General features: G+C 66.1%; 47 protein-coding genes and 1 pseudogene. 44 read left to right on the plus strand and 4 right to left on the minus strand.

The features are described from left to right. Positions 1-358: 358 nt before the first annotated feature. From C2L80_RS03360 to efp, 29 genes and pseudogenes are all read left to right on the plus strand, one after another. Entirely contained in the window at positions 359-2,710 is a 2,352-nt protein-coding gene (locus tag C2L80_RS03360; protein WP_092197957.1) for an anaerobic ribonucleoside triphosphate reductase, read from the plus strand. Positions 2,711-2,886: 176 nt separating this feature from the next. Next, positions 2,887-3,432 carry an anaerobic ribonucleoside-triphosphate reductase activating protein gene (nrdG, locus tag C2L80_RS03365; RefSeq protein ID WP_092197954.1) on the plus strand — a complete coding sequence of 182 codons (546 nt, stop codon included), beginning with the start codon at positions 2,887-2,889 and terminating at the stop codon, positions 3,430-3,432. Positions 3,433-3,484: 52 nt separating this feature from the next. After that, positions 3,485-4,456, plus strand: a complete 972-nt coding sequence (locus tag C2L80_RS03370; protein WP_092197951.1) for a mechanosensitive ion channel family protein — start codon at positions 3,485-3,487, stop codon at positions 4,454-4,456. Next, positions 4,453-5,517, plus strand: a complete 1,065-nt coding sequence (locus tag C2L80_RS03375; RefSeq protein WP_171899963.1) for a DUF2804 domain-containing protein — start codon at positions 4,453-4,455, stop codon at positions 5,515-5,517. Before C2L80_RS03370 ends, C2L80_RS03375 begins: the two co-directional genes overlap by 4 nt. Before the next feature lie 701 nt (positions 5,518-6,218). Further along, positions 6,219-7,163, plus strand: a complete 945-nt coding sequence (locus C2L80_RS03380) for a phosphate ABC transporter substrate-binding protein PstS family protein (protein ID WP_103262665.1) — start codon at positions 6,219-6,221, stop codon at positions 7,161-7,163. A 22-nt stretch (positions 7,164-7,185) separates the two neighbouring features. Further along, complete coding sequence (pstC, locus tag C2L80_RS03385; RefSeq protein ID WP_087194446.1) at positions 7,186-8,106, plus strand: phosphate ABC transporter permease subunit PstC; 921 nt, start codon at positions 7,186-7,188, stop codon at positions 8,104-8,106. Beyond that, positions 8,099-9,067, plus strand: a complete 969-nt coding sequence (pstA, locus tag C2L80_RS03390) for a phosphate ABC transporter permease PstA (protein WP_087194447.1) — start codon at positions 8,099-8,101, stop codon at positions 9,065-9,067. The genes pstC and pstA overlap by 8 nt, the downstream gene beginning before the upstream one ends. Further along, the gene (locus C2L80_RS03395; RefSeq protein ID WP_087194448.1) at positions 9,064-9,816 is read left to right on the plus strand and encodes a phosphate ABC transporter ATP-binding protein; all 753 of its coding nucleotides are present in this window, start codon (positions 9,064-9,066) and stop codon (positions 9,814-9,816) included. Before pstA ends, C2L80_RS03395 begins: the two co-directional genes overlap by 4 nt. Further along, entirely contained in the window at positions 9,816-10,556 is a 741-nt protein-coding gene (gene pstB / locus C2L80_RS03400; protein WP_087194449.1) for a phosphate ABC transporter ATP-binding protein PstB, read from the plus strand. The genes C2L80_RS03395 and pstB overlap by 1 nt, the downstream gene beginning before the upstream one ends. Beyond that, positions 10,556-11,254, plus strand: a complete 699-nt coding sequence (locus tag C2L80_RS03405; protein ID WP_087194450.1) for a phosphate signaling complex PhoU family protein — start codon at positions 10,556-10,558, stop codon at positions 11,252-11,254. Before pstB ends, C2L80_RS03405 begins: the two co-directional genes overlap by 1 nt. After that, on the plus strand, positions 11,254-11,964 hold the full coding sequence (locus C2L80_RS03410) for a response regulator transcription factor (RefSeq protein ID WP_224758832.1): 711 nt from the start codon (positions 11,254-11,256) through the stop codon (positions 11,962-11,964). Before C2L80_RS03405 ends, C2L80_RS03410 begins: the two co-directional genes overlap by 1 nt. Positions 11,965-12,105: 141 nt before the next feature. Beyond that, the gene (locus C2L80_RS03415) at positions 12,106-12,795 is read left to right on the plus strand and encodes a response regulator transcription factor (RefSeq protein ID WP_092197945.1); all 690 of its coding nucleotides are present in this window, start codon (positions 12,106-12,108) and stop codon (positions 12,793-12,795) included. Positions 12,796-12,809: 14 nt separating this feature from the next. Continuing rightward, on the plus strand, positions 12,810-14,198 hold the full coding sequence (locus C2L80_RS03420) for a sensor histidine kinase (protein ID WP_103262647.1): 1,389 nt from the start codon (positions 12,810-12,812) through the stop codon (positions 14,196-14,198). Positions 14,199-15,542: 1,344 nt separating this feature from the next. Continuing rightward, positions 15,543-15,668 carry a hypothetical protein gene (locus C2L80_RS14530; RefSeq protein ID WP_273532423.1) on the plus strand — a complete coding sequence of 42 codons (126 nt, stop codon included), beginning with the start codon at positions 15,543-15,545 and terminating at the stop codon, positions 15,666-15,668. A 201-nt stretch (positions 15,669-15,869) separates the two neighbouring features. Next, a pseudogene (locus C2L80_RS03430) lies at positions 15,870-17,183 on the plus strand (replication-associated recombination protein A); the annotation flags it as partial. 470 nt (positions 17,184-17,653) lie between these two features. Then, entirely contained in the window at positions 17,654-18,334 is a 681-nt protein-coding gene (locus C2L80_RS03435) for a DUF948 domain-containing protein (protein ID WP_239938686.1), read from the plus strand. A 12-nt stretch (positions 18,335-18,346) separates the two neighbouring features. After that, the gene (locus tag C2L80_RS03440; RefSeq protein ID WP_103262648.1) at positions 18,347-19,636 is read left to right on the plus strand and encodes an AI-2E family transporter; all 1,290 of its coding nucleotides are present in this window, start codon (positions 18,347-18,349) and stop codon (positions 19,634-19,636) included. A 103-nt stretch (positions 19,637-19,739) separates the two neighbouring features. Then, complete coding sequence (alaS, locus tag C2L80_RS03445) at positions 19,740-22,376, plus strand: alanine--tRNA ligase (protein ID WP_103262649.1); 2,637 nt, start codon at positions 19,740-19,742, stop codon at positions 22,374-22,376. 248 nt (positions 22,377-22,624) lie between these two features. Beyond that, entirely contained in the window at positions 22,625-23,047 is a 423-nt protein-coding gene (gene ruvX, locus C2L80_RS03450; protein ID WP_087194456.1) for a Holliday junction resolvase RuvX, read from the plus strand. A 9-nt stretch (positions 23,048-23,056) separates the two neighbouring features. Beyond that, positions 23,057-24,208, plus strand: a complete 1,152-nt coding sequence (gene mltG, locus C2L80_RS03455) for an endolytic transglycosylase MltG (RefSeq protein ID WP_103262650.1) — start codon at positions 23,057-23,059, stop codon at positions 24,206-24,208. Between the two features lie 15 nt (positions 24,209-24,223). Beyond that, positions 24,224-24,823, plus strand: a complete 600-nt coding sequence (locus tag C2L80_RS03460) for a YqeG family HAD IIIA-type phosphatase (protein WP_103262651.1) — start codon at positions 24,224-24,226, stop codon at positions 24,821-24,823. Further along, the gene (locus C2L80_RS03465) at positions 24,820-25,746 is read left to right on the plus strand and encodes a shikimate dehydrogenase family protein (protein ID WP_103262652.1); all 927 of its coding nucleotides are present in this window, start codon (positions 24,820-24,822) and stop codon (positions 25,744-25,746) included. Before C2L80_RS03460 ends, C2L80_RS03465 begins: the two co-directional genes overlap by 4 nt. Positions 25,747-25,889: 143 nt before the next feature. Next, the gene (aroC, locus tag C2L80_RS03470; protein WP_103262653.1) at positions 25,890-27,062 is read left to right on the plus strand and encodes a chorismate synthase; all 1,173 of its coding nucleotides are present in this window, start codon (positions 25,890-25,892) and stop codon (positions 27,060-27,062) included. A gap of 78 nt (positions 27,063-27,140) precedes the next feature. Continuing rightward, the gene (locus C2L80_RS03475) at positions 27,141-27,803 is read left to right on the plus strand and encodes a shikimate kinase (protein WP_224759253.1); all 663 of its coding nucleotides are present in this window, start codon (positions 27,141-27,143) and stop codon (positions 27,801-27,803) included. After that, positions 27,785-28,897, plus strand: a complete 1,113-nt coding sequence (gene aroB / locus C2L80_RS03480) for a 3-dehydroquinate synthase (RefSeq protein ID WP_087195975.1) — start codon at positions 27,785-27,787, stop codon at positions 28,895-28,897. Before C2L80_RS03475 ends, aroB begins: the two co-directional genes overlap by 19 nt. A 10-nt stretch (positions 28,898-28,907) precedes the next feature. Continuing rightward, positions 28,908-29,336 carry a type II 3-dehydroquinate dehydratase gene (aroQ, locus tag C2L80_RS03485; RefSeq protein ID WP_103262667.1) on the plus strand — a complete coding sequence of 143 codons (429 nt, stop codon included), beginning with the start codon at positions 28,908-28,910 and terminating at the stop codon, positions 29,334-29,336. Further along, a complete protein-coding gene (locus C2L80_RS03490; RefSeq protein WP_103262654.1) occupies positions 29,317-30,480 on the plus strand; it encodes a M24 family metallopeptidase in 1,164 nt (387 codons plus the stop codon). Before aroQ ends, C2L80_RS03490 begins: the two co-directional genes overlap by 20 nt. A gap of 101 nt (positions 30,481-30,581) precedes the next feature. Next, a complete protein-coding gene (gene rbr / locus C2L80_RS03495) occupies positions 30,582-31,121 on the plus strand; it encodes a rubrerythrin (RefSeq protein WP_103262655.1) in 540 nt (179 codons plus the stop codon). A 111-nt stretch (positions 31,122-31,232) separates the two neighbouring features. Next, positions 31,233-31,793, plus strand: a complete 561-nt coding sequence (gene efp, locus C2L80_RS03500) for an elongation factor P (RefSeq protein WP_087194465.1) — start codon at positions 31,233-31,235, stop codon at positions 31,791-31,793. A 319-nt stretch (positions 31,794-32,112) separates the two neighbouring features. Here efp and C2L80_RS03505 read toward each other — a convergent pair whose 3' ends face one another. Further along, positions 32,113-32,421, minus strand: coding sequence for a helix-turn-helix domain-containing protein (locus tag C2L80_RS03505; protein ID WP_169998978.1), 309 nt, complete (start codon positions 32,419-32,421; stop codon positions 32,113-32,115). Between the two features lie 391 nt (positions 32,422-32,812). Between C2L80_RS03505 and accB the strand changes: the two genes are divergently transcribed. The 7 genes from accB (at position 32,813) to C2L80_RS03540 (ending at position 40,376) form a co-directional block, all read left to right on the plus strand. Next, complete coding sequence (accB, locus tag C2L80_RS03510; RefSeq protein WP_087195980.1) at positions 32,813-34,717, plus strand: acetyl-CoA carboxylase biotin carboxyl carrier protein; 1,905 nt, start codon at positions 32,813-32,815, stop codon at positions 34,715-34,717. Continuing rightward, positions 34,717-36,069, plus strand: coding sequence for an acetyl-CoA carboxylase biotin carboxylase subunit (gene accC / locus C2L80_RS03515; protein ID WP_087195981.1), 1,353 nt, complete (start codon positions 34,717-34,719; stop codon positions 36,067-36,069). Before accB ends, accC begins: the two co-directional genes overlap by 1 nt. Next, entirely contained in the window at positions 36,066-36,413 is a 348-nt protein-coding gene (locus tag C2L80_RS03520) for an Asp23/Gls24 family envelope stress response protein (RefSeq protein WP_087195982.1), read from the plus strand. The genes accC and C2L80_RS03520 overlap by 4 nt, the downstream gene beginning before the upstream one ends. Before the next feature lie 35 nt (positions 36,414-36,448). Further along, a complete protein-coding gene (nusB, locus tag C2L80_RS03525; protein ID WP_103262656.1) occupies positions 36,449-36,958 on the plus strand; it encodes a transcription antitermination factor NusB in 510 nt (169 codons plus the stop codon). Next, on the plus strand, positions 36,948-37,250 hold the full coding sequence (gene xseB / locus C2L80_RS03530; RefSeq protein ID WP_087195984.1) for an exodeoxyribonuclease VII small subunit: 303 nt from the start codon (positions 36,948-36,950) through the stop codon (positions 37,248-37,250). Before nusB ends, xseB begins: the two co-directional genes overlap by 11 nt. Before the next feature lie 11 nt (positions 37,251-37,261). After that, positions 37,262-39,148 (plus strand): 1-deoxy-D-xylulose-5-phosphate synthase, encoded by a 1,887-nt coding sequence (gene dxs, locus C2L80_RS03535; RefSeq protein ID WP_087195985.1) that lies wholly within the window; start codon positions 37,262-37,264, stop codon positions 39,146-39,148. Positions 39,149-39,323: 175 nt separating this feature from the next. Further along, on the plus strand, positions 39,324-40,376 hold the full coding sequence (locus tag C2L80_RS03540; protein WP_087195986.1) for an inorganic phosphate transporter: 1,053 nt from the start codon (positions 39,324-39,326) through the stop codon (positions 40,374-40,376). 246 nt (positions 40,377-40,622) lie between these two features. On the opposite strand, the gene C2L80_RS03545 is transcribed toward C2L80_RS03540, so the two are convergent. Together C2L80_RS03545 and C2L80_RS03550 are read right to left on the minus strand one after the other, a co-directional pair. Beyond that, complete coding sequence (locus tag C2L80_RS03545; protein WP_087195987.1) at positions 40,623-40,796, minus strand: YegP family protein; 174 nt, start codon at positions 40,794-40,796, stop codon at positions 40,623-40,625. Positions 40,797-41,147: 351 nt separating this feature from the next. Further along, positions 41,148-41,672 carry a GNAT family N-acetyltransferase gene (locus C2L80_RS03550; RefSeq protein WP_087195988.1) on the minus strand — a complete coding sequence of 175 codons (525 nt, stop codon included), beginning with the start codon at positions 41,670-41,672 and terminating at the stop codon, positions 41,148-41,150. Positions 41,673-41,850: 178 nt separating this feature from the next. Between C2L80_RS03550 and C2L80_RS03555 the strand changes: the two genes are divergently transcribed. The 8 genes from C2L80_RS03555 (at position 41,851) to coaE (ending at position 52,191) form a co-directional block, all read left to right on the plus strand. Continuing rightward, positions 41,851-43,125, plus strand: a complete 1,275-nt coding sequence (locus C2L80_RS03555) for an ammonium transporter (protein WP_103262657.1) — start codon at positions 41,851-41,853, stop codon at positions 43,123-43,125. A gap of 12 nt (positions 43,126-43,137) precedes the next feature. Next, positions 43,138-43,476 carry a P-II family nitrogen regulator gene (locus C2L80_RS03560; protein ID WP_087195990.1) on the plus strand — a complete coding sequence of 113 codons (339 nt, stop codon included), beginning with the start codon at positions 43,138-43,140 and terminating at the stop codon, positions 43,474-43,476. 220 nt (positions 43,477-43,696) lie between these two features. Further along, on the plus strand, positions 43,697-44,155 hold the full coding sequence (locus C2L80_RS03565) for a Fur family transcriptional regulator (protein WP_103262658.1): 459 nt from the start codon (positions 43,697-43,699) through the stop codon (positions 44,153-44,155). A 643-nt stretch (positions 44,156-44,798) separates the two neighbouring features. After that, a complete protein-coding gene (locus C2L80_RS03570) occupies positions 44,799-45,650 on the plus strand; it encodes a transporter substrate-binding domain-containing protein (protein WP_103262659.1) in 852 nt (283 codons plus the stop codon). Positions 45,651-45,664: 14 nt separating this feature from the next. Continuing rightward, positions 45,665-48,757, plus strand: a complete 3,093-nt coding sequence (locus tag C2L80_RS03575) for a mechanosensitive ion channel domain-containing protein (RefSeq protein WP_103262660.1) — start codon at positions 45,665-45,667, stop codon at positions 48,755-48,757. A gap of 501 nt (positions 48,758-49,258) precedes the next feature. Continuing rightward, complete coding sequence (gene rpsA / locus C2L80_RS03580) at positions 49,259-50,452, plus strand: 30S ribosomal protein S1 (protein ID WP_103262661.1); 1,194 nt, start codon at positions 49,259-49,261, stop codon at positions 50,450-50,452. A gap of 84 nt (positions 50,453-50,536) precedes the next feature. After that, on the plus strand, positions 50,537-51,595 hold the full coding sequence (mnmA, locus tag C2L80_RS03585) for a tRNA 2-thiouridine(34) synthase MnmA (protein ID WP_103262662.1): 1,059 nt from the start codon (positions 50,537-50,539) through the stop codon (positions 51,593-51,595). After that, positions 51,592-52,191, plus strand: coding sequence for a dephospho-CoA kinase (gene coaE, locus C2L80_RS03590; RefSeq protein WP_103262663.1), 600 nt, complete (start codon positions 51,592-51,594; stop codon positions 52,189-52,191). The genes mnmA and coaE overlap by 4 nt, the downstream gene beginning before the upstream one ends. Positions 52,192-52,372: 181 nt before the next feature. On the opposite strand, the gene C2L80_RS03595 is transcribed toward coaE, so the two are convergent. Beyond that, positions 52,373-53,446, minus strand: coding sequence for a YeiH family protein (locus C2L80_RS03595; protein WP_103262664.1), 1,074 nt, complete (start codon positions 53,444-53,446; stop codon positions 52,373-52,375). Positions 53,447-54,089 lie beyond the last annotated feature (643 nt).

The following is a 54,089-nucleotide window of genomic DNA, read 5'->3' on the forward strand; positions in this document are numbered from 1 at the left end:
CCTATCTCCCTCCTGGTCAGTTTCTCCCCTCCCTCCCTCCCTCCCTCCCTCCCTCCCTCGCCCTGCTCCATTCCCGTCCCTCCCTCTTCGCCTCCCCCTTCGCTTCGCCAACCTGTGAAGTTTTAGTGCGCGTCCTGCGCGTTTGCGATTGAAATTAAATTTGTAACAATTTTAAAGCTTGTTTTCGGTCGAACGGCCCGCTACCATATATCAACGCTGATTCCAAGCAAAACCACAACATATAGTGGAAAACTAGGGTGAAAACCGGTGGAAAGCGCGGCTGCAGCCACGGCAAACCCACAGTTCGCACGCATAAAACGGCATGGCCGGGAAACGACGGAAGAGAGGAAGCTTCAGCATGGTCACCACCATCATCAAGCGCGACGGTCGCAGGGCGGAGTTCAGGCAGGACAAGATCGCCGAGGCGGTGGGGCGCGCGTTTCAGGCGTGCGGTGCCATGCAGGATCGCGCGGCTGCCGACGAGATCGCGCAGAAAGTGGTCGACAAGCTGGAGAGCGGGGCCATCGAGGGTGTGCCCACGGTGGAGGGCGTGCAAGACCTCGTGGAGGAGACGCTCATCGAGGAGGGCTTCGTCCAGACGGCGAAGTCCTACATCCTCTACCGCGCCGAGCGCAGCCGTGCCCGCGACGTGAACAGCCGCCTCATCCAAACGCTCAAGGACATCACGTTCTCCAAAGCCGCCGATTCGGACATGAAGCGCGAGAACGCCAACATCGACGCCGACACCGCGATGGGCACCATGCTCAAGTACGGCAGCGAGTCGGCCAAGCAGTTCTACGAGATGTGCGTCATCGAGCCGAAGTTCGCACGCGCGCACCGCGAGGGCGACATCCACATCCACGACATGGACTTCTACACGCTCACCACCACGTGCTGCCAGATCGAGCTGCGCAAGCTCTTCAAGGGCGGCTTCTCCACGGGCCACGGCGTGCTGCGCGAGCCCAACGACATCGCCAGCTACGCTGCGCTCGCCTGCATCGCCATCCAGTCCAACCAGAACGACCAGCACGGCGGGCAGGCCATCTGCGACTTCGACTACGGCCTGGCCGAAGGCGTGCGCAAGACGTACCGTCGCCTGTACAAGAAGCATCTGGCCGAGGCGGTTGACCTTCTGGCCGACGGCGTGGTGGACGACGCGCGCTCCTTCGCGCAGGATGCGCTCGCCCACATCGAGGGGCGGACGGGCGTGTGGGCCAGCCTCGAGATGGACGAGGGCTTCGAAGCGGGCGTGCGCACCGCGCTCGTCGAAGCCGGCATGGACGAGGCCGCAGCGGGCAAGGCGCTCTCCTACGCTGCGAAGAACGCCTTCGCCGACACCGACCGCGCCACGTTCCAGGCTATGGAAGCGCTCGTGCACAACCTCAACACCATGCATTCCCGCGCGGGCGCGCAGACGCCGTTCAGCTCGGTCAACTACGGCATGGACACGAGCCCCGAGGGGCGCATGGTGGTGAGGAACATGCTGTTGGCCACCGAGGAGGGCTTGGGCTCAGGCGAGACGCCCATCTTCCCCGTGCAGATCTTCCGCGTGAAGGAAGGCGTGAACTACAACCCCGAGGATCCGAACTACGACCTGTTCAAGCTGGCCATGCACTGCTCGGCCAAGAGGCTGTTCCCCAACTTCAGCTTCCTGGACGCGCCGTTCAACGCGCAGTACTACAAGGGCACGCCCGAGACGGAGATCGCCTACATGGGCTGCCGCACGCGCGTGATGGGCAACGTGTTCGACCCCGATCGCGAGGTCACACCCGGCCGCGGCAACCTGTCGTTCACGTCCATCAACCTGCCGCGCCTGGCCATCCGCGCGAAGGGCGATCTTGATCTGTTCTTCGACCTGCTCGATGCGAAGCTGGCGCTCGTGGTGGGGCAGCTCGACGAGCGCTTCGAGATCCAGGCCCGCAAGAAGGTGTACAACGCGCCGTTCTTGATGGGGCAGGGCGTGTGGATCGATTCGGAGAAGCTTGCGCCCACCGACGAGCAGCGCGAGGTGCTCAAGCACGGCACGCTCACCACCGGCTTCATCGGACTGGCCGAGACGTTGGTGGCGCTCACCGGCAAACATCACGGCGAGTCGAAGGCCGCGCAGAACCTGGGCTTGGAGATCGTGGGGCACATGCGCAACTACGTGGACCGCGTGTCTCGCGAGCGCGGCATGAACTACACGCTCATCGCCACGCCCGCCGAGGGCCTGTCCGGGCGCTTCGTGCGCATGGACCGCGCGCGCTACGGCTCCATCCCCGGTGTGACCGATCGCGACTACTACACGAACGGCTTCCATGTGCCGGTGTACTACGACATCAGCGCGTTCGAGAAGATCGAGATCGAGGCGCCCTATCATGCGCTCACGAACGGCGGGCACATCAGCTACGTCGAGCTGGACGGCGATCCCACCGAAAATCTCGAGGCGTTCGAGGCCGTCATTCGCCACATGAAGGAAAGCGGCATGGGTTACGGCTCGGTGAACCACCCGGTGGATCGCGACCCGGTGTGCGGCTACAACGGCATCATCGGCGACGTGTGTCCGAAGTGCGGGCGCACCGAGGAGGAGCACGGCGTGGCCTTCGAGCGCATCCGCCGCATCACCGGCTATTTGGTGGGCACCCTTGACCGCTTCAACGATGCCAAGCGCGCCGAAGAGGCCGACCGCGTGAAGCATTTCATCGCGTCGCCTGATCAGCCGATGCGATAACCGGCGCTGCGGGCAGCCGTGGCGCCCCGATCTTGCGGCAAGGCTGAGGGCTTGCGCATCGAAGTGCGCTTCGTTCTCGTCCTCTCCGCGATCTCGGGCGCCACGGCCGTCCTCGCTGCCTTACTACGCCGACTCGTCCGATCATTATGCGCCCTCCGGGCGCATGCGAGGTGCCCATGACCGCTCCCACTGCCATTCGCCTGTACGGCACGGTTCCGGATTCCATCGTGGACGGGCCGGGGCTGCGCTATGCCGTGTTCGTGCAGGGCTGCTCGCACGGCTGCCCCGGCTGCCACAATCCCGAGAGCCAGCCGGCTGCGGGCGGCGTGGTGCGCTCCATCGACGAGGTGGTGGCCGACATCGCGGCGAACAAGCTGGCGCAGGGCGTCACGATATCGGGCGGCGAGCCGTTTGAGCAGGCTGCCGCGTGCGCGCAGCTGGCGCGCCGGTGCCGCGCGCTCGGCTTGAACGTGTGGACGTACTCAGGCTACCGCTACGAACAGCTGGAGGCCGGCGTGCCCGACGAGGCGGTCCGCGCGCTGCTCGACGCCACCGACGTGCTGGTGGACGGCCCCTTCGTCCAATCGCTCCATTCCCACGACCTGCAATGGCGCGGCTCTCGCAACCAACGGTTGATTGACGTTCCCGCCACCCGCGCGCTCGGACGCGTGGTTTTGTGGGAAACTCGCGAATACTTCCCGGAAAAGCCACCCTCGTGGTGAGGTTCCGCGTCCGTGTTTGTCGGCGGTGCGGACGGCATGGTAGGATAACGTCATGGAACAGCTTTCGCGCATAATCGAAGGATTCGCCCGCAGCGACTGGATCGCCACGGCCATCACGGCGGTCGTCATACTCGCGGCGACGGCTGTGTGCGCGCGGATCGCGCGGCGCTTCATGCGCCGGCTTCTGCATTTCAACGAAGGGAAAGACCTTCCGTCAAGCTCCATTTTCGTGAACATCGTCCGCGGCGCCGTCTGGTTCCTCGGCATCTGCATCATGCTGTCCACGTGCTTCAACGTGAACGTGAGCGCCGCCATCACCGCGCTGGGCATCGGCGGCATCGCCGTCTCGCTGGGCTTTCAGGACACCATATCGAACCTGATCGGCGGGTTGCAGGTCTCGCTCATGCGCATCGTCAAACCGGGCGACAACATCGAGGTGGGCTCGTCGTCGGGCGTGGTGAAGGACGTCACGTGGCGGCACACCTCCATTCGCAACAGCGCGGGCGAAGAGGTGATCATACCCAACTCCATCATCAACAAAACCGCGCTCGTGCATCTGCCGCCCACCAATCAGGTGAAGCTGCCCATCGTGGTGGTCACCGACGGCGAGCGCCTTGACGAGGTGGCTGCCGCCATCGAGAGAGCCGCCGCCGAGGCGGCCTCCACCTGCGCGAAGCTGACGAAGCAGCCGGCGCTTACGTTCACGGGTATCGGAGACGCGGGCTTTCAGGCCTCGCTTGCATTCACGGTGGCCGACAGCCGCACGGGTTCCCGGGCGGGCGACGCGGTCCTGCGGGCCATCGCGCCGCTTACGCGGGCGGGCGGCGTCCCGCTTGCCGAGCGCGTGCTGGACGAGGCCGCGCATGAGGTGACCGAGCGCGAGAAGGGCGAAGGGGAGCAGCAGCACGACGTCGCGCGCTCCAAGCCCAAGGCGAAATCCGCATCCCGACGAGCGGGCGGGAGGTCGAACGTGCGCAACCGCGTTGCGCATGCGCTGCGCGCGATGAAGGGAGAGGGTCGGTGAGCGGCTTCGAGGCGCGTCTGACGCCGGGTCCTCTGCACCGGCTCGACGGCTTGTTGGCGGAGAGCGGCTGGGCGACATCGCCGGTGCGCGCGTACGAGCGCGACCGTCTCAAGGTGCCGAAACGCTGGATCAGGGAATGGGATCGGTATCTGGTGCACGACGACGAATTCGTCGTCATCCTGTCGGTGGCCGACTTGGGTCATGTCGGGTTCGCGTCGGCGTCGGTGGTCGACTTCTCCCAAGCCGCGTCGCATACGGCGAGCGTGGTCGTGCCGTTTCCCCTCGGGCGCTTCGGGCTTCCCGCCTCTTCGGATGCGGGTGCGACCTCGTTCGAGAGCGGACGCACGTCGTTTCTGTTCGAGGTGGGCGACGGCTTTCGTCGCCTCAAGGTTCGCTTCACGAGCTTCGACGGCAACGACGATCTGGCCTTCGAGGCCGTGCTCGACGAGGAGCCTCGCGATTCGGCCGTGGTCAGCACCTTGACGGGGGAGGATTCCCTCGCGTTTCGCTACAGCCGAAAGACCTTCGCCATGCGGGTGCGGGGCAGTTTGAAAAAAGGGCTGCTTGTGCACGGGTTCTGCCCCGATAACTCGTTTGGGGCGCTGGACTGGGGTCGCGGCGCGTGGTCGCGCTGGGGCGATTGGCGCTGGGCCGCTGCCCAGGGGTGGCAGGAGGGCCGTCGCTTCGGATTGAGCTTGGGATGCGGTCCCGGCGGCGCGTCGGCGGTTTCCGAGAGCGCGGCGTTCGTCGACGGCGCGGCGCACAGGCTTTCCGGCGTCGATTTCGCCATTCCGGAGAGGACGGGGGGCGCGCGTGCGAGGCGGTTGTCCGACCGCTATCAGCTTATGCGGCCGTGGCGTTTGGGCGATGCCGAGGGGCGCCTCGACCTTGTGTTCACGCCGCTGCTCGATTGCGCCGGCCATGCGGGCTTCGATCCGCTCGGCGTCGACCGGTGCCAGGCGTTCGGGCGCTTCGACGGCTCGGTCGCGCTCGACGACGGCGAGCGCTTCTCGGTGGAGGCCCTTCTCGGCTTTGCCGAGGTTGCGCGCGCCGCGCGCTGACTGAGATCGGTATCTGCCGGCGTTTGCGGGAAAGGCGGGGCTGGCGGGTGGTGGCGGCTTTCCGAGTTTGGACGGCAAGAGCGCAGCAGGCCCCTCTTCTCCGTGCGCGCGAATCGGTTGTTTTTGGCCACGAAACCGCGTTCTGGCACGAAAACTCTTCTTTCGCGTTGCCGGTGCGGCGCTTCCGTCGGCAAAACGCCTGTTCAGCGTTTTCGGTGTCCCTCGCAGTCGTGCCGTCTCGTGCCAGAACGCGGTTTCGTGGCCAAAAACGAGGGCTTCGCGTGCATGCCGCACTCCTCGCAGACGCAAGGCGCGCGACGGCCCCGCATCCGCTTGCTCCTGCGGGGATGCGAAGGGGCGAGAACCCGCGACCTCGTGCGCGCCTCCGCGCGGGAAAGGGGCAGCCTCGGGCCTCCATAGCCCTGCTTCTCTTTTTGCGTGCGACGCCTCTCCGGTCTGCGCTCTCATGCGGCGCTTCCCGCCCGCCTTCCCGGAGGCGCTTCCCTTCCCGTTTTCCGGTGCGCGCATTGTAAACGGTTCGCAAGGCTCTCTGTAAGGGGACGGTAAAGCCTTGTCATGCTTCGGTCAGGCATGCGTGCCCGTCCGCACACCGCGCCCGTCGGCGCGTATGATCGTCCGCGCACAGGATGCAAGACGAACGAACGGGCGGACGGTCCCGCCCCTTTCGAAGGGAGATGCTCATGCAAGGTCAACTCATCAGCCGTCGCAGCTTCATCGGCGCCGCCGCGGGCGCGGCCATGGCGTTCGCCGGCCTCGGCCTGGTCGGCTGCGGCAGTAGCGGCAGCGGCAACAGCGGCGATGCCGCATCCGGCTCCGCGGGCGCTGCGCTCTCCGGCACGGTGACGGCGGTGGGCTCCACGGCGCTTCAGCCTCTGTGCGAGGCGGCGGCCGAGCAGTTCATGGCCGAGAACGCCGGCGTGCAGATCACGGTGCAGGGCGGCGGCTCGGGCCAGGGCATCACGCAGATCGCCCAGGGCGCCGTGCAGATCGGCAACTCCGACGTGTTCGCCGAGACGAAGCTCGAGAACGCTTCCGACCTCGACAAGATCAAGGACAACCGCGTGTGCGTCGTGGGCATGGGCCCCATCGTGAACAGCGACGTGACCATCGACGACATCTCGCTCGAGGACCTCAAGGGCATCTTCACCGGCAAGATCACCAACTGGAAAGAGGTGGGCGGCAACGACGAGGACATCGTCGTCATCAACCGCGCCTCCGGCTCCGGCACGCGCGCCACGTTCGAGGCCGCGGTGCTCGCCGGCGAGGAGGCTCCGTTTGACTTCAAGCCGCAGGAGCAGGATTCCTCCGGCACCGTCACCAAGATGGTGTCCACCACCCCGGGCGCCATCTCCTACGTGGCGTTCTCCTACTACGACGAGTCCTTCAAGGCGCTCAAGGTGGACGGCGTGGACCCCGCGCCCGAGAACGTGGAGGACAACTCCTGGACCATCTGGGCCTACGAGCACATGTACACCGTCGCCGAGCCCGACGAGGCCACGCAGGCGTTCATCGACTACATGATGAGCGACGAAGTGCAGTCCTCGCTCGTGGAAGCGCAGGGCTACATCCCCGTGTCCGGCATGAAGGTGGAGAAGGACGCGGACGGAAACGTCACCACCCTCTAGCAGCGAAAGGAGACGCGCAGCGATGGCGAAGCACGTGCCAAAGCGCCGCGTCGAGCTTGTCGGCAAGGGCGTCACGGGCGCATGCATCGCGCTCGTGGCGCTCCTCGTCGTGACGCTCGTCGCCATGGTCGCGCAGCGTGGCATTTCCACGTTCGCGGTCGACGGCATCAACCTCTTCGATTTCCTCACGGGCACCACGTGGAACCCGCACCAGGACGACGCGAACGGCATGCCCACCGTCGGGGCCTTGCCCATGATCGTCGGGTCGTTCTCGGTGACCATCCTCTCCACGCTGGTGGCCCTGCCCATCGCCGTCGGGTCGGCCATCTTCGTGGTGGAGGTGGCGCCCGGATTCGGCAGACGGGTGTTCCAGCCGCTCATCGAGCTTTTGGTGGGCATCCCGTCGGTCGTGTACGGCCTGATCGGCCTCACGGTCATCGTGGCGTGGACGCGCGATGTGGGCGGCATGCTCGGGCAGAACATCACCGGCTACGGCATCTTCTCAAGCTCCATCGTGCTGGCCGTGATGATTCTGCCCACAGTCACCTCGCTTTCCATCGACGCTCTGGCCGCCGTGCCCAACGAGTATCGCGAGGGTTCCTACGCGCTCGGCTGCACGCGCTGGCAGACGGTGTGGAACGTGGTGCTGCGAAGCGCCCTGCCCTCGCTCATGACCGCGGTCATCCTGGGGATGACGCGCGCCTTCGGCGAGGCGCTGGCGGTGCAGATGGTCATCGGCAACGCCGCCCAGATCCCCTCGTCGCTGTTCACGCCGGCGTCCACGCTCACGTCGGTGCTCACCATGGGCATGGGCAACGAGGCCATGGGGACGGTCTACAACGACGTGCTCTGGTCGCTCGCGCTTCTGCTGATGGCGATGTCGCTCGTGTTCATCCTCATCATCCACCTCATCGGGCGAAAGGGGGCGAGAAAGCATGGCTAAGGGAAGCGGCAACGCCGCGCCCGCGCCCGCCTCGGCATCCGCTGCGCGCGGGTTCGACATGGCGGCCCATGTGCGCCGCATCAACGCGCAGGACAAGGCGGCCACCGTCGTTCTGACGCTCATCGTGGGGTTCGTGCTGCTCATCTTGGCCGCCATCGTGGTGTACGTGCTGGCGTCGGGCGCGGGCAAGCTGTTCGACCTCGGCTTTCTGACGGGCAAGCCCCAGCAGTTCAAAGAGGGCGGCGGCATCGGCCCGCAGCTGTTCAACTCGTTCTACCTGCTCGTGCTGACGCTTCTCATCTCGGTGCCCATCTCGCTGGGCGCGGCGATCTTTTTGGCCGAGTACGCGCCGGACAACCGGGCCACCGCCATCGCGAAGACCCTCATCGAGACGTTGTCGTCTCTGCCGTCCATCGTGGTGGGCCTGTTCGGGTTTCTGTTCTTCGTGCTGTATCTGGGATGGGGCTTCTCCATCATCGCGGGCGCGGTGGCGCTCACCATGTTCAACGTGCCCATCCTCGTGCGCGTGATCCAGCAGGCGCTCGAGAACGTGCCGCGCACGCAGCGCGACGCGGCGCTGGCCATGGGCCTGACCCGGTGGGAGACGACCATCCACGTGCTTCTGCCCGTGGCCATGCCCGCCATCGTCACCGGCATCGTGCTGTCCGCGGGCCGCGTGTTCGGCGAGGCGGCGGCCCTCATCTTCACGGCAGGGCAGTCGGCGCCCATGCTCGACTTCACGAACTTCGACCTGTCGAGCCCCGCGTGTCCGTGGAACGTGTTCCGTCCGGCCGAGACGCTGGCCGTGCACATCTGGAAGATCAACAGCGAGGGCGTGGTGCCCGACCTCGAGGCCGTGTCCAACGGCACCGCCGCCGTGCTGCTCGTGTGCATCTTGGCCTTCAACCTGCTGGCCCGCTTGGTGGGCAAGCTTCTCGAAAGGAGGATGACGAGCGAATGATCGAGACACGCGACCTGACCGTCTCCTACGGCGGCGTCGAAGCCCTGCACGCCACCTCGCTCGAATTCCAGGCGGGCCAGGTGACCGCGCTCATCGGGCCTTCGGGCTGCGGCAAGTCCACCTTCCTGCGCTGTTTGAACCTCATGAACCGCGAGATCCCCGGATGCTGCGTGGGCGGGAGCATCCTCTACCACGGGCGCGACGTCAACACGGCGAAGGAGAACCTGTTCGAGCTGCGCAAATCCATCGGCATGGTGTTCCAGCAGCCCACGCCGTTTCGCAAGTCCATCCGCGAGAACATCCTGTTCGCGCCCAAGCGCCATGGCCTTGTGGCCGGCAGGGAGCAGGAGGACGCGCTCGTGGAGGAATCGCTGCGGGCGGGCGCTTTGTGGGATGAGGTGAAGGACAAGCTCGACAAGAGCGCGTGCGCCCTGTCCGGCGGCCAGCAGCAGCGCCTGTGCATCGCGCGCACGCTCGCCATGCGCCCTGACGTGGTGCTGTTCGACGAGCCGTGCTCGGCGCTCGACCCCATCTCCACCTACACCATCGAGGAAACGATCCGCGCGATCGCCGAGCGCGGCATCTGCGCGATCATCGTGACGCACAACATGGAGCAGGCCGCGCGCGTGTCCGACCGCACCGCGTTCTTCTACCTGGGCGACATGGTGGAGACGGGCGACACCAAGCAGATCTTCTCGGCGCCGCGCGACGCGCGCCTCGCCGACTACCTGACGGGGAGGTTCGGCTGATGATTTCGGTAGAGAACTTCAAACTGTGGTACGGCGACTTCCAAGCGCTCAAGGGCATCACGCTCGAGGTGCCGAAGAACCAAGTGACTGCGTTCATCGGCCCTTCGGGTTGCGGCAAGTCCACGCTTTTGCGTGCGATGAACCGCATGTGCGACTTCGTGGGGGGCGTGCGCCACGAGGGCTCGATCGCCATCGACGGGCGCGACGTGTTCGCCTCCGACCCGAACGAGCTGCGCGTGGCCGTGGGCATGGTGTTCCAGCACCCCAACCCGTTCCCCCTGAGCATTCGCGACAACATCCTGTACGGGCCGCGGCGCATGCGCCGCATCTCGAAGGCCGAGGGCGACGAGATCGTGGAGTGCAGCCTACGCGACGCGGGCCTGTTCGACGAGGTGAAGGACAAGCTCGACCAAAGCGGTCTGGGGATATCCGGCGGCCAGCAGCAGCGCCTGTGCATCGCGCGCGCCCTGGCGGTGGATCCGCAGGTTTTGCTGATGGACGAGCCCACGAGCGCCCTCGACCCCATCTCCACGGGGCTGGTGGAGGAGCTCATGCTCTCCCTCGCGCGCGAGCGCACCGTGGTGGTGGTCACCCACAACATGCAGCAGGCGACGCGCGTGGCGGATCGCACCGCGTTCTTCTACCTGGGGGAATTGGTGGAGGAGGGCCCCACCAAGCGCCTGTTCTCCGACCCGCGCGAGCAGCGCACCCAAGAATACCTGACAGGGAGGTTTGGCTAATGCAATCTCGAAGCAAGTACATCAAGCAGCTCGACGACCTCGAGGCGCACGTCCAGCGGCTTGGCGACCACGTGGTGGCCGACATCCGCGCCGCAGGTCTGGCGCTCGCCGGAGACGAGGGTTCGGCCGAGGGCGTGCTGCAGGGACGCAAGGCCGAGCGGCGGCTGCAGCACGCCATCGAGAGCGGTTGCTTGGACGCGCTGCTGCTTCAGCAGCCGCTGGTGGCGGGCGATCTGCGGTTCGTGTCCGGTGTGTTCCGCATCGTGTCCGACCTGTCGCACATCGGGTCGATGACGCGCGACATCGCGTTTCTATCTCAGAGCGTTCCCGGTGAGATCGTCGCGCGGGTGGGAGAGAACCTCGCCGCCTCCTGCGAGAAGACGGCCGACATGGTGGCCTTGGCGGTGGGCGCGTTCAAGGACGCCGACGAAGAGGCGGCGCGGCGCGTGTTCGCCCTGGACAACGAGGTGGACGAGCTGTACAAGCGCTCCCAGGACGTCATCGTCGAGATGATCCGCACGACCACGTCCGACCCCGAGCACCTGCCGGAACTGCTCATGGTGGCCAAGTACTTCGAACGCATCGGCGACGACGCGCAGCGCATCGCCGGATGGGCGCTGTTCCGCGTGACCGGGCACCATGAGGTATACTACAAGGCGCACGACGGGGAAGGCGCGAACGAAGCCTTCCCGAGCTGATGACGGAGGGATTCGGAGGTCGGACGCGCGTGGTCTACTACGTTGAGGACGACAACAACATTCGCGAGCTCGCCGTGTACGCGCTGTCGCGCGCGGGCATCGAGGTGGAGGGCGTCGCCGACGACGCGGAGTTCCGCGCGGCGTGCGCCCGCCGTCTTCCCGACGTAGTCATACTCGACATCATGCTGCCCGGCGTGGACGGCTTGGACATGCTGCGGCGCATCAGGCAGACGCCGGGGATGTCCCGCGTGCCGGTGATGATGGTGACGGCGAAGAGCACCGAGCTTGACATCGTGACCGCGTTGGACAACGGGGCCGACGAGTACATGACCAAGCCCTACGGCATGATGGAGCTGGTCAGCCGCACGCGCGCGCTGTTGCGGCGCGCGCCGGAGTGGTCGGCGCGCCAGGTGGAGCGAGCGCTTGAGGTCGGGCCGCTCTCGGTGTCGCTCGACCGCCGCGAGGCGACGTGCGACGGCGCGCCGCTCGATTTGACGGCGCGCGAGTTCGACCTGCTCGTGCACTTCATGCAGAATCCCGGCGTAGTGTTCACGCGCGAGACGCTTCTGCAGCATGTGTGGGGGTGGGACTTCGGCGGGGGCAGCAGAACGGTCGACACGCACGTGCTGACCCTGCGCCGGAAACTGGGCGATCACGCCGGATTGCTGGAGACGGTACGCGGCGTGGGGTATCGGTTGCGCAAGGAGTAAGGGCGTGCGGGTGGCGAATGCGACGGCGAGGAGCGTCGCGGCGTTCGGGATCGTCCCGCCGCGCGGCCAGGCTCGTCTCGCGCGCGGTGGCGCCTCGCAGCGGCGGCCTGCCTTTCTGTTCGGCGAAACGAAGGAACCTTCATGATCTACTACGTTGAAGACGACACCAACATCCGCGACCTGACGGTGTACGCGCTGCGTCAGGCCGGGTTCGAGGCGCAGGGATTCCCGGCGGCAGAGGAGTTCTTCGTCGCATGCAGGGAGCGGCTGCCCGAGCTCGTGCTGCTCGACATCATGCTGCCCGAGGTGGACGGGCTCGAGATACTCCACGTCCTGCGTGACGATCCGGCGACGAAAAGCTTGCCGGTCATGATGCTCACGGCCAAGGGCACCGAGTTCGACACCGTGTGCGGCCTCGATGCCGGTGCCGACGACTACCTGGCCAAGCCCTTCGGCATGATGGAGCTGGTCAGCCGCGTGAACGCGCTGCTGCGCCGCGCGGGCGCGCCCGCTGCCGCGCGTGACGAACTTACTTGCGGCCCGGTCGTGCTGACGGTGTCGGCCCATACGGTGAGCGTGGGCGGTCAGCCCGTCGCGCTCACGCTCAAGGAGTTCGACCTTCTGCGCGCCCTCATGCAAAACGAAGGGCGCGTGCTCTCGCGTCGCCAGCTGCTCGAGGACGTGTGGGGCGTCACCTACGTGGGCGAGACGCGCACGGTGGACGTGCACGTGCAGACGCTGCGCCAGAAACTTGCCGCCGCGTCCGATGGGGCCGATGCGCTCATCCAGACGGTGCGTGGCGTGGGTTACTGCGTCAAGAGCCCCGCCTGAGAGGGGGGCGTCTCGTGAGCCCCACCCATTTCAAGGTGAAGAGCCTCTCCGGCAAGATATTCACGAGCGTGCTCGCGTTCACGCTCGGCGTCATCGTGGCGTTTTCCGTGGCGATGACCACCATCTACTACCTGTCCTACGAGCGCGACGCCGAAGCCGAGCTGGCGGCCAGCGCCCAGGACGCGGCGCGCTACTTGAACGCTACGCCCTCGTCCGACAACGCACCCGCGCTCGAAGAGCAGTTCTCGGGCACGACGCGCTACACGCTCATCGCCGCCGACGGCACGGTGCTGTTCGACAGCGCCGCCGATGCGGGCACCCTTGGCAACCACGCCGATCGCTCTGAAGTGCAGGAAGCCGCCGTGTCCGGCGAAGCCGTCACCATGCGCCATTCCGACACGCTCGATACTGACACCTTGTACGCGGCCGTGAAGCTGGACGACGGTTCCATCGTGCGCCTGTCCGAGACGCGCCATTCGTTGCTGTCGTTTCTCGGCGACATGCTCGTGCCCGTGCTCGTGGCGCTCGTGGCGGCCGTGGCGCTCGTGTTCGTCCTTTCGAAGGCGCTCACGCGCCGCATCATGAGGCCCATCGACGCGCTCGACTTCGCCAACCCCCTCGACAACGAGATCTACGAGGAGATGGACCCGCTGCTCATCCGCATCGACGAGCAGCAGCGCCAGCTGAAGCAGCAAAACGCCGAGCTGGCCGAGGCCGAGAACATGCGGCGCGACTTCTCGAGCAACGTGAGCCACGAGATGAAGACACCCCTGCAGGTGATCAGCGGATACGCCGAGCTGATGAAAAACGACATGGTGCAGCCCGCCGACCGTCAGAAATTCGCCGCGCTCATCTACGACGAGGCCCAGGCCATGCGCTCGCTCATCAACGATGTGCTGACGCTCTCGAAGCTCGACGAAACCGCGTTCGAGAGCGAGGGCGCCGCGCCCGTCGACCTGCACGACGTGGCGCAGCGCGTGGCGGGCCGTCTGGCCAGCTTCGCGGACGGCCAGGGCGTCGAGGTGCGTATCGAAGGCGCTTCGGCGCGCATCGCCGGCAGCGAGACGCTTGCGGAGGAGATGCTGTACAACCTCATCGAGAACGGCATCCGCTACAATCACGAAGGCGGCAGCGTCGTCATGCGCGTGCGGGCCGACGCGGCGGCGGGGCAAGCGACGGTGACGGTGAGCGACACGGGCCCCGGCATCCCCGAGGAGCTGCACGACAAGGTGTTCGAGCGCTTCTTCCGCGTGGACAAGAGCCGTTCGAAGGAAACGGGCGGCACGGGCCTCGGGCTTGCCATCGTCAAGCACGCGGTGCTCCAACATCGCGGGACCATCGAGGTGAAGAGCGCCCTCGGCGAGGGAACCACCTTCGTGCTGCGCTTCCCGCTGGCCGACTGACGGGCGGCGGGGTGGCGAGCGGGGGGGGTGCTGCCGCGCCGACGGACTGGTTTTTCTCGTAAAAGTTGCTGCCGATGGGATGGGCGCTCAGGGTGCGCTTTCCTGCGTGCCCCGCAGCGTTTTCCCGGGTCGTTGGTTGATCGCTGCGATCGATGCGGTTCTGGGAGCGAAAAGCCTTGCAAACTCTTCGCTGCTGGCAGCAATCTGGTGAATTCCGCGTCAAACGGCCTTCGTCAGCTGCAAAACCACCATCGGCGCAGCGCCTTTCTCAGATGAGCGAAGCGGGTGCTTCGCTCTACGGCGCGACCGTCGAGAAGACGTCGGGAAAATTTCGCCATGGGGATTGCGGGCTAAGCGAAGGACACGACTCTGGGTGGCAAGGAGTGGCAAAAGCGTGGGGAAAGGGTGTGACGAAAGGGCGGGGATATCGTCGGAAAGTGACAAGAGGAAAGTGACAAGAGGACGGGGATGATGCCACATGCGGGGAGGCTCGCCTCGGGGTTGAGGCGGGCGCGACGGCGGGTCGGGCGAGCCGGACAGGGCGGTGTCCGCATGCGCGAAAAAGGCCCGAAAATGGCCACGGAACCGCGTTCTGGCACGGATCGGCCCCCTCGGGCGCGCGTCCGGAACTCGCGACCTGGCCTTTTGCCGGGAGCGCCCTCCGAAGAGGCTCCCGAACCCCGTCTTTTCGTGCCAGAACTCGGTTCCGTGGCCATTTTCGGACCGAAATCCTGCACGGCGACCCGCGGCGTGACAAAAACGCGACGAAAGAGCGTGACAAAAGGACGGGGATACTGTCACGCGGCGGGGTCGGAAGCGGGTTGACGGGCTTGAGGCGGTGCGGATGGCGCTCAAAAGACGACCTAGGAGGGCGCGGGCGCTGCGGGGATGCGTCTTCGGCGAAGGAAAAGAGTCGAAGACGCCCAAAAAAGTTCCGCCCCCGGCCAGGAGGATGAACCCACCTCAAAAGGTGGGTGCCCGCAGCTCGTTTCCTGGCTTTCGCATCAACGGATGCGAATCTCCATTCCGCTCGCTCTCTTGGGCTCCCTCATGTTCTAGCATCGGTCCATCGCAAAGTATGGCTTCGAGGGCGGAACCTATCTTCGAGTATAGGGGCCGGCATCGCAAAATAAAGACTTGACATCTGCTTTATTGAATGGTTCGCCGCGAAGGCGAAGCGTCCTCCTCAATGTGTGCTACTCTGACCGAGGGGCCTCCTCGCAACAGGGCCTCTTCAGCGTTCGTTTCGGGATCGTGGATCGGAAAGAGGTGGGAAGGGTGATCCGTCTTTTCGACGTGTTGTCTTTTTTGTTTGACGTACCAGATTCAAAGGAAGTGAAGAAGATGGGCGAGGACATGAGGGCTGCGCACGAAAAAGGAGACGGACGGAGGATGATCATAGTCGCCCTGACGGCTCTCATGAGCTTTGCGCTCTCGATTCTGGGCGTGATCATACTGGTCTTTCTCTGACGCAGGGGAACGAGTGCGTGACAAGGAACGGATGCCATATCCATCCGTTTCCCCATCGCAGGTTGGACGACAGCGGCTCTCTTTGGCGTGGCCCTTGGCAAGCGAGTCCCTTCTGGATTCTGGAATTGTTTCCGAAACCATTGAGTGATTTCCACAAACCCCGTATAGGCAAACAAGCGTTCGCATGATACCATACCGCTCATGGATACGTTGTTCACAGACATGGAGAACGAGCGGAAGTCGGAGGTGGCGCCGCTCGCCGTGCGGATGCGTCCGCGCTCGCTCGAGGAGGTCGTCGGCCAAAAGGAGGCGGTCGGCCCCGGTAGCTGGCTGCGCGCCGCCATCGAGCAGGACCGGTTGAGCTCGGTCATCTTGTTCGGTCCGGCGGGCACGGGGAAGACCTCGCTCGCGCACGTCATCGCCGAAAGCACGAAAGCCGCGTTCGTGGAGGTGTCGGCTATCGGCGGCACGGTGTCCGACCTGCGGCGTGAGATCGACGCGGCCGAAAAGCGCCTGACGGGGTTCGGGCTGCGCACCATCCTGTTCGTCGACGAGATCCACCGCTTCAACCGCAGCCAGCAGGACGCGCTTTTGCATGCGGTGGAGGATCGCGTGCTCGTGCTGGTGGGCGCCACGACGGAGAATCCGTTCTTCGAGGTGAATTCGGCCCTCATCAGCCGCTCGCGCGTGGTGGAGCTGCACGGGCTCTCGGATGCGGACATCTCGCTTCTCATCGACCGCGCGCTCGACGACGCGCGCGGGCTGGATGGCCGCTACGCGCTCGACGACAAGGCGCGCGACGCCATCGTGCTTCTGGCCGGGGGCGACGGCCGCGGCGCGCTCACCACGCTGGAGTTGGCGGCCGGCATGGTCGAACCTGGCACGCGCTCGAAGCCCGCGTGCATATCCGAGGAGGCCGTGCGCGCCGCCACGCCGCACCGCAACCTGCCCTACGACAAGAACAAGGATATGCACTACGACGTGATATCGGCGTTCATCAAGTCGATGCGCGGCAGCGACCCGGACGCGGCGCTGTACTGGCTGGCCCGCATGATCGACGGGGGCGAGGATCCGAAGTTCATCGCGCGGCGGATGTTCATCGCCGCGTCGGAGGATATCGGCAACGCCGACCCGCAAGCGCTGCTCGTGGCCGAGGCGGCGTTCAAGTCGGCCGAGGTCATCGGCTATCCCGAATGCCGCATCAACCTCGCGCAGGCCGCCATCTACCTCGCGCTCGCGCCGAAGAGCAACGCGGCGGAGGCTGGCATCGACGCCGCGCTGGCCGAGGTACGCCACGGCCCTGCGCGCAAGGTGCCCGACCATCTGCGTGATCGGCACCGCCCCGGCTCGGAGAACTATGGGAAGTACAAGTACCCTCACAGCTACCCCGGCGGCTGGGTGGAGCAGCGCTATTTGCCCGAGGGCTTGGAGCGCGGCTGCTTCTACCATCCCAGCGAGCGCGGTTGGGAGGCCTACCGAGCCGACGCGGCGGCCCGTGATCGCGCCGACATGGCGGCGACGGCGGGTGCCCGGACGGGGCGCGCACATTCGAACGGGGCGCCAGCATCGGATGCGAAGCCGCGCGGGATGGCGAGCGCGGCGTCGGGCCCGCGAACGTCGAAGGCCGCGAACGTGCCGGCGCGCGACAGGGCGGCGGGACGCCGGGCTGATGCGCCGGTGTCCGCGCGCCCGCGCGAGGTTGCAGACGCGGCGTCGGGCTCGAGCACGAGCGGGGCGGCATCCGCGCCTGGACGCGATGGCGGCAAGGCGGTGGGGCGCCGGCGCGCGCATGCGACATCCTGCCGCCCCGCGGACGGCGAGCCCGCCTCCGGCGGCAAAGCGGAAGGGGATCGTGAAAACCCCATGTCGCAAGGAAGGTAACCGATTTCAAACTCCTGTGGAAGCAGGGTGAAAACGAACGTCGACCCCTATAGAATCAAAACGTGGTCGTGCTATAGTGATTGTTTCGGGATACAGGAGGCGCAATGGATATCAGCGAAGTTCTCGGCGTGGCATTGCCGGTGGTGTACGTCGTCGTCGGCGTGGCTTTGGTCTGGCTTGCCATCGAGCTTGTCATGACGGTGCGCAAGGCCCGCAAGACGGTGGACGACCTGCAGAAGCGGGTGGAGCCGACGCTGGCCAGCGTCGAGCGCATCACGGCTTCGCTCGAACCCGCAGCGTCGAAGGTCGATCCGCTCGTCGACCGCGTGTCGCTTACGGTGGACGCCGCGAACCTCGAGATCATGCGGGTCGACCAGATCCTCGAGGACGTGGGCGGGATCACCGATTCCGTGTCGTCGACCGTCGAGGCCGTCGATTCGGTGACAAGCGCCCCTCTGGAGCTGGTGAACAGCGTGACGTCGCGCGTACGCAACGCCTTCAAGCAGCGCCGCGCCAGCGACGAGTCCGTCGCCTTGGGTCAGGCGAGGGCCGAGCGCGACGAGGCGGCAGACAGCGAAGAGCCCGCCAGTCGTCCTGCGTCCGCGCGCGTGGAGGAAGTCCCCGCCAAGCCTGCTTCCGCTCCTGTGCCCGCGTGCGTCCCCGAGGCCGCGCCCGTGCGCGCCCCTGAGGACGTGCCCGCGCCCGACGCTCCCGAGGAGGCTCCGGCTCCTGACGCCTCTGCCCCGGGCTATTTCACGTACGGCGGCACGACCCCTTCGGCTTAGCGGGGCGTTTTCGTGGAGAGCACCCGATCCGAATCCGACAGAACCGAGAGGGCGAAGCGCGGCTTTCTGACCGTTTGGACCATCGTGGGCGCCATTTTGCTCACCGGCGTCCTCGTGTACCTCTTCAACATCCTCAGCGTGCCGGTGGGCATCGTCATCTGGACGGTCGTCATCGTGTTCTGCTTGCGCGGCCCCGTGAACAAGCTCGAGAAGCTCGGGGTTCCGCGCGTGGTGGGCACCGCCCTCGCCTACGTCCTCATGTTCGCCGTGCTCGCGCTCGTCGGGCTGCTGCTGTTCTCTCCGGTGTTCGGCGCGGGAGATCAGTTCACGAACCTCATCGAGAGCATCCCCGGCTACGTGCAAACCATCGTCGGCTGGGGCAACGACCTCTACGCGCGCTATGCCGACGTGCTGTCAAACAGCACGGTGCAGGAGTACCTTTCCCAAGCCCTCAAGGCGCTGGGGGATTGGGCCTCGTCGTTCGTGCGCGACGGCACCACGGGCGTTGTGGCCATCGGCGCGGGCGTGGTGAACAGCTTCGTGGCCATCGGCTTCGCGCTCGTCGTGGCGTTTTGGATGCTCATGGAGCTGCCCGCGCTCGGCCCCGAATGCAAGCGCCTCGTCGGCCCGAAGCGGGCTGACGACTTGGAAATGCTCCACGTCACGTTCACGCGCGTGATGGGCGGCTACATCAAGGGCACGCTTTTGCAGTGCGCCATCATCGGCATCGGCTGCGGCGTGCTGTTCGCCCTCGTCGGCGTGCCGAACTACGCGGCGCTCGGCGGCATCGCCGGACTGCTCAACATCGTCCCCATCGTGGGCCCGTGGCTCGGCGGCGCGCTTGCGGCCATTGTGGGCGTGTTCGTAAGCCCTTGGGTCGCTGTGATCGCGCTTCTCGGCACCATCGCCATCCAGCAGGTGGTCTACACGTTCGTTTCGCCGAAGATCATGGCGAGCTCGGTGGACGTGCATCCTGCGCTCACTCTTATCGCCTTGATGGCGGGGTCGGCCATCGGCGGTGCGATGAACGGCTTCATGGGCTCGCTTGTGGGCATGCTCGCATCCATTCCGGCTGTCGCCGTCGCGAAGGCCGTTTTCGTGTATTATTTCGAGAAGCGCACGGGCCGGCAGCTCGTGAGCCAAGACGGAGTGTTCTTCCAGGGAACTCCGTCCGCGGGTGACAAGGTCGACCCCATCGCCGACGCGACGTCGCCGCACCCCGACATCTCGGCCGCCTTCGAACGCGTCGGGCAGCGTCGGGCCGAGGCCGACGAGAAGGCGCGTCATCGTCGAGGGCGCTAAGGGCGCTGCGGGCGCTCGTGCCATAGCGTGAGCGATGGGCGGTGCCAACAGAGGGAACAGCGGGTCGCGCGGCGGCCCCCGAGGAGACGGAAAGAAAGCGAACATGGAATATATGACCAGTGCGGAGATCCGCGAGAAGTACCTGAGCTTCTTCGAGGAGAAGGGCTGCAAGCGCATGCCCTCGTCCTCCCTCATTCCCGACGACCCGTCGCTTCTGCTCACGAGCGCGGGCATGGTGCAGTTCAAGCCCTACTTCCTGCAGCAGAAGCACCTCGAGGCGCCCTACATCGGCACCACCACGGTGCAGAAGTGCGTGCGCACGAACGACATCGACATCATCGGCACGACGGGCCGCCACTTAAGCTTCTTCGAAATGCTCGGCAACTTCAGCTTCGGCGAGTACTTCAAGGAGGAGATGTGCGCGTGGGCGTACGAGTTCTCCACCGAGGTGCTGGGGCTTCCGGCCGAGCGGCTGTACTTCACCGTGTTCGAGGACGACGACGAGACGATCGAGATCTGGAAGAAGCTCGGCGTGCCCGACAGCCACATCTCGCGCCTCGGCGAGGATGACAACTTCTGGCGCGCCGGCCCCACCGGTCCGTGCGGCCCCTGCTCGGAGTTGTACTACGACCAGGGTCCCGAGTTCGGCTGCGGCAGCCCCGACTGCGCGCCGGGCTGCGACTGCGACCGCTTCCTCGAATACTGGAACTGCGTGTTCACCCAGTACGACGGGCAGGAGGACGGCACGCTCAAGCCCCTGCCGAAGAAGAACATCGACACCGGCATGGGCCTCGAGCGCATCGCGGCCATCCTGCAGGGCGTGCAGTCGAACTACGAGACGGACGTGCTGCGCAGCCTCGTGGCGGTGGGCGAGCGCCTTGCCGGCGTGGAGTACGGCGCCGACAAGGATGCCGACCTGTCCCTGCGCATCATGGCCGACCACAGCCGTGCGGTGACGTTCATGATCGCCGACGGCATCCTACCGTCGAACGAGGGCCGCGGCTACGTGCTGCGCCGCCTGCTGCGCCGCGCCGTGATGAAGGGGCACCTGCTGGGCCTCGACAAGCCGTTCCTCAACGACTACGTGGACGAGATCGTGCGCCTCATGGGGCATGTGTATCCCGAGATCGTGGAGAACCGCGAGCTGGCGCGTCGCGTGATCCTGTCCGAGGAGGAGCGCTTCGGCGCCACGCTGCGGCAGGGCCGCGCGTTTCTGGACGAGGCGCTGGCCGCCCTTTCCGGCACCACGCTGTCTGGCGAGCAGGCGTTCGCGCTGCATGACACGTATGGCTTCCCCGTGGAGGTGACCCGCGAGCTGTGCGAGGAGCGCGGCATCGCGGTGGACATGGACGGCTTCGCGCGCTGCATGGACGAGCAGCGCGAGCGCGCCCGCGCCGCGAACACGAAGGACGCCGAGGCCGCGTGGAGCACCTACGGCGGCGTGCACGCCGAGCTTTTGGAGGAGCTGGGTCCCACGGCGTTCGTGGGCTACGACAAGCTGGAATCCGAGGCGCGCGTGACGGCCATCGTGAAGGACGGCGCGCGCGTGCAGACGCTTTCCGCGGGCGAGGCGGGCGAGGTCGTTTTGGACACGACGCCGTTCTATGCCGAGATGGGCGGCGAGGTGGGCGACACCGGCACGCTGCGCTCCGCTGGGGCCGTCGCCGAAGTGCGCGACACCCAGGCACCCGAGAAGGGCCTTGTGGCGCACAAGGTGGCGATGACGGAAGGCGCGCTTTCCGTGGGCGATGCGGTGACGGCGACGGTGGACGCCGAGCGCCGCGCGCGCATCACGCGCAATCACACGGCCACGCATATCCTGCACGCGGCGCTGCGCCAGGTGCTGGGCGACCACGTGAAGCAGGCGGGCAGCTACGTGGGGCCCGACCGGCTGCGCTTCGACTTCACGCACTTCGAGGCCGTGAGCCCCGAGCAGCTGGCCGAGGTGGAGCGCGTGGCGAACGAGCACATCATGAAGGCCGTTCCCACCGCCATCTACGAGACGTCGCTTGACGCCGCCCGCGAAGCGGGCGTGACGGCGCTGTTCGGCGAGAAGTACGGCGATGTGGTGCGCGTGGTAGAGGCGGGCGACTTCTCGCGCGAGCTGTGCGGCGGCTGCCATGTGGGCAACACGGCCGAGATCGGCTTCGCGAAGATCGTGAGCGAATCGAGCGTGGGCGCGAACCTGCGCCGCATCGAGGCGGTGACCAGCTACGGCGCGTTGGAGTACGTGAACAGCCGCGAAGCCGAGCTGAAGGCGGCGGCTGCGACGCTGAAGTGCCGCCCGCTGGAGGTGGCCGACCGTGCGGCGGCGAACCTGAAGGCGTACAAGGATCTGCAGGCCAAGAGCAAGCGCAGCGCGCAGGTGGCTGCGGGCGACGGCATGGAGGCGCTTCTGGCGGGTGCCGTCACGGCGAAGGCGGGCTATCCCGTCGTCATCGGGCGCATGGGCGAGGCCGACGCGGGGCAGATGCGCAACGCGTGGGATGTCCTGCGCGCGCGCCTCGGCGCACCCGGCGCGGCGGTGCTCGCGGCGCAGAAGGACGACAAGCCGGTGCTTTTGGCCGCCGGCGCGCCGGAGGCCGTGGAGGCCGGGTTCGACGCGGGTGCCGTCATCAAGGCCATCGCGCCTTGCGTGAAGGGCGGCGGCGGCGGCAAGCCCGCGATGGCGCAGGCCGGCGGCAAGGACGCCGCAGGCATCGACGCCGCGCTCGACGCGGCGCGGGAGATGCTGCTATAAGTTCCGCCGTTCTGCCGAACGGCGGACCGGTCGACGCTGCGAGGCTCCGATGCGCCCCGCCTCGCCCCTTTTCCGCTTACCCTTGCGCGCCCCGCGCAGGCGAGCTGCGCGGGGCGCGCCCGCTCGGGCGCATGGTGGGGGAGCGAACAAGCCACTGGCTTGTTCGCCAGCCGCGGAACGGGGCGATGCGGGGCGCATCGGCGCCTCTCGCTGATGTTTGACGGAAAAGTGAGGGAGATAAAGTAGGAATGCGCATTCTCGCGCTCGACATAGGACAGGCGCGCGTGGGCATCGCGGTGAGCGATCCGGGGGAGCGGGTGGCCTCGCCGGTGTGCGTGCTGCCAGCCTCGGAGGTGCTTGGCAACGCGAAGCCGTTTCGACGTGTGCTGGAGGATTGGGAGCCGGAGCTTTTGCTATGCGGCTTGCCGTACACGATGGCGGGCGAGGAGGGCCCTCAAGCCGCGCGCATACGGGCGGTGGCGCAGAAGATATCCGCTGCCTGCGGCCTTCCGTGCGAGTTTGCGGACGAGCGTTTGAGCTCGCGGGAGGCCAAACGGAGTTTGCGTGAAAAGGGCCTGAGCGAAAGGGAGATGCGGGGCAAAATCGATATGATAGCCGCGAGTTTGTTTTTGCAGGCGTGGCTCGACGCGCGCCGCGAGCGGGAGGAATGAAGGAAGCCTATGCCCTCACGGAGAAAGCAGGTCACGTATTCGCAGCGGCCGAACCATGCGGCGCGCTCCGCTCATGCGCGCGGCGAGCGCCAGTTCCGCACGTACGACACGAGCTACATCCGTCCGAAACAGAGCAAAGCTCCCATCATCGTGTCCATCGTGCTTCTCGTCGTGGTGCTCGGCGGCCTTGCGTGGGGAGGGGTCACGCTGTTCAACAGCTGCTCCGGTCCGGCGGTCGAGCTGCTTGGCGAGGGCGAGGAGGCCACGGTCGAGGTGGCCGAAGGGGCGGGCGCGCAGGCCATCGGCCAGCAGCTCGTCGAGAAGCGCCTCGTGGCCAGCGCGTCGGAATTCACGCGCCGCGTGAACGACCTGGGTGTGGACAGCCAGCTCAAGCCCGGCACCTACACGTTCGCGGGCGGCACGGGCCTCGACGGCATCATCCGTGCGCTTCAGGCCGGTCCGGAGACGAACGCGCTCACCATCCCCGAAGGCTACCGGCTCTGGGAGATCGCCGATGCCGTGGCCGACCACACCGAGGGCCGCATCTCGGCTGAGGACTTCTCCGCAGCTGCTTCCGATGCGAGCGCCTACGCGGGCGACTACGCCTTCCTCGAAAGCGCGGGGTCGAACAGCCTCGAGGGCTTTTTGTTCCCCAAAACCTACGACATCGCCGACGACGCCACGGCCGATTCCGTGATCCGCGCGATGCTCGACCAGTTCCAGGCCGAGACGGCATCCCTCGATTGGTCGTATGCCGAAAGCCAGGGGCTCAGCATCTACGACGCCGTGAACCTCGCCTCTATCGTGGAGAAAGAGGCGAGCGGGAACGAGCTGATCCGCGCGCAGGTGGCAGCCGTGTTCTACAACCGTTTGGCAACCGATGACTATCCGAGCTACGGCTACCTGCAAAGCGACGCCACGACCGCCTACGAGCTGCGTCGCGACCCGACCGGCGACGAGGTGCACGCCGAGACGCCGTACAGCACGTACGCGAACCAGGGTCTGCCGCCCACGCCCATCTGCTCGCCGGGCCTCGACTGCCTGACAGCCGTGTGCGCGCCCGACCAGGAGGCACTCGGGAAGTACTTCTACTTCTACTTCGAAGGGGAGAACTATTACTTCAGCGAGACGTACGAAGAGCATCAGAGCACGTTCTCGTAGGCGGCGGTTCCCACCATGGCGTTTCTCGAGCCCGATCGTTACTTCGCGCGCTTGTCGCGCATCGACATCGACCGCGATTTGATCGAGCGGGGCTTTCGCAACGTCCTTCTGGACGTGGACAACACCATCCTCACGCGCGACACGCACGAGGTTCCGCGGGACGTGGGCGTGTGGCTCGCGCGGGCGCGGGATGCGGGCATCGCGTTCTGCCTCGTGTCGAACAATTGGCACGAGGGCGTGTATCGGCTGGCCAACCGGTTGTCGCTTCCCATCGTGGCGAAGGCTGTGAAGCCTTTGCCGCCGGCGTTTCTGGCGGCGCTCGGCAAGATCGGCGCGAAGCGATCCGAGACGGTGGTGGTGGGAGATCAGCTGGTCACCGACGTCATGGGCGCGCACTTCCTCGGCATGCAGGCGTATTTGCTCGCGCCGCTTGTGGAGCAGGACTTGCCCCACACGCTGCTGCTGCGCAATTTCGAGCGCGTTGTCATGGCGGGCCGCCAACCGGAGGGCGCAGGGGTTCCGTCGGCTGCGCAGCCGGTGGAGGCCAGCGCCGCCCCGGCAGACCGCGAGGGGGCCGAGGCGTGCGGATCTGCGAAAACGGAGGGAACCTCATGAGCGAACACCTTTACTTGCTGGGACATCCCGTTGTGCACTCGAAGTCGCCAGCGATGTACAACGCCGTGTACGAGCGCCTTGGCTTGCCGTGGCGCTACGAGTTGGCGGACCTCGCCTCCGAGGACGAGGCGCGCGCCTTTCTGGCTGCAGGGGATTTCCTGTCCGTGAACATCACCACGCCCTACAAGCCGCTGGCGTTCGAAGCCGCCGCGCATACGGCCGCTTCGGCGAAGCTCGCCCGGGGGGCGAACGTGCTCGTGCGCAAGAAGGATGCGCTCATCGGGTTCAACACCGACGGCCAGGGCTGCGCGGCGTACCTCGAGCGCACGGGGTTCAGCTTCGCGGGCAAGCGCGTGGCCGTGTGCGGCACGGGCCCCACGGCGCTCTCCATCCTGCATGCGAGCGCGGTGGCAGGCGCGGACGTGTGCTTGCTCGTCGGACGCGACAAGGAGCGGACGCGCGGCGTGCTCGAGGGCTACGTCGAACGCTTCGGCCTTTTGGCGAACGCCACCATCGATCTGCCGGCCGCGTCGCCCCACCACCGCAGCTTCCGCACCGCCTACGAACGGCCCACATTCAAGTTCGGCAGCTACGCGACGTCGTCGAAGGCGCTTGGATCGGCCGACCTCGTGGTGAACGCGACGCCGCTCGGCATGTGCGCGGACGATCCCGCGCCGTTCGACACGTCGCTTTTGCGTCCTGGCCAGACGGTGTTCGACGCGGTGTACGGCCACGGCGAGACGGCGCTTGTGCGCGGCGCTCGCGAGGCGGGCTGCACGGCTTTCGACGGAGCGGGCATGCTCGTGGGCCAGGCGGTCGCCACGGTGGGCATCGTGTGCGACCTGGCCGAGGTGGAAGTTTCGGCCTCGCATGACGAGCTGTTCTCCCTCATGGCCGAGGCGGCTGGCTTCGACCTGCCGTAAGGGCGGCAATCGGAAGCTGCCGGGCGCGCAGCCGGCTTCGTCGATTTCGCACAGCCCGCGGCAAGGCTCTTCCGCGGGCTTCGCGCGGTTTGGGGTACAATACGACGCGAACGTCATCCGAAAGCGCGGAAAGCGACGAAGCTATGCGATACCTCACAGCGGGCGAAAGCCACGGCTCCTGCCTCACAGCCATCGTGGAGGGCGTGCCGGCGGGCCTTAAAATATCGGAATCCCAGATCAACACCGACCTTGCGCGGCGGCAATCCGGATATGGCCGCGGCGGTCGGCAGAAGATCGAGCATGATGTCGTGCAGGTCGTGTCCGGCGTGCGCTTCGGGCGCACGACCGGCGCGCCGGTGGCGCTTATCGTGCGCAACCGCGACTGGGAGAACTGGGAGGAGCGCATGGCGCCGTTCGGCGGGCCTCCGAGCGACCTCAAGCGCGAGGTCACGCCGCGTCCCGGCCACGCCGACCTCGTGGGCGCGCTCAAGACCGACACCGACGACTGCCGCAACATTTTGGAGCGTGCGAGCGCCCGCGAGACGGCGGCGCGCGTGGCGGCCGCCGGCATCGCCCGCGAGTTCCTCGCCGACCTTGGCGTGGAGGTGTTCTCGTACGTGACCTCCATCGGCGACGCGCGCTTCGAAGAGGACGATCCGCTCATGCGCGCGCCCGACTACAAGCCGCTCGCCATCGAGACGAGCGAGGTGCGCTGCCCGGACGAGGCGGCCACCGAGGCCATGAAGGCGGCCATCGACCGGGCCAAAGAGGCGGGGGAGAGCTTGGGCGGGACGTTTCGCGTCGTGGCGACGGGCCTTGTTCCGGGCGTGGGAGGCTACGCCACGGCGGGCGACCGGCTCACCTCGCGCATCGGCGGCGCGCTGTTCTCCATCCCTGCCGTCAAGGGCGTTGAGTTCGGCCTGGGCTTCGAGGCGGCCCGCCGCCCCGGCTCCCGCGTGCACGATCCCATCGGACTCGATCCCCAGGCCGGATTCGTGCGCGCATCCAACAACGCCGGGGGCCTCGAGGGCGGCATGACCACGGGCATGCCGCTCATCGTGACGGTGGCCATGAAGCCCATTCCCACGCTCATGACGCCGCTTTCCACGGTGAACCTCGACACGCTCGAGGCAGAGGAGGCCTCCAAGGAGCGCAGCGACACCTGCGCCGTGCCCGCCTGTGCCGTCGTGGCCGAGAGCGAAGTGGCGTTTGTGCTGGCCGAGGCGTATCTGGAGAAGTTCGGACGCGACGCCATGGTCGATATCAAAGCCGCGCTGCGCGCCTATCGGCAACGGCTCAAGACGATGGCGCGCTAAGGCGGCGGGAAGACGAGCTGCCGACGCGATAGCGCGTCGCCGCGCCCGGACAGCGCGACGACGAGGAAAGGAGCGAACGTGAACGAAACGAACGGATCCGCAGACGAGGAGGAAGTGCTTTCAAAGCCGACGTTGTCGGTGGTGGCGCCCGAGGAATCCGCCTCGGTCGTCATCGCGCCCGTGCTGGAGCGGCCTGAGCGTCCGCAGTGCGAGCTGACGGCCCCCGTGTTCTTCGTCGGTTTCATGGTGGCGGGCAAGACCTCCACTTCGCGCAAGCTGGCGCGCACCTGCGGCGTTGCGTCGGTCGATCTTGACGCCTACGTGGAGCGGCGCGAAGGCAAGACCATCAACCAGATATTCTCGGAGGTGGGCGAGGAGGGGTTCCGCGCCATGGAGACTGAGGTCCTGCGTGATTTCTCTCAGCGCGACCCTTTGCTTGTCTCGTGCGGTGGCGGCGTGGTGCTCAAATCCGAGAACCGCGAGATCCTCAAACGGTCCGGTTTCGTGGTGTACCTGAAGGTGACGGCTGAGCAAGCGTATGCGCGCGTCAAAGACGTGTCGTCCCGACCGCTGTTCCGCGATTTGGAGACGGCTCGCAAAACCATCGACGGTCGTCTGCCTCTGTACGAGGAGGTGGCCGATGCCTCCGTGGACACGGTGGACAAAACGGTTGCCCAGGTGGCCCGCGAGGTTCGACGCATCCTTGAGAAGGAGGGCATCCTGTGCCAGCAACGAAGGTAGTGGTCAACGTTCCCGGCGAGGATGCCTACGACGTGCGCATCGGCGCGGGCATCCTCGATAGCCTCGGGGCGCATCTTCGCCGTGTGCCGGCGCTCGAGCGGACGGAGCGCGCGCTGGTCGTGACGGACGCGAACGTCGCGCCGCTTTACCGGGACGCTGCGAAGGCGTCCCTCGCCGAAGGGGGCTTCCGCGCAAGCGACGTCGTCGTGTGCGCGGGCGAGGATGCGAAGTCGGTGGCGGTGGCCGCCGAGATATGGGATGCGATGGCGCAGCTTTCCCTCGGGCGCGACTGCGTCGTGGTGGCGCTCGGCGGCGGCGTGGTGGGCGACCTGGCCGGATTCGTCGCGTCTGCCTACATGCGCGGCGTGCCGGTGGTGCAGGTTCCCACGACGCTTCTGTCCATGGTGGACTCGTCGGTGGGCGGCAAGACCGGCGTGAACCTTGAAGCGGGCAAGAACCTCGTGGGAGCGTTCAAGCAGCCGGCCTACGTGTGCGCCGACACCGCGACGCTCGCCACGCTCGACGAGCGCGAGTGGGCGTGCGGCTGCGCCGAGATCGCGAAGGCGTCGGTCATCGATTCCGACGAGTTCTTCTTCTGGCTGGTCGATGCGGCAGACGCGCTCGCCGCGCGCGACGAGGCCGTGGTGTCCGAGGCCATCGCACGCTCGGTGGTGTTCAAAGCCGACGTGGTGGCCGCCGACAAGACCGAGAGCAAGGGCGTGCGCGAGTGCTTGAACTACGGCCACACGCTCGGCCATGCGGTCGAGGCGCTTGCGGGCTACGGCACGTTCTCGCACGGCGCGGCCGTGGCCGAAGGCATGCGGTTCGCCGCGCGGTTGGGCGCGGCGCTCGTGGACACGCCGCTCGATCTGGTGGAGGCGCAAGACGCGCTGCTCGATGCGCTCGGACTGCCGGCGCTTTCCTGGTCGGCCGAGCCGGAGGCGATGCTTGCCGCCATGAAGCGCGACAAGAAGGCCCGTCGCGGGCAGGTGCGCTTCGTGCTGCCGCGCGATGTGGGCGATTGGCAGCTTGTGGACGTGGACGACGACACGCTGCTTTCGCACGTGGACGCATGGGCGCGCTCGAAGGGATAGGGTGCCGGGCATGAAGAAGATCCTGCTGATGAACGGTCCCAACCTCAACCTGCTCGGCGTGCGCGAGCCCGATGTGTACGGCACGGTGACGCTTGCCGACATCGAGCGGGAGGTGCGCGCATACGCCGCCGAGCGCGGCGCGGAGGTGGACTGCTTCCAGTCGAACCACGAAGGCGCGCTCATCGACCGGCTGCACGAAGCGCGCGGCGTCTACGACGGCATCGTGTACAACCCCGGCGCGCACACGCACTACTCCTACGCGCTGCGCGACGCCGTGTCGTCCATCGATGTGCCCACGGTGGAGGTCCATCTGTCCGACATCGAGGCGCGCGAGAAGTTCCGCCGCGTGTCCGTCATCGCCCCGGTGTGCGTCGCCCAGATCAAGGGCAAGGGCAAGGAAGGCTACAAGGAGGCCGTCGATGTCCTGCTCGCCCTCTGATCTCGCGCCCGCCCTCGCCGCCCCGCGCCTCGCGCGTCTGCGCGCGGCGTGCGCGGACGCGGGCGTCGACGCCTTCCTCGTGCGCGACACCTCGAACGTCGCGTGGCTCACCGCCTTCGATGGCGTCTTCGACGACGAGGCCGCCCACGCGCTGCTCGTCACGTCGCGCGATGCCGTGCTCCACACCGATTCGCGCTACGCCGAAGCGGCCCGTGTCGCCGCGGCGCGCGAGGGTGCCGTGGCGGTGGACGACTCCCGCTCCACCCATGCCGCGTTCGCCGAGGCGACGCTGCGCAGGGGCGGCGATCCTTCGGGCGAGGGGGCGGTGCGGTGCGGAGCGCTCGGCATCGAGGATTCCATCGCGCTCGCCGAGTACCGTCGCCTCGAGGTGGCGTTCGCGGGCGACGGCGTCCGCTGCGAGCTGCGCGAGACGTCCGGCCTCGTGCGCCGCTTGCGCGCGGTGAAGGAGCCGTCCGAGATCGCGCGTTTGCGTGCGGCCCAAGCCGTCACCGACGCCGCCTTCGCGCACGTCGTCGGCTTCATGCGCCCCGGCCTCACCGAGCGCGAGGTGCAGATCGAGCTGGAGGACTTCATGCGCCGCCACGGCGCGGAGGGCCTTGCGTTCCCCTCTATCGTGGCCGCCGGCGCGAACGCGGCCAGTCCCCATGCCGTGCCCGGCGATGCGAAGCTCGAGGCGGGCCAGTGCGTCGTGCTGGATTTCGGCGCGCGGGCGCACGGCTATTGCTCCGACATGACGCGCACGGTGTTCCTCGGCGCGCCCAGCGATCGGATGCGCGCGGCCTACGAGGCGGTCCGAGCCGCGAACGAGCGGGCAGAGGCCCTGCTGAGGCCCGGCATCACCGGCAAGGAGGCTCATGAGCTGGCCGAAGCCGTGCTGGCCGAGCACGGCTTCGGCGGCGCGATGGGCCACAGCCTGGGCCACGGCGTCGGCATCGACATCCATGAGGAGCCCAACCTCTCGCCGCGCAACGACGAGCCGCTTGCGGTCGGCAACGTGGTGACGGTCGAACCGGGCGTGTACCTTCCCGGCGAGTTCGGCATGCGCCTTGAGGACTTCGGTGTCGTCGTCGAGGGCGGCTTCGAGGTCTTCACCCGCTCCCCGCACGACATGGTGGTGCTGTAGGCTTTTCGCGGCGCGCGCAGGCGGCTATACTGGGTTCGGGGCGAAACGGCCCCGCAAGACGAGAGGCGTCAAGACGGGAAATATCGAAAGAAGGGGCGATCATGGAATTGAAGGGCAGCCAGACCGAGAAGAACCTGATGTATGCATTTGCGGGTGAATCGCAGGCGCACACGAAGTACCAGTACTACGCCAGCCAAGCCAAGAAGGACGGCTACGTGCAGATCCAGAACATCTTCCTGGAGACGGCGAAGAACGAGAAGGAGCACGCCAAGCTGTGGTTCAAGGCGCTGCACGACGGCGGCATCCCCGACACGCTGACGAACCTCGCCGACGCGGCTGCGTGCGAGAACGAGGAGTGGGCCGAGATGTACGCCGAGTTCGCCAAGACGGCGCGCGAAGAGGGCTTCGACACTCTGGCCGAGCTGTTCGACGGCGTGGGCGCGGTGGAGAAGGAGCATGAGGAGCGCTACCGCAAGCTGATCGAGCGCATCAACGCCGGCGAGGTGTTCAAGCGCGGCGACGTGTGCGTGTGGAAGTGCAACAACTGCGGCCACATCCACATCGGCAAGGAGGCGCCCGAGGTGTGCCCGGTGTGCGCGCACGGCCGCGAGCACTTCGAGCTGCGCGCCGAGAACTACTAGGATTTTCGCGGCGCTATGGCGGCGCGGGGCGCAAGCGGGTATAATAAACGGGTTTGAAATCTTGCGCCGCGCCGCAGACGGCGTGGGCGAATGCGAAAGGAAAGCGAAGCAATGGCCATCTCTACCGCCGATTTCAAGAACGGCATGTGCATCGAGTACAACGGCAAGCTGTGCACCATCGTCGAATTCCAGCACGTCAAGCCTGGCAAGGGCGGCGCGTTCGTCCGCACGAAGCTCAAGGACATCAAGACGGGCCGCGTGGTGGACTACACCTTCAACTCCGGCACGAAGTTCGACACCGTGCGCCTTGAGACGAAGAAGATGCAGTACCTCTACAACGACGGCGCCGACTTCAACTTCATGGACAACGACACCTTCGAGCAGTTGGCCATCTCGGCCGAGATGGTGGGCGACGCGGCGAAGTGGCTCAAGGAGAACGACGAGGCCACGCTTCTGTACGCCGGCGAAGAGCTCATCAGCATCGAGCCGCAGATGTTCGTGGAGCTCGAGGTCGCGCACACCGAGCCGGGCTTCAAGGGCGACACGGCCACCAACACCACCAAGCCCGCGACCCTTGAGACGGGCGTCGAGTTGCAGGTTCCCACGTTCGTCGAAATCGGCGACGTCTTGCAGATCGACACGCGCGACGGTCGCTTCATCAAGCGCGTGTGACGCGCTATCGGAATCGCTGAGGAGCGGGCGGCGTCCCAAAGGGCGCCGCTTTTCGTTGAGGCGAAGGTCGCTTCGCTGAAGCAGGCTGGATTCGGAGTCCGCGAGCAGGGCTCGCACCATGCTCCGTGAGAGAAGAAGGGGATGGCCGGCTGTTGGGGAGGGATGCCGGCCATCCCTTCATACGCCCGCGTTTGAACGGGGCGAGGGTCGGTTCGCGTCACATCGCTACGACCAAGGTCCTTCGGCGGCTGCGTTTTCGCCAGCCATGCGCGGTTTCATGTGACAGTATCTCCGTCCTTTTGTCACGCTTTTTCCACGCTCAGGGGCGTGCGTGACCGTCGGGCGGGAGGGGATAGTCCCTCGGGTGGAACGCGCACAGGTCGACGAGCTCTCCGGGGCTGATGTCGAGCGCCCGTGCGAGCTCGGCGATATGCGACAGCCGCGGGTCGGCCTTCGAGCGCTCGAAATCGCTGATCCGCGAGTACCTGGTGTTCAGCATGTAGCCCAACCGGTCTTGGGTGAGGTGCTGGCTCGTGCGCGCGGCGCGCAGGTTCTGGGCGAACTCATCCACAAGGCGCCGCCCGAGCGGATCTTTGATAGTCTTGTGCTTTTTCTTCGCCTGTCCCATACGGTAAGCGTAACCGCGTTGATACACTTCGTTGTAATCCATTGATTACAAAAAGGGAATTTCATTGAGCGAATCGCTGAGCGAAAAAGTCCGCGCTTTCGGGGTGTCTTGGCGTTGCGCCCGCTTCCGCGATTCTCGCCGGGGTGCCTGTCGGGGTATCTGTCTGCGGGAGGCTGTCGGTGGGGCCTCTGGGGCGCGACTTCGCGGGGCGCTCCCGAAGCCCCCTTTGCCGCGGCCCGCTGTCGCGAGCCCTCGCGCATGGAGCCTTCCGGCTCCGTTATTCTGTTCCTTACCGGTGATTTTTTCCGGAGGGCGTCCGCACGGCTCCCCCTTACTCTATAATTTGTGTTTCGATCTTTGACTAACTGCAAACCGAAGGGGGTGTGAGTTCATGCCAAGGCTTCAGATCATGGATACCACCATCCGTGACGGCCAGCAAAGCCTGTGGGCCACGCGCATGCCGATCGGCGATATGCTGCCGATCTTGCCGAAAATGGACCGCGTCGGATACTGGGCCATCGAGGCGTGGGGCGGCGCGACGTTCGACACGTGCATGCGCTTCCTCGATGAGAACCCGTGGGAGCGGCTTCGATCCATCAAGGCTCAGACGCCGAACACGCCGCTCGCCATGCTCTCCCGTGGGCAGAACCTGGTAGGCTACAAGCATTACTCGCGCGAGATCTGCCACCGCTTCATCAAGGCTGCCAAGCGCAACGGCATCCACGTGTTCCGCGTGTTCGACGCGCTCAACGACATCCGCAACGTCGTGGACAACGCGGAGGCCATCAACGAGTGCGGCGGGCATTTCGAGGGGGCCATCTCCTACACGATGTCGCCGGTGCACACGCTGGACAGCTACCTGGACTACGGCCAGAAGCTCAAGGACCTCGGTGCGGACTCCATCTGCATCAAGGACATGGCCGGCATGCTCACGCCCTACCGCACCGAGCGCATGGTGAAAGCGTTCAACGCCGAGATCGGCTTGCCGCTGCATATTCACTGCCACTACGTCGGCGGCATGGCGCCCGCCAACATCCTCAAGGCTGCCGAGGCCGGCGCGGCCATCGCCGACACGGCCCATGCGCCGCTGGCTTTCGGCAACTCGCATCCCGCGGTCGAGATGATCGTGGCCGCTTTGCAGGAGAGCCGCTACGACACGGGCCTCGATCTCGATCTCCTGTTCGAAATCGCCGAGTATTGGGAAGAGGTGCGCAAGCGCGGGCACTACAAGCGCGGCGTGTCGTCCCTTATCCATATGCAGGTGTACTCCCATCAGGTGCCGGGCGGCATGATGTCGAATCTGCTCTCGCAGCTCGAGGTGCAAAACGCGAGCGACCGTCTGCCCGAGGTGATGAAGGAGATCCCGAAGGTTCGCGCCGAGGTGGGCTATCCGCCGCTCGTCACGCCGATGTCGCAGATCGTGGGCACGCAGGCCGTGTTCAACGTGCTGACCGGCAAGCGCTGGGGCGTGGTGTCCAAGGAGATGAAGGACTACATCTGCGGCTACTATGGCAAGGCGCCGGGGCGCATGGACAAGGACATCGTGGCGAAGGTGGTGGGCAACTCCGAGATGTTGCCGCCCGACGTGGCGCCCGGCTCGCTCGTCACCACCACGTACGCCCAGGTTGAAGAGGAGATCGGCGACCTCGCGAAGAGCGAGGAGGACGTGCTCATGTACGCCTTGTTCCCGAACGAGGCGCGCACGTATCTGAGCAAGCACCGCACATCGGAGAAGGTCGACTTCCTCATGGAGCAGGAGTCGAGCCACACCAAGGAGGACGATTACGTGGACATCAATCAGATTCGCGAGCTGGTTCGCGTTGCCGAGGAGAGCGGCGTCGGCGAGATCGTAGTGGAGGAGGAGGGCACACGCATCGCCGTGCGCATGCCGGGCATCGCGGGCGCCGAGGCGGTCGCGGCCGCCGCTGCCGCAGCGGCGGCTCCGGTGGCCGCCGTGGCCCCGGCCCCTGCCGCCGCGGCTCCCGCTGCGGCTTCGGCTGGCGACGGCGTGGAGCGCCCCTCGAACTGGTATGCCGTGACCGCGCCCATGGTGGGCACGTTCTACACGTCCCCCGCGCCCGGCGAGCCGCCGTTCGTCAAGGTGGGAGACGAGGTTGCCGCCAAGCAGACGCTGTGCATCGTCGAGGCCATGAAGCTCATGAACGAGATCACGGCCGAGGAGATGGGCACGGTGCGCGAGGTGTGCCTCGAGGACGCCACGCCGGTGGAGTTCGGCACGGTGCTGTTCTACATCGAGCCGCACGGTGCGGCCGATCCTGCTGCGGAGACGGCATGATGTTCAACAAGATACTCATAGCCAACCGCGGCGAGGTGGCGCTGCGCGTCATGCGCGCGGCCAAGGAGCTGGGCGTGAAGACGGTGGCGGTGTACTCCACGGAGGACGCCGACACCTATCCGGTGCGCTACGCCGACGAGGCCGTGTGCATCGGCCCTGCGCAGGCGAACAAGAGCTACCTCGTGATGTCCAACATCATCGCGGCGGCGAAGAATACCGGCGCCGAGGCCATCCATCCCGGCTACGGCTTTCTCGCCGAGAACGCCGACTTCGCGCGCGCATGCGCCGACAACGACCTCGTGTTCATCGGTCCCTCTGCAGAGTGCATCGAGCGCATGGGCGACAAGTCGTCCGCGCGCGAGACGATGAAGGGCTGCGGCGTTCCCACGGTGCCCGGTTCGGACGGCTGCATCGATACGGCTGCCGAGGCCAAGGCGTTCGCCGACAGCGTGGGCTACCCCGTGCTCATCAAGGCCACGGCTGGCGGCGGCGGCAAGGGCATGCGCGAGGTGCACGACCCCTCCGAACTGGAGGCGCAGTACCAAGCGGCCCGCACCGAGGCCGGCGCGGCGTTCGGCAACGACGGCGTGTACCTGGAGAAGCTCGTGCTGCGTCCGCGCCATGTGGAGGTGCAGGTGCTGGCCGACGACTTCGGCAACCACATTGCGCTCTGCGAGCGCGACTGCTCGGTGCAGCGCCGCCACCAGAAGCTCATCGAGGAGGCTCCCTCGCCGGCGCTCGACGACGAATTGCGTCGTGCGATGGGCGTGGCGGCCATCAAGGCGGTGCGCGCCGTGGATTACCGCAACGCCGGCACCATCGAATTTCTGCTCGACGAGCGCGGCCACTTCTACTTCATGGAGATGAACACGCGCGTGCAGGTGGAGCATCCCGTCACCGAGGAGATCACCGGCACCGACATCATCAAGGAGCAGTTGCGCATCGCCGCCGGCGAGCCCATGAGCTGCGCCGCCCGCGCGCCGTTCTCGCCGGCGGGCCACGCCGTCGAGTTCCGCATCAACGCGGAGGATCCGGCGCACGGGTTCCGTCCGTGCCCCGGCACCATCACGCGTTTCGAGCCTCCGGCGGGCCCCGGCGTGCGCGTGGAGAGCTACGTGCGCACCGGCTCGCGCATCTCGCCGTACTACGATTCGCTCGTGGCGAAGCTCATCGTGCACGGTCAGGATCGCGCCGAGGCGCTTGCGCGCGGGCGCCGCGCGCTCGACGAGTTTACGATCGAGGGCATCCAGACCACCATCCCGTTCCATCGCCGCGTGCTGGACAACGCCGTGTTCTGCGCGGGAGATGCGACGACGGACTTCATCGAGACCCAGATGGGAGACGTGCTATGACCGATTTGAACGTTGAAGGCATGGCGCTTGCGCCGGGAGTCGTCGAAACGATCGTATCCATCGCCGTGGGCGAGGTGGAGGGCGTGGCCTCGGTGGGGCCCTCCTCCGCGAGCGGTTTGCGCTCGGTGTTCGCGAGCAAGCCCGCCACGCAGGGCATCGACGTCACGCTCGATGAGGAAGAGAAACTGCATGTGTCGGTGCGCGTCGACGTGTACTACGGCTATGCGTTGCCCGACCTCGCCGCCAACGTGCGCAAAGCCGTCGCCGATGCGGTGGCCAGCCAGGTGGGCGCGTCGGTCGGCGCCGTGGACGTGTACGTCGACGGCATCCAGTTCGCCCGCTAGACCACCGCGAGATCGCAAAGAACAGAAAGACATCCATGGCTGCAAAACGACACGAACGAACGCGCGCCCGTCGTGAGGCGCTTCAGGTGCTGTACACAAGCGAGATAACGGAGGAGTCCCCTGCGGCCATCGCCGAGGGCCCGACCCGTCTGGCTGAAGACGGGCCGCTGCCGGAGTACGCGCTTGCGCTCGTTCGAGGCGTGGAGGCGCATCGCTGCGCCATCGACGGCCACCTGTCGGCCACGTCGGAGAACTGGTCGCTCGTGCGCATGCCCATCGTCGACCGCTCCATCCTGCGTCTGGCCACCTACGAGATGATGTACGTGGAGGACGTGCCCACGTCGGTCGCCATCAACGAGGCCGTGGAGCTGGCGAAGGACTTCGGCGGCGCGGACGACTCGCCGCGGTTCGTGAACGGCGTGCTCGGTCGCATCGCGAGGCGCCTGGAAGAGGGGGCTCCTTCCCCCGCCCTCTTCGCGACTGACGAGAGCGTGTCCGCTTTGGCGGGCGAGCCGTCGGAGGGAGGGTCTACCCATGGCGCTTGAGGGGTACGACAGCTTCGAGGCGGTGAAGTCCCGGCTTGACGAGATCGTCGATGCCGTGGGCGACGACGACCTTCCGCTTGACGACGCGCTCGCCCTGTACGAGGAGGCCGTGGCGCTCGGCCTGCGTGCGAGCGACCTGCTCGAGGAGGGCATCGAGGCGCGGCAGGAGGCCGAGCGCGCAAGCGCCGACGCGGGCGCAGGCGCGCCCGGCGACGCCGTCGCGGACGGCGTTCAGGCTGCCGGCGACGCTGCCGATCCGGCTTCCGACGGGCCAGATCCGGCCCGATCCTGAAAGGCGCGAGCATGAACGAACGCATTCTCGACATGGTGTCGTCTCCGGCAGACCTCAAGGTGCTCACGAACGAGGAGCTATCGATCCTCGCCCAAGAGATCCGCGAGGAGATCATCACGGTGGCATCTGAAACGGGCGGGCACGTGGCCTCGTCGCTGGGCGCGGTGGAGATCATCCTCGCCGCGCATAGCATGCTCGACTGCCCTCACGACAAGCTCGTGTTCGACGTGGGGCACCAGGCGTACGCGCACAAGCTGGTCACCGGGCGCCTCGACGAGTTCAAGACCCTGCGCTCCTACGGCGGCCTGTCCGGGTTCACGAAGCCCGACGAGAGCCCCTACGACGTGCACCCGTCCGGCCACGCGTCCGACTCGCTGTCCGTGGCGCTCGGCTTGGCGCAGGCGCGCGAGCTGTCCGGCGGCGACGAGAAGATCGTGGCCGTCATCGGCGATGCGGCGCTGTCCGGCGGCATGGCGTTCGAGGCGCTCAACCACATGGGCCAGACGCAGACCCCCATGGTCATCATCCTCAACGACAACGAGATGTCCATCTCGCGCAACGTCGGGGCGCTTATGAAGCACCTCGGCTACATGCGCGCCTCCACGCAGTACCGCGAGACGCGCGACTTCGTGCAGGAGAAGATGGAGAAGAGCGGCCCCTTCGGCACCGCGCTTGCCAACTTCGGCCGCAACATGAAAGAATCGCTCAAGCAGTTCATCATCCCGCGCTCGATGATCTTCGAGCAGCTGGGCATCCTCTGCACCGCGCCCATCGACGGGCACGACATCGGGCTTCTCAGGGAGACGCTTGCGGCCGTGCTCGACACGGACGGCCCCGTGCTCATCCACGTGGTCACGCGCAAGGGCGCCGGATACGCGCCCGCGGTGGCCGATCCGGAGAAGTTCCACGGCATCGCGCCGTTTCACATCGCCACCGGCGAGGTGAAGAAGAAGCCCGCGTCCGCACCGACGTACACGAGCGTGTTCGGCAAGGCGCTTGTGGCCGAGGCGCGTCGCGACGAGCGCATCGTGGCCATCACGGCGGCCATGCGCGGGGGCACCGGGCTCGATGCGTTCTTCGAGGAGTTCCCCGACCGCTTCGTCGATGCGGGCATCGCCGAGGAGCATGCGGTGGGCCTGGCCAGCGGGCTTGCGTTTGGCGGTAAGAAGCCGGTCGTGGCCATCTATTCGACGTTTCTGCAGCGCGCCATCGACCAGATCGTCATCGACAGCGCGCTGCCGAACCTCGACGTGGTGTTCGCCATCGACCGCGCCGGCGTCGTCGGCGAGGACGGCCCCACCCACCACGGCATGTTCGACATCGCCTATATGCGTATGATTCCCCATATGCGCGTGCTCGCTCCCTCGGACGAGGCCGAGCTTGTGCATGCGCTGCACACGGCCCTCGCCTTGGGCGGGCCGTTCGCCATCCGCTATCCGCGCGGGGCGGCTGAGGGCGCGCCCGTGCCCGACGAGCCCGAAGTGCTTGAAGAGGGCCGCGCGCGCGTCGTGCGCGACGGCGGCGACGTGGCCGTGCTCGCGTTCGGGCGCATGGTGTCCCGCGCACTCGGGGCCGCCGACATCTTGGCGCAGCGCGGTATCGACGCGCGTGTCGTGGACATGCGCTGGGTGAAGCCGCTCGACGCTGAGGAGATCGCACGCGCCGCCCAGACCAAGCTCGTGGTCACCGTGGAGGGCGGCGTCGTGGCCGGTGGAGCGGGCGAGGGCGTGCTGGGCGAGATGGCTCGCCAGGGTCTGTGCGCGCCGACGCTCAACTTGGGCATCCAAGATCGGTACGTGCCGCAGGGAAAGGTCGATCTTCTTCTGCGCGATCTGGGCCTCGACGCGGAAGGCATCGCCTCTTCTGTCGAGAAGCGGTTGGCGCGGCTGGGCGGCTGAGGGAGGGGCGCGGCGAAAGCGCTTGCGGACGATGCCGTCCGAGGCATCGCCTCCGCGTTTTGCGCTTCTCACCTCGGATTTTACATGAACTTGATCTTCACTTTACAAAGTTCTGACAGCATGTCTCTATCATTGCTCCGAGCGTTTTATTCTTGAAGTCCGAAAGGGGACGGGAGTGGGATACGATCTTGCGGCGTTCGCGACGGCCTTCGTCAGCGATCCCGTGCTCGCGGTCATCGTGGTGCTGACGTTGGGCGCCACTATCGTCAACGGCGCCACCGATGCCCCGAACGCCATCGCGACGGTGGTGGGCACGAAGGCCATGCGCCCCGGCCCCGCCATCGCCATGGCGGCGGTGTGCAACTTCGTGGGCCTGGCGGGCATCACGATGGTGTCGTCTGCCGTGGCGCTCACCATCTTCAAAATGGTCGACTTCGGCGGCAACAACCATGCGGCGCTCGTGGCGCTTGCCGCGGCCATGGTGGCCATCATCATGTGGGGGGTTGTCGCATGGTACTTCGGCATCCCCACATCGCAAAGCCATTCGCTCATCGCAGGCATCACGGGTGCGGCCATCGCGCTGCAGGGCGGTCTTGCCGGCGTGAACGGCGCCGAGTGGATGAAGGTGCTCTACGGCCTGGTTGTCTCCACCTTTCTGGGATTCGGAACGGGATGGCTGTTCACGCGTCTCATCCGCGTGTTCTGTTGGCGTGCGCAGCGTTCGCGCGCCAACGCGTTTTTCAAGTGGGCGCAGATCATCTCGGGTGCGGGCGTCGCCGTGCTGCATGGAGCGCAGGACGGGCAGAAGTTTTTGTCCCTGTGCATGCTCGGCATCATGATCGCCATGTCGGGCACGGTGGACGGCAACGTGACGTTTCCATTTTGGCTCATCTTGCTTGTGTCGGCGGTCATGTCGCTTGGCACTGCGTTGGGAGGCAAGAAGATCATCAAATCGGTGGGCATGAACATGGTGAAGATGGAGCAGTACCAGGGTTTCGCCGCGTGCTTGTCGGCGTGCTTCTGCATCGGACTCGCCACGTTCACCGGCATGCCCGTGTCCACCACGCACACCAAGACCACCGCCATCATGGGCGTCGGCGCCGAGAAGAGCATCCGCAACGTGAAGTGGGGTCTTGCCGGTCGCATGGTGCTCACCTGGGTGCTCACCTTCCCCGGCTGCGGTTTGCTGGCGTTCGTGTTCACGCACCTGTTCCTCATGTGGTTCTAGCCTCGGTTTCGCGGAGGGTGCGGTTGGGGCTGGGCAAATGCGGTAGGCGTTTCCCATCCGTTGCCGCACGGCAATGTTCTCTGCCGTAGTGCTGAAGTGGTTCGGTTGCTTTGGCGAACCCCCTTGGGGCTTTTTGGCCCGCAGGTGCGCATCGGAATCCATATCGGTCGAGATGCCTGTGAAAAGCCCCCTCTCATCTGCGATGAAAGGGGGCTGCTTCAATTTCGGCCTCGTATGTGAAAGAGGCTAATCCTCTTCCACGACCTCGGCATCGGGGGCGTTCTTCTTCACGCTTTCAATGCCCTTTTTGCACGAGTCTTTCGACTTGTACACCTGCGATGTGGCGATGATCTCGCCGTTGTCGGCCTTCAGCACGAAGTGGCATCCGGCATCCGTGGACTTGATCACGAACTTTCCCATGTGACTGCACCTTTCTCGACCGTTGAGCGGACGTGTCGATCATACACCGCTCACCGAGTGCGTTTCGGCTGACTCAGGTGATTAAACCTCAGGTTGGAGATACCCTCTTTTTTGTTCGGGACGTGCGCGTTTGCGTTTTCGAGGGAACGAGAATCACCGCTGTGGAGGGTTTTGGGCGCAGCTGAACCGCTCAATTGGTTGGCGCGTTTCCGTTGCAGCGGCCTTTCTCCTGGTCGCGGAGAAAGGCATAGCAGTTTGCGAATTGAAATCGCTCTGCAACGGCGGCGGTTTTCGCGGTTTTCGGCGGGCGCGCACGGCAGACGGGGGATTTCCGTGCGGTGGCGAAGGGGCCTACGGCGCCAACGGCTCGATCCGCTTCTCCATGATGTAGTCGTCCATGATAAATCCGTTGCCGATGTCGGTCTCCACGGCGTCGATCGTGCGGAATCCGGTGCCCAGGTAAGCTCGGATGCCCAGTTCGTTGCCTTTGTTCACGGTGAGGTACATCGCTTCGAGGTTGCGCTCGCGGCACAGGCCCTCGTAGAAGCGGACAGTCTCCTTGGCGAAACCGCGACCGCGCTCTTCGGCCAGCAGGTAGATCTTCGATATGAAGAAGCGGTTCGTCTGCACCTCGACGTGGCCGCCTGTGTAGCCGACGATGCGCCCGTCGTCTTCGGCTTGCAGAAACCAGTACTCGTAGGCGTGTTCGGCCATATCCCGTTCGATGGCCGCGAGGCTTTGGAACCGCTCGACCATGTAGTCGGTCTGGGCTTCTCCGATGAGGGCGGGCCAGTACTCGTGCCAGATCTCGTCGGCGAGCGCGGCGAGGCGCGCGCGGTCGTCGGGGGTTTCCACCGGGGTGAATGCGGTCGTCATGATGCTGCCTTCCCGTCGTGTTTGGCTGCGTGTTTCCGTATTGTAACGCGTGCGTTTCCAGTTCGTTGCGAGCGTTTTCCAAGCGCGTTAATTCCGGCGCATCGCGCACCGCATCGCCTCGAATGCTGGCATGATCGAATCCGTCACGGAAGCACTGCGAGAGAAGGAGGCAGAAGGCATGTTCGATACAGGCACGACGGGCTTCATGCTGGTGTGCGCGGCGCTCGTCTTCGTGATGACGCCAGGGCTGGCGTTTTTCTACGGAGGCTTGAGCCGGCGCAAGAACGTGGTCAACACGATGGCCATGGTGTTCGCGTCCATCGGCATCGTGGGCGTCACGTGGACGGTGTGCGGATGGTCGTTCGCGTACGGAGGGGACGGCTCGAGCCCCTTCTTCGGCGGGTTCGACCAGCTCGGGCTCCTCGGCAGCGCGCAGGGAATATTCGGCGAGGCTGCGGGCGAAACCGTCGACGCGACGTACCCCGGAATCGTGGACGTGGCGTTTCAGATGGCGTTCTGCATGATCACGACGGCCATCGTCACGGGCGCGGTGGCCGGGCGCGTGAAGTTCGGCGCGGTGTGCGCGTTTCTGGCGGCGTGGACCGTGCTCGTGTACCCGCCGCTCGCGCACATGGTGTGGGGAGGCGAGGGAAGCCTGATAGGCGATGTGATCGGCGCGCTCGACTTCGCGGGAGGCGACGTCGTGCACATCTCGTCCGGCCTCACGGGCCTCGTGCTGTGCTTGCTTGCGGGCAGGCGGAAGGGTTTCGGCGTGATGAGCTACCGTCCCCACAACGTGCCGTTCGTGGCGTTGGGCGCGGCCATTCTGTGGTTCGGATGGTTCGGGTTCAACGCGGGCTCGGCGTTCGCTGCAGACGGGGTGGCCGCCCTCGCGCTCGTCAACACCGCGGTGGCGTCCGGCGCGGGGCTCGCGTCGTGGATGCTCGTGGAGCGCGTGCGCGCGGGGAAGCCCACGCTCGTGGGCGCGGCGACCGGGCTGGTGGCGGGGCTTGTCGCCATCACGCCGGCTGCCGGGTTCGTGGAGCCGTGGGCGGCAGTGGTCATGGGGCTGGTCGTGTCACCGGTGTGCTATCTTTCGATTTCGGCGCTCAAGAGGCGGCTCGGCTACGACGACGCGCTCGACGCGTTCGGCTGCCACGCTGTCGGCGGCGTGACGGGCGGTCTTCTGACCGGCCTGTTCTGTGTGCCGGAGCTTTCATGGACCGATGCGGGCGGGCTCTTCTACACGGGCGACCCTTCGCTTCTGGCAAGCCAGGCCGTGGGGATTCTGGTCACCGTCGCGTTCGTGGGCGTCGCCGACATCGTGCTCGCCTTCGTTGTGAAGGCGGCGTTCAAGGGCAGTTTGCGCGTGAGCGATCAGGAGGAGGCCCAGGGGCTCGACGTGGCGGCGCATGGCGAGAGCGCGTATCCGGCTTATGTGGGGCTTGACTAGAAAGGTGCGAATATGAAGAGGATCACGGCCATTGTGCGGCCCGAGAAGCTTGAGCCGGTCAAGGAGGCGCTGTTCGCTGCGCGGGTGTCGGGCATGACCGTCTCCCAGGTGCAGGGGTGCGGCAACCAGCACGGCTGGAAGGAGTTCTACCGGGGAACTGAAGTGCTGCTGAACATGATTCCCAAGGTGAAATTCGAGCTCGTGGTGGACGACGGGGAGGTGGACGGCCTGGTGGCGCTCATTGCCGACACGGCCCGCACCGGCGAGGTGGGAGACGGCAAGATATTCGTCTCCCCGGTGGAGGGCGTCGTGCGCGTCCGCACGGGCGAGACGGGGCCGGCTGCCGTGTAGCCGCCTTGCCGTGTGCTCTGCGCAAGGTGCGTTGCGCTGCGGATCGCGATCGGGGCGCGCTTCGATCGCGATCCGCGCTTGCAGGGAGCGTTCGGGTGGATTTGTGGACGTTCGCCGCAGAAGGCATGCTCGAGAGCGTCGTGTGCGTCCTCTTTTTGCTAATGATATATAATCCTATTTAATGTATCCTCTGGCTAGCAACGCACGTGACGGGGTCATTATGGTTACGACGACTGCGGACAAGCATGATCGCGCGACAACGCGCAACACCATCCAGCGAGCGCTCGTCCTCGAGGCGGTGAGGACGTTGCGCGACCATCCCACTTCGGCCGATGTGTACGAGGCGGTGCGCGAGCATCATCCGAGCATATCGCGCGCGACGGTGTATCGGAATCTCGGCGTGCTGGCGAGCCGCGGAGAGGTGACCCGCGTCGAGGTGCCGAACGGCGCGGACCGCTACGACTTCCGCACGACCCCCCATTGCCATGCCCTCTGTCGCACGTGCGGCGGCGTGTTCGATATCGAGATGCCGCAGGTGGACATGGCGTCGCAGGTGACCGATGCGCACGGTTTCTCCATCGAACGCTGCGAGATTGTCTTCGAGGGCGTTTGCGCGCAGTGCCAAAGCCGCGGCGAGGCGCATGTCGAAAAGGATTGCGGCTCGTGCCATAGCGCCTGATCGTTTCGGATGCGGCCTCTTGGACGAGGCTCCCTGGCTCCTTTCCGTGGTTGCGCGTCGTTCGAGGGCTCCCTCTTTGCGCGTGCAGGAGCGCGTGGCCCGCGAAGGGCGAGGTGAGGACGCATGCGGCGCGGTGTCTCTTCGCGTTCGAGGACTCCTTGCCGAGCTTTCATCCGGCTGCTTGCGCATGGCCGGTGCCCGCCTTGCTCCGCGGGCGGCCAAATGGGCGCTTCCATTCGATTCTTTCCGTGCGTTCGCGAAGGCGTGCGCGGTTCGCAAGAAATCGACCGCGCACGAAAACGAGGGTAGGGGCTTCCACTCGGCGTATGAGGCTTTCCTTTGCCTCCCTTCCCGGAGCTTCGCGCCCGCCAGGGTGTGCGGCTTGCGAGAAACGTGCGGGCGCAACGGGCGAGGGGCGCGGCGCTCTTCGCCCTTTCCCGTCGCACTCCCTTTGCTTCGCCCCCCCCCCTCCCTCGAATTCCCCGTTTGCGACCTGCTCTGTTCTTGATCCCATTCAAGAAACGGTTGAACCATTCCATCGTGACTTCCCATAGATGATTCTTTCGTCATACTAATTATTTTGCAGCAGGGCGGTCGCCCTGCGTCACACGATGGGGACAACGTTTTGGATAGGAGGAGCCCTGTGAGGAATGAGAGGGCGCGGGCGCTCGCCGCCTCGCGCGCGTTCGCGGCAATCGCCCTGCTCGTTGCGTTCATCGCAGCGGCGGTGGGGCTGGCCGGTCTGTCCGGCTGCACTGCCACCGATAGCCAGCAGGAGGGCGGCACGCTGCGCGTCGGCGTGCGCAGCGATATCGTGAACTTCGGATACCTGAACGAGCGGACGGGCAAGTACTACGGTCTGGAGATCGACATCGCCGAGGAGATGGCGCGGCGCATGGGCTATGCGGACGTGGAGTTCGTCACGGTGACGCCCGACACGCGCAAGGAGATGCTGATGAACGGCGAGGTGGACTGCCTCGCGGCGTGCTATTCCATCTCCGACACGCGCTTGGAGAACTTCGACTTCTCCCCGGCCTACTACACCGACGACGCCGTGATCATGGTGGAGAACAGCACGCGCATCACCGACATCGTCGAGCTGGCAGAATGCACGTTCGGCGCCATGTCCGGGTCGAACACCGCGCCGCAGCTGGTGCTCAAGCTGACCGACTTGGGCTTCACCTCGGGCGCCGACGACATCATGGACTTGGGCGACGACAACCAGTTCGACACCTTCAGGCTCGTGCAGATGCCCTCGTACGAGGAGCTTTCGCTCGCGCTTGAGGAGGGCCGCATCGACGCCGCCTGCATGGACGGTGCCATCGCCCAAACGTACATGAACGAGGATCGCTCCCTGCTCGATTTCAGCATATCCGAGCAGGAGTACGGTGTGGCCACGCAGAAGGGCTCGGCGCTCAGCCAACCGGTGGCCGACGCGATCCAGGCGATGCTCGACGACGGCACCATCGCCGGCATGATCGACAAGTGGAACTAGGAAGGAGGCCGTCCATGTCCCGTGCATTCAAGATCAAGGCGGTCGTCCTCGCCGCGTTCGCCGTGGCGAGCGTCGTCTTGATGGGCGTCATCCTCTCGTCGATGCAGGACAAGCTGTCCGTCGACGACTGCACCTCCGACATCCGCTACGAGATGGAGAGCCTCCCCGGCCTGCTTGCGGCGGCTGACGAGGAGACGGCGCAGAACACCGAGACGTTCGATGCGGTGTATCAGTCCAAGGCCGAAAGCGTGGCCTTCATGGCGAACAACAACGTGGGTTTCGCGGCCACCGACGCCAAGATGGCCGAGTACCGGGATCTGCTCGGCGTGGGCAACGTGATGGTGGTCGATCGCGGCGGCGCCGTGGTGGCCCGCGCCCAGGACACGCGCGCCGATTTCTCTTACGAGCGCTACAACCAGCTGCGCACCGTGTTCGACACGGGCGAGCCTTCCGAGGCGGTGGAGGTGGAGTTCGACGACGGCGCGACCCGTCTGCGCTACTACGCCGCCCGCATCGATGATAGCCTCATGGTGGTGATCGAGCAGGATCCCGCCGAGCTGTACCAGCTCGTGGAGGAGACGGGCTCGCTCGACAGCGTGCTCGGCAACGTGAGCGTGGGCCAGGGCGGCTACGTGTTCGCCGTGTCCTCGCGCGACTACCTCGTGGCCTATCATCCCGACGAGGCCCTCGTGGGCGCCGACGCGCTCGATCTGGGCATCGACGTGGCCGACCTCGAGGACGGCGCCTTCTCGTGGATGACGGTGAACGGCGAGAGCCTGTACTGCGGCGTGTCGAAGATCGACGACACGTATTATCTGAGCGTCGTTCCCGAAAGCGAGCTGGCCTCCTCGCGCAACCTCACCGTGGGCGTGATCCTGTTCGTGTTCTTCTCGGTGCTGGCCGTGGTCATCCTCTACGGCCTGTTCGTCATGCGCGAGGACGAGAAACGCGGCCACAATCCCGAGGACTACGCGAACCTCGGCCCGGTGCGCTTCAACAAGCCGGTGGGCCGAAAGGCCATCGTGCTGTCGTTCGTGGGCTTTCTGGCCGTGCTCGTGGCCACGTTCTACATGCAGACGCTGTTCTCGCTATCCACCGTGTCCATGAACGCGCAGGAGCGGGCGGCGACCATCGAGGAGGGCATGGCGCGCACCAACGAGCAGGCGGCCGCGCTGACGGAGCAGTACAACGAGCGCTACCTGAGCAAGGCCGAGGTGGCCTCCTATGTGCTTGACCGCAACGCCGAGCTCAAGGACAAGGACAAGCTCCAAGAGTTGGCCGACGTGCTGCAGGTGCAGTACCTCTACGTGTTCGACGGCGAGGGCGTGCTGGAGTCCACGAACTCCTCCTACACGAACTTCGTGCTGAGCGAGGATCCGGCCGAGCAGAGCTACGAGTTCCGCAAGCTGCTGCAGGGCGTGGACTTTGTGATCCAGGAGCCGCAGCCCGACGAGGTGTCGGGCGATCTGCGCCAGTACATCGGCGTGACGCTGCATGACGCGCAGGGCAACGCCGACGGCTTCGTGCAGCTGGGCATCCGCCCGCAGCGCCTTGCCACGCTGCTTGAGAGCGTGCAGATCGACAGCATCCTCGACGGCGTGAAGATCGGCGCGGAGGGCTTCGCCTTCGCAGTGGACAAGACGGCCGGCACGTTCGCCTACCATCCGAACGCCGAGCTGGTGGGCCGTGCGGCCACGAGCTACGGCATGACCGACGCGCAGCTGAAGAACGGCTACAGCGATTATCTGACCGTGGACGGCAAGACCTACTACGCCTCGTCGTTCGAGACGGACGACTACTACGTTTACGTGGCGCAGCCCGAGGGCGAGCTTATGACCGAGCGCGTTCCCCTCACGGTGGCCACCGGCGTGAGCGGGCTTGTGTGCCAGATCATCGTGTTTCTGCTCGTGGCGTTCGAAGTGCGCCCGCGCGGCAGGGCCGTGGCAGACGCTGCCGCGGTCGGGGGCGCGTCCGGCGACGGCGAGGGCAAGCGCGTCGTGGACGTGACCATGCCCGACGGGCGCACCGCCAAGACCGAGTCGGCGGCGAGCCGCTGGATCTACCGGTCGCTCGGATGGGGCGACAAGACCGCCGAGCAGCGCGTGCTCACCGTGATCAAGGTGCTCGTGTCCATCTTCGCGCTGGCCGTGTGCGTCGCGGTGCTGTTCAAGGACGCGGTGTTCCCGCCCGATTCGGTGTTCGCCCACATCCTGGGCGGCAACTGGGAGCGCGGTCTGAACGTGTTCGCCATCACGGCGTGCCTCATGATCGCGTGCGTGGTCATGGTGATCACCATGCTCGTCCAGCAGCTGCTGCGCTTGCTGGCAAGCGTGTTCGGCGCGCGCGGCGAGACGATGTGCCGTTTGTTCAGCAGCTTCATCAAGTACGTGTCCATCATCGGCATGGTGTACTACTGCCTGATGGTGATCGGCATCGACACGACGACGCTTCTGGCGTCCGCGGGCATCCTGTCCATCGCCATCAGCTTCGGCGCGAAGGACCTCGTGGGCGACCTTATCAGCGGTCTGTTCATCATCTTCGAGGGTGACTTCCGCGTGGGCGACATCATCCAGGTGGGCGGCCGCACGGGCACGGTGGTGGAGATCGGCGTGCGCACCACGAAGATCAACGACGGCTCGGGCAACATCATCATCCTGCGCAACAGCGAGGTGAGCGATGTGGTGAACATGACCAAGGAGCTGTCGTACGCCACCTGCGAGGTGGGCATCGAGTACGGTGAATCGCTCGAGCGCGTGGAGAACATCCTGGAGAAGGAGTTCCCCAACATTCGCCGTCGCCTGCCCGCCATCGAGGACGGCCCGTTCTACAAGGGCATCGTGGCGCTGGCCGACAACAGCGTGAACATCCGCATCGTCGCGCAGTGCCTGGAGAAGAACCGCGGGCAGCTTGAGCGCGACCTGCGCCGCGAGATGAAGCTCATCTTCGACGAGTACGACATCTCCATTCCGTTCCCGCAGGTGGTGGTGAACCAGCCGAAGGAGTTCTTGGAGGCGACGCTCGCCGAGCAGATGCGGGCCGACCGCTTCAACGCGCAGCAGAAGGAAGCCTCGCGCGACATCGGAAACGAGGAGGAGGACGAGCGCTAAGGTCGCTCAGGTCGCAAGCGCGATTCGTGTTTGACGAGCGCCCGCCGCCTTCTTAGAGGGCGGCGGGCGCTCTGCTTTGCAGGGAGGGAGGGCGACGGCTTCCACCGTCCCCCTGCCACGCCCCTGCCGCACTTACGCTCTCGTCGCGCGCACTGTCGCCCCGAAGGCACGGTTTTCATCCGCAAACCGTGCCTTCGGGGCGACAGTGCCGTCCGCAAGACGGCGCGACGGCAGTGGCGATTCGCAGGCGCGTTCGCGGCCCTTCTGCTTTCGTTGAGAGAAAATCTCGCGTGCGGGGCGAAAAGGGTCATGCGCTTCGCGGCGGCTGTGCTATACTAATACGGCTTGTAGGGCGAGCCCTGCAAGTGAACGGTATTGTAGGCCCCCGAGACATGTTTGTTGCACTGCTGGACGGCAAGTTTCTTGCACGAAGCGAACATGGTACGAGCAATCAATCATGACGAAGGGTCCCCGACGAGAAGGAACTGAAAGGGGTCCGTTTTGACCGAGATCAAGAACACGTCTGTCATCGACTTCGAGGACATCTCCGATGCTGACATGAACGCGATGATCGACGGCACGCTGACCGAGTTCGACGAGGGCGACCTGGTCGACGGCACGGTCGTCAAGATCGAGCACGACGAGGTGCTCGTGGACATCGGGTTCAAGAGCGAGGGCGTCATCCCCTCCCGCGAGCTGTCCATCCGCAAGGACGCCGACCCGTCCGACATCGTGGAGCTGGGCGAGAAGATCGAAGCTCTCGTGCTCCAGAAGGAAGACAAGGACGGTCGTCTGATCCTGTCCAAGAAGCGCGCCGAGTACGAGCGTGCATGGATTCGCGTCGAAGAGAAGTTCAAGGCCGGCGAAGTGGTCACCGGCGAGGTCATCGAGGTGGTCAAGGGCGGCCTCATCCTCGACATCGGTCTGCGCGGCTTCCTGCCGGCGTCGTTGGTGGACCTTCGTCGCGTCAAGGATCTCGACATGTACCTCAACACCGAGATCGAGGCCCGCGTCATCGAGATGGATCGCAACCGCAACAACGTCGTGCTGTCCCGCCGCGTGCTGCTCGAGGAGGGCCGCAAGAACGAGCGCGCCGAGATCCTCGCGAAGCTGTCGAAGGGCATGCGCCTCAAGGGCACCGTCTCCTCGATCGTCGACTTCGGCGCGTTCGTCGACCTCGGCGGTATCGACGGCCTGGTGCATATCTCCGAGCTGTCGTGGAACCACGTCAACCATCCCTCCGAGGTCGTCAAGGTGGGCGACGAGGTGGAGGTCGAGGTGCTCGACGTCGACCTGCAGCGCGAGCGCATCTCGCTCGGCCTCAAGCAGACGACGGAGGATCCGTGGATCAAGCTCGTCGAGAGCTATCCGGTGGGCTCCATCGTGGACGGCAAGGTGACCAAGATCGTGCCGTTCGGCGCGTTCATCGAGCTGGGCCAGTCCATCGAGGGTCTTGTGCACATCTCCGAGATGGCCATGCGCCACATCGACACCCCGGCTCAGGTCGTGAAGGCCGGCCAGGAGGTCAAGGTGAAGGTCATGGAGATCAACCCCGATCGTCGCCGCATCTCGCTGTCCATGAAGGCCGCTGCGGCCGAGCTGGGCTTCGAGATCGAGGTGGACGAGTCCATCCAGGCCGAGGAGAAGCCGGCCAAGAAGAAGGACGCTCCTGCCGAGGAGCAGGCTGCGGAGTAACCTCTCGCGCAGGGTGAGCGAAGCGGGGCCGACCTCTGTCGGCCCCGCTTTTTCGTTCGGGAGCCAATTGAAAGGAGGGCGGCCATGGCGCGCGAAGGCCGCATCGCGCTCGGGATGAGCGGTGGCGTGGACAGCGCGGTGTCGGCGGCGCTGCTCATGCGCGCCGGATACGAGGTGGTGGGGGTGACCTGCCGCTTCCATGACGACGAGGCATCTGCCGCTGCCGCTTCCGACGCCGCCGCCGTATGCGGGCGGCTCGGCATCGCGCATGTGGAGCGCGACTGCACGGGAGCGTTCGAGCGCCAGGTGGTCGCGCCGTTCGTCGACGCGTACGGGCGCGGCCTCACGCCGAGCCCCTGCGTCGGGTGCAACGCCGCCTGCAAGCTGCCGGCGCTCGTGGCGGTTGCGGACGATCTGGGCTGTGCGCGCGTGGCCACCGGTCATTACGCGCGCATCGCGCAGCTTCGGGAGACCGGGCGCTTCGTGGTGAAGACCGCTCTCGATGCGCGCAAGGATCAAAGCTACATGCTCGCGCTGCTCTCGCAAGAGCAGCTTGCGCGCCTGACGCTCCCGCTCGGTGCCATGACGAAGCCTGAGGTGCGCGTCTTGGCTGCCGACCTGGGCCTCTCTGTGGCCGAGAAGCCCGAGAGCCAGGACGTCTGCTTCATCGAGGGCGACTACCGCGATTTTTTGCGGGCACGGGGTGCGGCGGGCGAACCGGGCGACATCGTGGATCGCTCGGGAAGGGTGCTCGGGCGGCATGCGGGGCTGCCCGGCTACACGGTGGGGCAGCGCAAGGGCATCGGCATCGCCGCCGCCGCGCCGTACTACGTGGTGGAGAAGCGCGCGGACTCCAACGAGCTGGTGGTGGGGTTCGCCGAGGAGGCGCTTGCGAAAGCGGTGCGCACGGGGCGCATGAACTGGCAGGCGTTCGCCACGCTGGACGGTCCGCGCGCCGCGATGGCGAAACTGCGCTACCGAAGCCGCGCGACACCGTGTATCATAGAACCGCAAAACGGACAAGGCGTGCGTATCGCGATGCGAACGCCGCAGCCGACGACGGCACCGGGCCAGTATGCCGTTCTGTACGAGGGCGACACCGTGCTCGGGGGCGGCATGATCGAGGAGGTAGAGCAAGCATGAAGAAGCTGTTCATCATCGGCGGCATGGGCGCCGGCAAGTCGACCGCGCGCAAGGCGCTCGTCGACCAGGGCCTTCCCCATATCGATCTTGACCAGGTGGGGCACGACGTGCTTTTGTGGGACACGGTGAAAGGGGAGCTGGTCGAGACGTTCGGCGCGGACATCCTGGGTCCCGACGGCGAGATCGTCCGCAGCGCGCTTGCGGCCAAGGCGTTCGTGAACCCGGCTGAGACCCGCAAGCTCAACCGCATCACGCTTCCGCGCATCGAGGAGGCGTTCACCGATCGCGTGGCCGAGCTTGAGAGCGAGGGGCATGTGGCCGTGGTGGTGGAGCATTCCGTGTTCAAGAACCGGCAGACGTCGCTTGCCTACGACGCGGACGTGGTCATGGCGGTGCTCGCGCCGCTCGACATGCGCATCGAGCGCGCGGTGAAGGCGGGCTGGGAGGAGGCCGACGTGCGCCGCCGTATCGCGCAGCAGATCACCGACGCGGACCGCATCGAGGCGGCCGACGTGGTGTTCAACAACGACGGCACTCCCGACGAGCTGCGCAACCAGGTGCTGGCCTGGTGGGCCGAGTACTCGAAAGGGCTGTGAGGAAGCGAAGGCCCCGGCAGTGCCGGGGCCTTCTTCTATGCGGCGACAATGTGACAACGGGGCGGAGATAATGTCACATCCCCTACGACCTCATCATGTGACAACGGTGTGACAATGGGACGGGGATGTTGTCACATCTCCTGTGACAACGGGGCGGGATGCCGCCACATCTCCTGCGACCTCACCACAGTCCGAGCGCGTGCTGCATTCCCAAGCTGACGGCGGTGATGGCAACCCAGCAGGCGAACCCCATGAGGATGGGCTTGCCGCCCGACTTCACGAGGTGCACGACGTCGGTGTTCAGGCCGATGGCTGCCATGGCCATGACGATGAAGAACTTCGACAGCGTCTTGAGCGGCTCGAACAGCGCCGGATCGGCTCCGGCTGACGCGGCGGCGGTGGTGATGACAGAGGCCGCCAAAAACAGCACGATGAACAGGGGAAGCGCGCGCCGCAAACTGAAGTTGCCCAGCTTGCCCGCAGGTTTGGCCGCGCTGTTCTCGCGAGCTTCCGACGCGAGGGGATCGCGGCTCTCCTGCCGTGCCATCCAGATGCCCAGCACGAGCGTGATGGGGATGATGGCGAGCGTGCGCGTGAGCTTCACGATGGTGGCGTAGTCGAGCGCGTTCGACCCCGGGTGCATACCGTCCCAGGCCGCCGCGGCGGCCGTCACCGACGAGGTGTCGTTCACCGCGGTGCCGGCGAACAGGCCGAAGCCGTCGTTGGACATGCCGAGCGCCCCGCCGAGCGAGGGGAAGACGAGCGCGGCCAGCACGTTGAACAGGAAGATGACCGAAATGGCCTGGGCCACGTCCTCGTCCTTGGCCTTGATGACCTGCGCGGTGGCCGCGATGGCCGAGCCGCCGCAGATGGACGAGCCCACGCCCACGAGCGTCGATATGCCCGTGGGCATGCGCAGCAGCTTGTGCAGCACGTAGGCCGTGACGAGGGCCGTGGCGATGGTGGAGCAGATGATGGGCAGCGACGTCAAGCCCACCTGGGCGATCTGCGCGAGGTTCAATCCGAAGCCCAGCAGCACGACAGCTGCCTGGAGCACTTTCTTGCCGGTGAACGCGATGCCGGGTTGCGTGCGGCGGCGCGTGGGCTGCTTCCATACCGCGGCGATGGCCATGCCCGCCAAAATGGCGAACACCGGCCCTCCGACAAGGGGAAACAGCTGTCCGACGATCCAACACGGCACGGCGATGGCAAGGCAGACGGCCAAGCCGGGGAGGTTCTTCGCCAAGGTGGTCACATTCGTCCCTTCCGACGAGCTGCGCTCGGGCAAGGCGGGCGTCGCCGCCTCCCGATGCAGCGTTTCACAACGAGGTCAGAGTATACCACGCTGCCGACGCGGTCTGCCCGCGCAGATGGCGACGCGGCACGGCGGGGCGCGGTGCCGCGGATGTAGCCGCTGTCGCTCCTTGTGGCACGGCGGGACGAGGTGCCGCAGATCTTGTCGCCGGGTCTTTGCGGCACGGCGGGGTGCGGTGCGCCGCCGTCGAAGGCGCCGTCCCTCCTCGCGTTGCGAGGCTCGCCTTCGCTTTGCGGAAGCGAAGATGTGGTTTGTGCGGAGGTTTCAAAGCTGGGACTGGGGCGAATGCGCGGTTTCCGGGTGTTTATCGGGGCGGGGAAGGAGCTGTTTGAGCGTTCGCCTTCGGGCGGTCGGGGCCTCGAATCCGGAGATTTCGCCCGCATGGGCGTGCGGCCTCCTCGGCGTGATCGGCGAAACCCCTGATCGAAGAATGCGAGCCGTGCTTTTTCCGAGTTCCGGGGGTGCGGACGTTTTTCCGGACGGCCTAGGCGGCCAGCCCCAGCCGCCTCCTGCGGCCGGCTATCGTATCGTACACCTTGCGCCCTCCCTCGTCGAACGCCTTCAGCCTCCCCTCCCGGTACCA

It is taken from the genome of Rubneribacter badeniensis (assembly GCF_002899695.1).
Lineage (GTDB): Bacteria > Actinomycetota > Coriobacteriia > Coriobacteriales > Eggerthellaceae > Rubneribacter > Rubneribacter badeniensis.

Coding starts and splice junctions, on each gene's coding strand:
- C2L80_RS03360 (WP_092197957.1), top strand. CDS start 359: ATGGTCACCACCATCATCAAGCGCGACGGTCGCAGGGCGGAGTTCAGG.
- nrdG (WP_092197954.1), top strand. CDS start 2,887: ATGACCGCTCCCACTGCCATTCGCCTGTACGGCACGGTTCCGGATTCC.
- C2L80_RS03370 (WP_092197951.1), top strand. CDS start 3,485: ATGGAACAGCTTTCGCGCATAATCGAAGGATTCGCCCGCAGCGACTGG.
- C2L80_RS03380 (WP_103262665.1), top strand. CDS start 6,219: ATGCAAGGTCAACTCATCAGCCGTCGCAGCTTCATCGGCGCCGCCGCG.
- pstC (WP_087194446.1), top strand. CDS start 7,186: ATGGCGAAGCACGTGCCAAAGCGCCGCGTCGAGCTTGTCGGCAAGGGC.
- pstA (WP_087194447.1), top strand. CDS start 8,099: ATGGCTAAGGGAAGCGGCAACGCCGCGCCCGCGCCCGCCTCGGCATCC.
- C2L80_RS03395 (WP_087194448.1), top strand. CDS start 9,064: ATGATCGAGACACGCGACCTGACCGTCTCCTACGGCGGCGTCGAAGCC.
- pstB (WP_087194449.1), top strand. CDS start 9,816: ATGATTTCGGTAGAGAACTTCAAACTGTGGTACGGCGACTTCCAAGCG.
- C2L80_RS03405 (WP_087194450.1), top strand. CDS start 10,556: ATGCAATCTCGAAGCAAGTACATCAAGCAGCTCGACGACCTCGAGGCG.
- C2L80_RS03410 (WP_224758832.1), top strand. CDS start 11,254: ATGACGGAGGGATTCGGAGGTCGGACGCGCGTGGTCTACTACGTTGAG.
- C2L80_RS03415 (WP_092197945.1), top strand. CDS start 12,106: ATGATCTACTACGTTGAAGACGACACCAACATCCGCGACCTGACGGTG.
- C2L80_RS14530 (WP_273532423.1), top strand. CDS start 15,543: ATGGGCGAGGACATGAGGGCTGCGCACGAAAAAGGAGACGGACGGAGG.
- C2L80_RS03435 (WP_239938686.1), top strand. CDS start 17,654: ATGGATATCAGCGAAGTTCTCGGCGTGGCATTGCCGGTGGTGTACGTC.
- alaS (WP_103262649.1), top strand. CDS start 19,740: ATGGAATATATGACCAGTGCGGAGATCCGCGAGAAGTACCTGAGCTTC.
- ruvX (WP_087194456.1), top strand. CDS start 22,625: ATGCGCATTCTCGCGCTCGACATAGGACAGGCGCGCGTGGGCATCGCG.
- mltG (WP_103262650.1), top strand. CDS start 23,057: ATGCCCTCACGGAGAAAGCAGGTCACGTATTCGCAGCGGCCGAACCAT.
- C2L80_RS03460 (WP_103262651.1), top strand. CDS start 24,224: ATGGCGTTTCTCGAGCCCGATCGTTACTTCGCGCGCTTGTCGCGCATC.
- C2L80_RS03465 (WP_103262652.1), top strand. CDS start 24,820: ATGAGCGAACACCTTTACTTGCTGGGACATCCCGTTGTGCACTCGAAG.
- aroC (WP_103262653.1), top strand. CDS start 25,890: ATGCGATACCTCACAGCGGGCGAAAGCCACGGCTCCTGCCTCACAGCC.
- aroQ (WP_103262667.1), top strand. CDS start 28,908: ATGAAGAAGATCCTGCTGATGAACGGTCCCAACCTCAACCTGCTCGGC.
- C2L80_RS03490 (WP_103262654.1), top strand. CDS start 29,317: ATGTCCTGCTCGCCCTCTGATCTCGCGCCCGCCCTCGCCGCCCCGCGC.
- rbr (WP_103262655.1), top strand. CDS start 30,582: ATGGAATTGAAGGGCAGCCAGACCGAGAAGAACCTGATGTATGCATTT.
- efp (WP_087194465.1), top strand. CDS start 31,233: ATGGCCATCTCTACCGCCGATTTCAAGAACGGCATGTGCATCGAGTAC.
- C2L80_RS03505 (WP_169998978.1), bottom strand. CDS start 32,421: ATGGGACAGGCGAAGAAAAAGCACAAGACTATCAAAGATCCGCTCGGG.
- accB (WP_087195980.1), top strand. CDS start 32,813: ATGCCAAGGCTTCAGATCATGGATACCACCATCCGTGACGGCCAGCAA.
- accC (WP_087195981.1), top strand. CDS start 34,717: ATGTTCAACAAGATACTCATAGCCAACCGCGGCGAGGTGGCGCTGCGC.
- C2L80_RS03520 (WP_087195982.1), top strand. CDS start 36,066: ATGACCGATTTGAACGTTGAAGGCATGGCGCTTGCGCCGGGAGTCGTC.
- nusB (WP_103262656.1), top strand. CDS start 36,449: ATGGCTGCAAAACGACACGAACGAACGCGCGCCCGTCGTGAGGCGCTT.
- xseB (WP_087195984.1), top strand. CDS start 36,948: ATGGCGCTTGAGGGGTACGACAGCTTCGAGGCGGTGAAGTCCCGGCTT.
- dxs (WP_087195985.1), top strand. CDS start 37,262: ATGAACGAACGCATTCTCGACATGGTGTCGTCTCCGGCAGACCTCAAG.
- C2L80_RS03545 (WP_087195987.1), bottom strand. CDS start 40,796: ATGGGAAAGTTCGTGATCAAGTCCACGGATGCCGGATGCCACTTCGTG.
- C2L80_RS03550 (WP_087195988.1), bottom strand. CDS start 41,672: ATGACGACCGCATTCACCCCGGTGGAAACCCCCGACGACCGCGCGCGC.
- C2L80_RS03555 (WP_103262657.1), top strand. CDS start 41,851: ATGTTCGATACAGGCACGACGGGCTTCATGCTGGTGTGCGCGGCGCTC.
- C2L80_RS03560 (WP_087195990.1), top strand. CDS start 43,138: ATGAAGAGGATCACGGCCATTGTGCGGCCCGAGAAGCTTGAGCCGGTC.
- C2L80_RS03565 (WP_103262658.1), top strand. CDS start 43,697: ATGGTTACGACGACTGCGGACAAGCATGATCGCGCGACAACGCGCAAC.
- C2L80_RS03575 (WP_103262660.1), top strand. CDS start 45,665: ATGTCCCGTGCATTCAAGATCAAGGCGGTCGTCCTCGCCGCGTTCGCC.
- mnmA (WP_103262662.1), top strand. CDS start 50,537: ATGGCGCGCGAAGGCCGCATCGCGCTCGGGATGAGCGGTGGCGTGGAC.
- coaE (WP_103262663.1), top strand. CDS start 51,592: ATGAAGAAGCTGTTCATCATCGGCGGCATGGGCGCCGGCAAGTCGACC.